Source organism: Burkholderia pyrrocinia (assembly GCF_022809715.1).
GTDB lineage: Bacteria > Pseudomonadota > Gammaproteobacteria > Burkholderiales > Burkholderiaceae > Burkholderia > Burkholderia pyrrocinia_C.
This window is the reverse complement of record NZ_CP094461.1, coordinates 287416-345086: the sequence shown is the minus strand read 5'-3', so window position 1 is coordinate 345086 and position 57671 is coordinate 287416. Positions and strand designations below refer to the sequence as shown.

The 57671-nt window shown below is 63.8% G+C and carries 47 protein-coding genes and 2 pseudogenes (1 of these 49 running past the window's edge); 22 read left to right on the top strand and 27 right to left on the bottom strand.

All coding sequences use genetic code 11. The features are described 5' to 3' along the window. The 7 genes from MRS60_RS31910 to MRS60_RS31880 form a co-directional block, all read left to right on the top strand. Positions 1-622: the 3' portion of a glycosyltransferase family 87 protein gene (locus tag MRS60_RS31910; RefSeq protein ID WP_243567350.1), read on the top strand. The gene continues 617 nt to the left of window position 1, outside the view; the window shows 622 of its 1239 coding nt (coding positions 618-1239); the start codon falls outside the window, past its left edge; its stop codon occupies positions 620-622. Beyond that, positions 619-1998, top strand: coding sequence for a glycosyltransferase family 87 protein (locus tag MRS60_RS31905; protein WP_243567349.1), 1380 nt, complete (start codon positions 619-621; stop codon positions 1996-1998). Before MRS60_RS31910 ends, MRS60_RS31905 begins: the two co-directional genes overlap by 4 nt. A gap of 24 nt (positions 1999-2022) precedes the next feature. Further along, positions 2023-3066, top strand: a complete 1044-nt coding sequence (locus MRS60_RS31900; RefSeq protein ID WP_131945952.1) for a glycosyltransferase family 2 protein — start codon at positions 2023-2025, stop codon at positions 3064-3066. Between the two features lie 16 nt (positions 3067-3082). Next, the gene (locus tag MRS60_RS31895; RefSeq protein ID WP_243567347.1) at positions 3083-3466 is read left to right on the top strand and encodes a GtrA family protein; all 384 of its coding nucleotides are present in this window, start codon (positions 3083-3085) and stop codon (positions 3464-3466) included. Between the two features lie 409 nt (positions 3467-3875). Further along, a complete protein-coding gene (locus tag MRS60_RS31890; protein WP_034182337.1) occupies positions 3876-4379 on the top strand; it encodes an inclusion body family protein in 504 nt (167 codons plus the stop codon). A gap of 65 nt (positions 4380-4444) precedes the next feature. Further along, on the top strand, positions 4445-4975 hold the full coding sequence (locus MRS60_RS31885; RefSeq protein ID WP_105390950.1) for an AidA/PixA family protein: 531 nt from the start codon (positions 4445-4447) through the stop codon (positions 4973-4975). 42 nt (positions 4976-5017) lie between these two features. Continuing rightward, a complete protein-coding gene (locus tag MRS60_RS31880; protein ID WP_175749305.1) occupies positions 5018-5344 on the top strand; it encodes a fucose-binding lectin II in 327 nt (108 codons plus the stop codon). Between the two features lie 96 nt (positions 5345-5440). Here MRS60_RS31880 and MRS60_RS31875 read toward each other — a convergent pair whose 3' ends face one another. Then, positions 5441-7210 carry a histidine kinase gene (locus MRS60_RS31875; protein WP_034182340.1) on the bottom strand — a complete coding sequence of 590 codons (1770 nt, stop codon included), beginning with the start codon at positions 7208-7210 and terminating at the stop codon, positions 5441-5443. A gap of 82 nt (positions 7211-7292) precedes the next feature. Beyond that, the gene (locus tag MRS60_RS31870; RefSeq protein WP_243567346.1) at positions 7293-8705 is read right to left on the bottom strand and encodes an HD domain-containing phosphohydrolase; all 1413 of its coding nucleotides are present in this window, start codon (positions 8703-8705) and stop codon (positions 7293-7295) included. 463 nt (positions 8706-9168) lie between these two features. Here MRS60_RS31870 and MRS60_RS31865 point away from each other — a divergent pair, with 463 nt between their 5' ends. Then, complete coding sequence (locus MRS60_RS31865; RefSeq protein ID WP_243567345.1) at positions 9169-10782, top strand: FAD-dependent monooxygenase; 1614 nt, start codon at positions 9169-9171, stop codon at positions 10780-10782. Here the strand turns inward: MRS60_RS31865 and MRS60_RS31860 are convergent. The 3 genes from MRS60_RS31860 to MRS60_RS31850 form a co-directional block, all read right to left on the bottom strand. After that, positions 10777-11067 (bottom strand): DUF1330 domain-containing protein, encoded by a 291-nt coding sequence (locus tag MRS60_RS31860; RefSeq protein ID WP_175749157.1) that lies wholly within the window; start codon positions 11065-11067, stop codon positions 10777-10779. The genes MRS60_RS31865 and MRS60_RS31860 overlap by 6 nt on opposite strands. Before the next feature lie 78 nt (positions 11068-11145). Further along, complete coding sequence (locus tag MRS60_RS31855; RefSeq protein ID WP_175749158.1) at positions 11146-12201, bottom strand: aldo/keto reductase; 1056 nt, start codon at positions 12199-12201, stop codon at positions 11146-11148. A gap of 72 nt (positions 12202-12273) precedes the next feature. Beyond that, positions 12274-12864, bottom strand: a complete 591-nt coding sequence (locus MRS60_RS31850; RefSeq protein WP_243567343.1) for a flavodoxin family protein — start codon at positions 12862-12864, stop codon at positions 12274-12276. Positions 12865-12982: 118 nt separating this feature from the next. Here MRS60_RS31850 and MRS60_RS31845 point away from each other — a divergent pair, with 118 nt between their 5' ends. Then, a complete protein-coding gene (locus MRS60_RS31845; RefSeq protein ID WP_243567342.1) occupies positions 12983-13888 on the top strand; it encodes a LysR family transcriptional regulator in 906 nt (301 codons plus the stop codon). A gap of 226 nt (positions 13889-14114) precedes the next feature. Here MRS60_RS31845 and MRS60_RS31840 read toward each other — a convergent pair whose 3' ends face one another. After that, complete coding sequence (locus MRS60_RS31840) at positions 14115-14327, bottom strand: DUF1059 domain-containing protein (protein WP_034182593.1); 213 nt, start codon at positions 14325-14327, stop codon at positions 14115-14117. Between the two features lie 283 nt (positions 14328-14610). Between MRS60_RS31840 and MRS60_RS31835 the strand changes: the two are divergent. From MRS60_RS31835 to MRS60_RS31825, 3 genes and pseudogenes are all read left to right on the top strand, one after another. Then, positions 14611-14859, top strand: a pseudogene (locus MRS60_RS31835) (aldo/keto reductase); the annotation flags it as partial. A gap of 54 nt (positions 14860-14913) precedes the next feature. Further along, entirely contained in the window at positions 14914-15855 is a 942-nt protein-coding gene (locus tag MRS60_RS31830; protein ID WP_243567341.1) for a helix-turn-helix transcriptional regulator, read from the top strand. A 245-nt stretch (positions 15856-16100) separates the two neighbouring features. Continuing rightward, positions 16101-17258, top strand: a complete 1158-nt coding sequence (locus MRS60_RS31825) for a DUF4382 domain-containing protein (RefSeq protein WP_131945959.1) — start codon at positions 16101-16103, stop codon at positions 17256-17258. 462 nt (positions 17259-17720) lie between these two features. On the opposite strand, the gene MRS60_RS31820 is transcribed toward MRS60_RS31825, so the two are convergent. The 4 genes from MRS60_RS31820 to MRS60_RS31805 form a co-directional block, all read right to left on the bottom strand. After that, positions 17721-18182 carry a MarR family winged helix-turn-helix transcriptional regulator gene (locus MRS60_RS31820; protein WP_034182347.1) on the bottom strand — a complete coding sequence of 154 codons (462 nt, stop codon included), beginning with the start codon at positions 18180-18182 and terminating at the stop codon, positions 17721-17723. A 162-nt stretch (positions 18183-18344) separates the two neighbouring features. Beyond that, entirely contained in the window at positions 18345-19058 is a 714-nt protein-coding gene (locus MRS60_RS31815) for an SDR family oxidoreductase (protein ID WP_131945960.1), read from the bottom strand. A gap of 72 nt (positions 19059-19130) precedes the next feature. After that, positions 19131-19505, bottom strand: a complete 375-nt coding sequence (locus tag MRS60_RS31810) for a hypothetical protein (protein WP_034182349.1) — start codon at positions 19503-19505, stop codon at positions 19131-19133. Between the two features lie 30 nt (positions 19506-19535). Beyond that, on the bottom strand, positions 19536-20417 hold the full coding sequence (locus tag MRS60_RS31805) for an NmrA family NAD(P)-binding protein (protein ID WP_243567340.1): 882 nt from the start codon (positions 20415-20417) through the stop codon (positions 19536-19538). 379 nt (positions 20418-20796) lie between these two features. Between MRS60_RS31805 and MRS60_RS31800 the strand changes: the two genes are divergently transcribed. Together MRS60_RS31800 and MRS60_RS31795 are read left to right on the top strand one after the other, a co-directional pair. After that, complete coding sequence (locus MRS60_RS31800) at positions 20797-21720, top strand: recombination-associated protein RdgC (RefSeq protein ID WP_175749161.1); 924 nt, start codon at positions 20797-20799, stop codon at positions 21718-21720. 249 nt (positions 21721-21969) lie between these two features. Then, complete coding sequence (locus tag MRS60_RS31795; protein WP_243567427.1) at positions 21970-22539, top strand: YdeI/OmpD-associated family protein; 570 nt, start codon at positions 21970-21972, stop codon at positions 22537-22539. Between the two features lie 265 nt (positions 22540-22804). On the opposite strand, the gene MRS60_RS31790 is transcribed toward MRS60_RS31795, so the two are convergent. The 3 genes from MRS60_RS31790 to MRS60_RS31780 form a co-directional block, all read right to left on the bottom strand. Then, positions 22805-23401 carry a hypothetical protein gene (locus MRS60_RS31790; protein WP_243567338.1) on the bottom strand — a complete coding sequence of 199 codons (597 nt, stop codon included), beginning with the start codon at positions 23399-23401 and terminating at the stop codon, positions 22805-22807. Positions 23402-23552: 151 nt separating this feature from the next. Then, positions 23553-24290, bottom strand: a complete 738-nt coding sequence (locus tag MRS60_RS31785) for a transporter substrate-binding domain-containing protein (protein ID WP_243567426.1) — start codon at positions 24288-24290, stop codon at positions 23553-23555. A gap of 207 nt (positions 24291-24497) precedes the next feature. Further along, positions 24498-24947, bottom strand: coding sequence for a hypothetical protein (locus tag MRS60_RS31780; RefSeq protein WP_243567337.1), 450 nt, complete (start codon positions 24945-24947; stop codon positions 24498-24500). A gap of 231 nt (positions 24948-25178) precedes the next feature. Here MRS60_RS31780 and MRS60_RS31775 point away from each other — a divergent pair, with 231 nt between their 5' ends. Together MRS60_RS31775 and MRS60_RS31770 are read left to right on the top strand one after the other, a co-directional pair. After that, complete coding sequence (locus MRS60_RS31775; protein ID WP_243567336.1) at positions 25179-25847, top strand: HEAT repeat domain-containing protein; 669 nt, start codon at positions 25179-25181, stop codon at positions 25845-25847. Between the two features lie 145 nt (positions 25848-25992). Continuing rightward, positions 25993-27000 (top strand): HEAT repeat domain-containing protein, encoded by a 1008-nt coding sequence (locus tag MRS60_RS31770; protein ID WP_243567335.1) that lies wholly within the window; start codon positions 25993-25995, stop codon positions 26998-27000. Between the two features lie 431 nt (positions 27001-27431). Here MRS60_RS31770 and MRS60_RS31765 read toward each other — a convergent pair whose 3' ends face one another. Together MRS60_RS31765 and MRS60_RS31760 are read right to left on the bottom strand one after the other, a co-directional pair. Further along, positions 27432-28004: a cupin domain-containing protein gene (locus tag MRS60_RS31765; protein ID WP_243567333.1), complete on the bottom strand. Its 573-nt coding sequence runs from the start codon at positions 28002-28004 to the stop codon at positions 27432-27434. Positions 28005-28085: 81 nt separating this feature from the next. Beyond that, positions 28086-28496 carry a hypothetical protein gene (locus MRS60_RS31760; protein ID WP_131948994.1) on the bottom strand — a complete coding sequence of 137 codons (411 nt, stop codon included), beginning with the start codon at positions 28494-28496 and terminating at the stop codon, positions 28086-28088. 226 nt (positions 28497-28722) lie between these two features. On the opposite strand from MRS60_RS31760, the gene MRS60_RS31755 reads away from it, so the two are divergent. Next, the gene (locus MRS60_RS31755) at positions 28723-29562 is read left to right on the top strand and encodes an AraC family transcriptional regulator (protein WP_243567332.1); all 840 of its coding nucleotides are present in this window, start codon (positions 28723-28725) and stop codon (positions 29560-29562) included. A 103-nt stretch (positions 29563-29665) separates the two neighbouring features. On the opposite strand, the gene MRS60_RS31750 is transcribed toward MRS60_RS31755, so the two are convergent. The 4 genes from MRS60_RS31750 to MRS60_RS31735 all read right to left on the bottom strand — a co-directional run bounded on the left by MRS60_RS31750 (position 29666) and on the right by MRS60_RS31735 (position 36073). Continuing rightward, positions 29666-30238: a Fur family transcriptional regulator gene (locus MRS60_RS31750; RefSeq protein WP_243567330.1), complete on the bottom strand. Its 573-nt coding sequence runs from the start codon at positions 30236-30238 to the stop codon at positions 29666-29668. A gap of 124 nt (positions 30239-30362) precedes the next feature. After that, positions 30363-31832, bottom strand: coding sequence for an efflux transporter outer membrane subunit (locus MRS60_RS31745; RefSeq protein ID WP_243567329.1), 1470 nt, complete (start codon positions 31830-31832; stop codon positions 30363-30365). Then, a complete protein-coding gene (locus tag MRS60_RS31740) occupies positions 31819-34953 on the bottom strand; it encodes an efflux RND transporter permease subunit (protein ID WP_404841739.1) in 3135 nt (1044 codons plus the stop codon). The genes MRS60_RS31745 and MRS60_RS31740 overlap by 14 nt, the downstream gene beginning before the upstream one ends. Next, the gene (locus MRS60_RS31735; protein ID WP_243567327.1) at positions 34925-36073 is read right to left on the bottom strand and encodes an efflux RND transporter periplasmic adaptor subunit; all 1149 of its coding nucleotides are present in this window, start codon (positions 36071-36073) and stop codon (positions 34925-34927) included. Before MRS60_RS31735 ends, MRS60_RS31740 begins: the two co-directional genes overlap by 29 nt. Before the next feature lie 488 nt (positions 36074-36561). Here MRS60_RS31735 and MRS60_RS31730 point away from each other — a divergent pair, with 488 nt between their 5' ends. Next, positions 36562-38697: a TonB-dependent receptor gene (locus tag MRS60_RS31730; protein ID WP_243567326.1), complete on the top strand. Its 2136-nt coding sequence runs from the start codon at positions 36562-36564 to the stop codon at positions 38695-38697. A 181-nt stretch (positions 38698-38878) separates the two neighbouring features. Continuing rightward, positions 38879-39136, top strand: a pseudogene (locus MRS60_RS31725) (MFS transporter); the annotation flags it as partial. A gap of 202 nt (positions 39137-39338) precedes the next feature. On the opposite strand, the gene MRS60_RS31720 reads toward MRS60_RS31725, so the two are convergent. Continuing rightward, positions 39339-39503: an FmdB family zinc ribbon protein gene (locus MRS60_RS31720; protein WP_131949003.1), complete on the bottom strand. Its 165-nt coding sequence runs from the start codon at positions 39501-39503 to the stop codon at positions 39339-39341. Positions 39504-39715: 212 nt separating this feature from the next. On the opposite strand from MRS60_RS31720, the gene MRS60_RS31715 reads away from it, so the two are divergent. Continuing rightward, entirely contained in the window at positions 39716-40450 is a 735-nt protein-coding gene (locus MRS60_RS31715) for an ABC transporter substrate-binding protein (RefSeq protein ID WP_131949004.1), read from the top strand. A 77-nt stretch (positions 40451-40527) separates the two neighbouring features. On the opposite strand, the gene uvrA is transcribed toward MRS60_RS31715, so the two are convergent. Together uvrA and MRS60_RS31705 are read right to left on the bottom strand one after the other, a co-directional pair. Beyond that, entirely contained in the window at positions 40528-46431 is a 5904-nt protein-coding gene (uvrA, locus tag MRS60_RS31710) for an excinuclease ABC subunit UvrA (protein WP_243567324.1), read from the bottom strand. 184 nt (positions 46432-46615) lie between these two features. Then, the gene (locus tag MRS60_RS31705) at positions 46616-47011 is read right to left on the bottom strand and encodes a winged helix-turn-helix transcriptional regulator (protein WP_243567323.1); all 396 of its coding nucleotides are present in this window, start codon (positions 47009-47011) and stop codon (positions 46616-46618) included. Between the two features lie 96 nt (positions 47012-47107). Here MRS60_RS31705 and MRS60_RS31700 point away from each other — a divergent pair, with 96 nt between their 5' ends. After that, positions 47108-47515 (top strand): DoxX family protein, encoded by a 408-nt coding sequence (locus tag MRS60_RS31700; protein ID WP_034182370.1) that lies wholly within the window; start codon positions 47108-47110, stop codon positions 47513-47515. A gap of 11 nt (positions 47516-47526) precedes the next feature. After that, positions 47527-48270: an SDR family NAD(P)-dependent oxidoreductase gene (locus tag MRS60_RS31695; RefSeq protein ID WP_034182371.1), complete on the top strand. Its 744-nt coding sequence runs from the start codon at positions 47527-47529 to the stop codon at positions 48268-48270. Positions 48271-48293: 23 nt separating this feature from the next. Here MRS60_RS31695 and MRS60_RS31690 read toward each other — a convergent pair whose 3' ends face one another. From MRS60_RS31690 to MRS60_RS31670, 5 genes are all read right to left on the bottom strand, one after another. Next, positions 48294-49754, bottom strand: a complete 1461-nt coding sequence (locus MRS60_RS31690; RefSeq protein WP_243567321.1) for an aspartate/glutamate racemase family protein — start codon at positions 49752-49754, stop codon at positions 48294-48296. Next, on the bottom strand, positions 49751-51025 hold the full coding sequence (locus MRS60_RS31685) for a dicarboxylate/amino acid:cation symporter (protein WP_243567320.1): 1275 nt from the start codon (positions 51023-51025) through the stop codon (positions 49751-49753). The genes MRS60_RS31690 and MRS60_RS31685 overlap by 4 nt, the downstream gene beginning before the upstream one ends. A gap of 186 nt (positions 51026-51211) precedes the next feature. Continuing rightward, positions 51212-52126 (bottom strand): LysR substrate-binding domain-containing protein, encoded by a 915-nt coding sequence (locus MRS60_RS31680; RefSeq protein WP_034182373.1) that lies wholly within the window; start codon positions 52124-52126, stop codon positions 51212-51214. A gap of 333 nt (positions 52127-52459) precedes the next feature. Further along, entirely contained in the window at positions 52460-52855 is a 396-nt protein-coding gene (locus tag MRS60_RS31675) for an outer membrane protein assembly factor BamE (RefSeq protein WP_131949011.1), read from the bottom strand. A gap of 44 nt (positions 52856-52899) precedes the next feature. Further along, positions 52900-56871 carry a YadA-like family protein gene (locus MRS60_RS31670; RefSeq protein WP_243567319.1) on the bottom strand — a complete coding sequence of 1324 codons (3972 nt, stop codon included), beginning with the start codon at positions 56869-56871 and terminating at the stop codon, positions 52900-52902. Positions 56872-57671: the final 800 nt, after the last annotated feature.

The following is a 57671-nucleotide window of genomic DNA, read 5'->3' as shown; positions in this document are numbered from 1 at the left end:
GATCAAGCCGCAACTCGCCGTCGTGTTTCCGTTCGTGCTGATCGCGACGCGGGCGTGGCGCACGTTCGCGGCGGCGGCGCTCAGCGCGACGCTGTTCGCGGCGGCCGGCATCGCGCTGGCCGGGCCCGGCGCGCTGCACGGCTTGAGCCACGCCATGTCGACGGTACGCGACCAGCATTTCATGCTCGCGTCGTACTGGCTCGCGTCGCCGACGCCGTTCGCCGCGCTGCGGCTCGCGGGTGCGCCCGTGGCGGCCGCGCTGGCCGCGCAAGCGGCGGTCGCGCTGCTGGCGATCATCGCAGCCGTCGACGTGTGGCGCCGCACGCGCGACATGCGCCTGCGCGCCGCGGTGCTGGCCGTCGCCACGCTGCTGACGACGCCCTATCTGTGGAACTACGAACTGACCTGGCTCGGCATCGCGATCTTCTGCCTGATCGCACACGGTCTCGACGAAGGCTGGCTGCCCGGCGACCAGGGCATCCTCGTGCTCGCGTGGCTGCTGCCGATCTTCGAGATGTTCAACCGGCTGATGAAGCTGCCGCAGATCGGGCCGGTCGTGCTGCTCGCGGTGCTGTTCGTCGTCGTGCGCCGCACGGCACTCGCGTCACGGAGCGCGCAATGAAAGCGCCTTCGTTCGCCCGCCATGCGCATTCTGCCGTCGATCTGCATCCGGAACTCCCGATCGCGGGCCCGCGCCGCTATCCGCACTGGCTCAATCGCGATCGCGTGCGCCTCTATGCGGCCGCCGTGCTGCTGACGGAACTGCTGTTCATCGTCATCTACGTGATCCGCGTGTTCCTGTCGCACAACGGTGCGCTGGAGCCGCTGTCGCAGGATTTCTCGCCGATCTGGAGCGCCGCGCGGCTCGCCGCGCACGGGCACGGTGCCGACGCGTGGCATTTCCCCGCGCTGTTCGCGGTCCAGAAGCTGGCAGTCCCGACGATGACGCTCGCGGACGGCACGCTGCCGTGGCTCTATCCGCCGACGATGCTGCTGCTCGTGCTGCCGCTCGGCTGGCTGCCGTACATGCTGGCACTCGTGCTGTGGCTCGGCGTCACGTATGTGCTGTTCGCCGCGACGATTCGTGCGACCGTGCAGCGCGATGCCGCGTGGCTGTGCGCGCTCGCGTTCCCCGGCGCGTTTCTCACCGTGATCGTCGGCCAGACCAGCCTCTTTACCGCGATGCTCGCCGGTATCGGCCTGCTTGCGCTGAACCGCCGCCCGGTATGCGCGGGAATCTGCTTCGGCTTGCTGACGATGAAGCCGCAGCTCGCGGTGCTGTTCCCGCTCGCGCTGCTGTGCGCGGGCCAGTGGCGCGCGCTGGCCGCATGGGCTGCGACGATCGCCAGCTGCGCCGCGCTCGCGACGCTCGCGTTCGGTGTCGGCCCGTGGGTCACGTTCGCGCATGTGATCGGCAACGCCTATACGATCGTCGGCACCGGTCACGCCAAGCTCGCCCGCATGCCGACCGTGTTCGCACTCGCGACGATGGCCGGCTGGCCCGCGATCGTCGCGCGCGGCCTTCAGCTGCTGTCGGCCGCGGCCGCCGCGATCGCCGTCGTCTACGCGTGGCGCGGCGCGTGTTCCTACGCGCTGCGCGCCGCCACCCTTGCATGCGCATGCCTGCTCGTCAGCCCCTATCTGTACGACTACGACCTGACCTGGTACGGCATCGTGATCGCGTGGTACGCGCGTTATGCGTGGACGCACGGCTGGCGGCGCTTCGACCGCGAATGGCTGATGCTGCTGTGGCCGATGCCGCTCGCGGGCCTCGCGGTCGTGTCGCATCTGTCGTTCCAGTTCATGCCGCTCGTGACGCTCGCGTCGCTCGCGCTGCTCGTCAGCCGGATCGCGCAGGAAAGACACGACGTGCCGTCGATGCCCGACGCACGCGACGACTCGACCGAGACCGGCTTCGCACATCCGGTCCGACCACACCACCGATCGGCGCACGGAATGCGCCGCACCGGCCGCCCGACGCTCGGCGCCGGCCGGTGAAGCGACATCACAAGGGGAATCATCATGCGGGAACCACTCTACACGCCGCTCGTTTCGCTGGTCGTGCCGTTCTATAACGAAGGCGAGGCCGTCGAGCGCTTCTTCGACGTCGTGATTCCGTTGCTGACGGCCATCGACGCGATCCGCTTCGAGATCGTCTGCGTGAACGACGGCAGCCGCGACGACACGCTCGAACGCCTGATCCGGATCAGCACCGGCGAGCGGCGCGTGCGCGTGATCGATCTCACCCGCAACTTCGGCAAGGAAGCGGCGCTGACGGCCGGCCTCGACGAAGCCGCCGGCGACGCGGTGATCCCGCTCGACGCCGACCTGCAGGATCCGCCGAGCCTGATTCCGGTGATGATCGAACACTGGCGCGCCGGCGCGGAAGTCGTCGCGGCGAAGCGCAGCAACCGCGCGTGCGATTCGTTCGCGAAGCGCACCGCAGCCGCGATCTACTACCGCGTGCACAACCTGCTGTCGGACGTGAAGCTGCCGGAGAACGTCGGCGATTTCCGGCTGATGGACCGCAAGGTCGTGAACGCGCTGCGCAACCTGCCCGAGCGGCACCGCTTCATGAAGGGGCTGTTCGCGTGGGTCGGCTTCAAGACCGTGATCGTCGAATACCAGCGCGACCCGCGCAGCGCCGGGCACTCGAAGTTCTCCGGCTGGAAGCTGTGGAATTTCGCGCTGGAGGGGATCACCAGCTTCAGCACGGTGCCGCTGCGCAGCTGGACCTATATCGGCGTCGGCATCGCCGCGCTCGCGTTCCTGTACGGCTCGTTCATCATCTTCCGCACGCTGCTGTTCGGCAATCCGGTGCTCGGCTACGCGTCGCTGATCTCGGTCACGCTGTTCATCGGCGGCATCGAACTGATCGGGATCGGTGTCGTCGGCGAATACATCGGGCGGATCTACGACGAGTCGAAGCAACGGCCCGTCTACCTGATCCGCCGCCGCTACCAGGCGCACGGCAAGGTGATCGAACTTCCGGTCGCGCGCGATGCGCGCCGCCAGATCGCACGCCGGCGCGTGCAGCCGAACCGTGCGCGGATCGACGTACGCTGAACGCGCGCAGACGGCCATGATCGACCTGCTCCATGCCGAGCGCACGCGGCTCGTGCGCTTCGGCTTGTCCGGGCTTTGTTCGACCGCGCTCCATACGCTGGTCGCGTCCGCGCTGTTCGCGCTGTTCGATGCGACGCTGGTCGCCGCGAACGCGGTCGCATTCCTGTGCGCGACGGCGTTCTCGTATCTCGCGAATACGCTGTGGAGCTTCTCGTCGACGGTGCATACGCGCAACGCGCTGCGTTTTCTCGTCGTCACGCTGGCCGGCTTCGTCGAAACGCTGCTGCTCGCGCGTGCCGCCGAAATGCTCGACATGTCGCGCGCGATGAGCATCGTCGCGATCGCGCTGCTGATCCCGCCGACGACGTTCGTGCTGCATCGGCTCTGGACCTACCGGTAAGCGCGCGATCGCCTGCCGCCCGGCCGCGGGCTACCTGCCGCGAATCACTCCCCCTTCCCGCTCCCGAATCGTCGTGCCGCCAAGGCGACGATCGCTCGAGATCGCGCCGGCCATCCGCCCCTTTCTCCGATCGAAAATAATCGGCAAATCGATTAACAGATTCAATTTTCTTCTATTTATGTAACGCATCGATCCGATTGAATCCGATTTTCAACTTAATATACGATAATCATTTTTATAACCCTGTTTACTCTTACAGCTTCCAGAATTAACCGAACGGGATAACCTGCATACGCCGTCGCGCCTGTACGTGCCACACATCGCACGGAGCCTTGCAGGACAAGGAGATGGCGGCCGCACGAAGCAGTTCTCGAAACGATAAGTCCCATTACTTAAAACGGGAGCTTCCATGTCACACTTCACCGATGTGCTCGTTTCATTCGATACCGAAACCATTCTCAAAAAGTATCCGAATCCCAGCAAGAATCCGGCCGCTCCGACGCTGATCGACTGGCATTATGTCTATATGGTGACCAACCAGGACAACGTAATCTCCGGGCAGGCGGGCGGCGAGCTCGACCTGAAGGCGCAGGTCGGCGACCTGATCCGCTGGCGCGAAACGAGCTTGTCGCTGGGCTTCGAGAACCAGGTCGTGTTCTACAAATTCGTCGGCAACGTCGGCAACGACTTGATCTCGACGCCGACGCCGCGGGTCGCGGAAGCGTCGATCCCGGTGCCGAACACCAGCAAGCCCGAGGTGCCGACATGCCAGAAGGTCGCGAACTACTACTGGTCGTCGGAATGCCTGAAGGTCGGCCGCGTGACCTACCACTTCCAGTTCCAGATCATCGATCGCAACTGCCAGAGCCAGGGTTGCTTCTCATGGGATCCGTTCATCACGATCCACAACTGATCGCGGCGGGCGGGCGGCCGCGCGGCGGGCGCCCGCGTCATTCCCTTGTTGCGGAGGAAGCGCTCATGTCTGGTCTTCGTTGCGATGTGCTCGCGATCGTCGACGCCGTCACGCTGCTGTCGGCCTACCCCGATGCGAGCCGGGACGCCGACGCGCCGACCGTGATCGACGGCCGGCACATCTACGTGTTGAGCCCCGGCGACACCGGGCAGCTCGGCCACAACGACAGCCGGCTCTTTGCCGGCCTGGCGCCGGGCGACCAGCTTCGCCTGCGCGAAACCACGCTGGCGCTGCGCGCCGAGCTGAGCGTGCTGTTCATCCGGTTCGCATTGAAGGACGCCGGCATCGTCGCGCCGATCGAACCGGAAGTGCGCGACGCCACGACGCCGGTGCCGGATGCCGACGACCTGCTTCATCCGGCGTGCCAGCCGATGAAAGACCATTACTGGCACAGCGACGTGCTCGCCGCGGGCACTACCACGTGCACGGCCGACTTCGCCGTGCTCGATCGCGACGGTGCGGTATTAGGCTATTTCCGCTGGGAAACGACGATCGAGATCGCCGGCAGCCGGCCGGATACGAAACAGCCCGGTTAGCCCGGTTTCCAGCCGTCGTCGAACCGCGACGGCAATTTCAACCTGCCGCCGAACACCGCCTTCAAGGCGATCTTCCACGCGAATGCCGCCGACCGGCAGGACCTGAAGCTGTTCATCGACGATGCGCGCGAACCGGCCGCGTCGTTCGTCGGCAACGGCAACGACGGCATCAGGCAGTTCACGCTGAGCTCGAAAGGCGGCAAGATCCGGATCGACGCATCGGCCAACGGCAGGAAGTCCGCGACCGACGCGCGCGTCGCACCGCTGTCCGCGGGCGATCAAGTGTGGCTCGGCCGGCTCGGCGCCGAGGACGGCGCCGACCGCGACTACAACGACGGGATCGTCATTCTTCAGCGGCCGATTACCTGAGCGGCGCCGCGCAGCGACACCTGGTACGCGAGCATCGAATTCACGCTGAATCGCGTACGCGCTTCCCGCACACGCACGGCAGTCTCGATCGCATCCTCATGCCCGCTGCTCCAGCTCCGCCGCGTTCGCGTCGTCGCGGGCCCGCCGGACCGGCAGCCGCACGCAGAACGTCGTGCCGCGCCCGGGTTCGCTCGTCACGTCGATCGTGCCGCGATGGCGCTCGACGATGCCGTGCGATACCGACAAGCCAAGCCCGGTTCCCTGCCCGACCGGCTTCGTCGTGAAGAACGGATCGAAGATCCGCCGGACGACGTCGGGCGTCATGCCCGTTCCGGTGTCGCTGATCGCGATCGACACCTGCTCGCCATCGCTCGACGTGCGGATCGTGATCACGCCACGCTCGGGAATCGCCTGCGCCGCGTTGACCAGCAGGTTCATGAACACCTGGTTCAACTGCGACGGCAGGCATTCGACCTGCGGCAGGTCGCCGTAATCGCGCACGATGTCGGCCTTGTACTTCAGTTCGTTATGGACGACGTTGAGCGTGCTCTCGAGGCCCGCATGGAGATCGACCACGCTCCACTCGTCGCTGCCCGGGCGCGAGAAATCGCGCAGGTCCTGCACGATGCGCCGCACCCGCACCGCACCATCGATCGATTCGTCGATCAGCGTCACGATCTCGTCGCGGACGTAGTCCAGATCCGCGGCGCGGCCCATCGCCGTCAGCGCATCGCGCGCGGCCGGGTCGAGCTGCGGCAGCGCCGCTTCATGCGCCGCGACCACATCGAGCAGGCTTCGCACCCATGTCTTCAACGTATTGAGGTTCGCACTGACGAAGCCGATCGGATTGTTGATCTCGTGCGCGACGCCCGCCGCGAGCTGGCCGATCGACGCGAGCTTTTCCGACTGCAGCAACTGCACGTGGGTTGCCTCGAGCACGTGCAGAAGGCGCCGCTGCTCGTCCTTCTCCTGTTCGAGCCGCGCCTGCGCGGCCTTGCGTTCGTCGATCTCGGTCGCCATGTTCTCGCGCGTGCGCTGCAGCATCTCCGTCGTCTGCTCGTAGCGGTGCAACGCACGTTCGAGTTCCGCGGTGCGCATTTTCACGAGCCGCTCGAGCGTGTCGGCCATCCCGCGCAGAAAGGTTGTGCGCGCATCGAAGCGGCTGAGCAGCAGCGTGACGATCAGCGTCGCCATCGTAAACAGCGCGACGGTCGTCGCGAGCCACGGCGCGTCGATCCCGTTCGCGGTGCCGCATCGCGCGTCCGGCGCGAAATGGGCCGCCGCCATCCCCGTATAGTGCATGCCGGTAATGGCGATGCCCATGATGAAGGCCGCGCCGACGCGTTGCGCGGTCGCATGACGCGCCTGCCGCACGCGCAGCGCCTGCGCGATCCACAGCGCGGCAGTCGACGCGATCACCGCGATGCCGATCGATGCGGCAAACAGCGCGGGATCGTAGCGAATGCCGGGCTGCATGTGCATCGCGGCCATCCCCGTGTAATGCATGCCGGCAATCCCGCCGCCCATCAGCGCACCGCCCGCGAACAGCCGCCGCCAGCCCAGCCGCGCGCGCGTGACGACGTTCAGCGCGAAATACGACACGAGCACGGCGATCGCCAGCGACGCGCCGGTATCCGGCAGTGCATAACCGAGCGGGATCGGCAGCGAAAACGCGAGCATGCCGACGAAATGCATCGACCAGATCCCGGTTCCCATCGCGGCCGCGCCGCCGCCCAGCCACGCACGCTTGAGCTTCGGGTTGTCGAGCAGCGAAATGAACGCGGCCAGGTCGAGCGTCGTATAGGAGGCCAGCGTCGCGATCGCAAGCGACAGCAGGACGAGCGGGAGGTCATAGGTGCCGTGCATGATCGAGCGACCGAATCGGTGTGAAGGCGTTGCCGCCGTGCGGCCGAGCGCGCGCGGCGTCCATCAGGCCAGGTGTCCTGCGTCAGCCGGGCGGCGCGCCTGCGTTGTGCGCCTGCATCGATGCGGCCGCGCCGGCCAGAACGAGAATGTCGAACGGCGTCCCTTCCCGCGTCTCGAAACGGCGCACGAGCTCGATCTGGTGCGCCGACATCACGCTGCCCTTCGTCATCAGCAGCACGCCGCGATGCGTGCGCAGATCGTCGGCGAGCTGCATCCCTTCGCGCAGCTGCGCGGACTTGATCTCCGCGACGGACGCCGCGATACCGAGACTCGCCGGGTCGCGCATCAGCTCGATGCAACGCTCGACGATCTGCGGGTCGTATCGCACGCTGGCCTGCGAGCGCAACGCATCGAGCGCCTGTTCGACCGAATGCGGCACACCGATTTCGCCGTTGCGCAGCCCTTCGAAATCGCGTGCGATCGCAACGATCCGCGAGCCGAGCGGAATCGCGTCGCCGGTCAGCCCGTCCGGCGTGCCGCGTCCGTTGAAGCGCTCGTACTGGTGCAGCACGATCGACGCGACCTTGTGCAATTGCGCGACCGGCGTCAGCACCATCTGCGCGCGCAGCGGATGCTGCTGGAACAGCCGGTGTTCGTCCGTCGTCATCCGCGCGAGCGGCTTGTGCAGCAATTCGTCGGGCAGCGACAACTTGCCGATGCCGTGCAGCAACCCCGCGAAATAGACGTCCTGCGCGTGCAGCTCGCTCACCCCCGACGCCAGCGCGAGCCGGCGCGCGATCTCGCCGACGCGCATCGCGTGTCCGCCGGCGGTCCCGCAACGCAGCTCGATCATGCTCGCGCAGACCTGGACCATCGCCGTGAAACTGCTTTTCAGGTCGCGTTGCGCCGCTTCGAGGAACATCACGGTCTGGCCGAGTTCCTCGGTGCGTGCACGCACCTGCGTTTCGAGTTCCGTGTTGAAACGGCGCAGCGCGTCGTTCTGCGCTTCCGTCAGCGCGGTCAGCCGGGCCGCTTCGCGGCGCAAGCGCCGCTGCTCCAGCGCCTGTTCGATGGTCATCAGCAGATCGTGATCGTCCCACGGCTTGTTCAGGTAGCGATACACGCCGCCTTCGTTGACGGCCTGCACGACCGATGCGATATCCGCATAGCCGGTCAGCAGGATACGCATCGTGTCCGGGTACAGCGCCCGCGCGCAGGCCAGGAATTCCGCACCGCTCATGCGCGGCATCCGCATGTCGGACACGATCAGGTCGACCTCGGTCGACGCCAGTATCTCGAGCGCGGCCTCGCCGCTGTCGGCGGTCAGGATGTCGTAGCCCGCGGGCCGGAACACGCGCTTGAGCGCCGACAGCACGTTCGGCTCGTCGTCGACCAGCAGGATCGACGGTGCGCGGCACGCGTCGTCGGATGCCGTTGCCGCCTCGGGCGTTTCAGGCAATGCCTCGTTCGGCCCGTTTGTTGCAGATGTCGTCATAATTGGCCTCGGATCGATTATTCACACCGTATCTCTCTGCAACATCGGCTTGTACGGCGTTTTCCTATATCGGGGGAAACGCTAATACGTCCTTTCATGCACGCGAATGAAGAACGTCAAAAACATGAGTCGGTTGCGCAACTGCCGTCGAGACCCATTCCGGTTCTTGCCAACCATGCGTTTCGCGCATGGACGACGTAACACGCCGGCGCGCCGTCGCACCGCGGTGAGCGGACCGTCGCCGCTGTTTACGCGTCTTCGCTGCGGTGTTATAACGCGGTGTCGGAAAAGGCAGACTTGGTTTGGTAAGCCCAAGTCCTTTCGTTAGCGAAAGCTCTGGTCTTTGCCCCGTGCATGAGATCCCCACGACGAACATCCGACGCCGGCCAGGCGTCCAAACGTTCGTCCGTGTGGCGCTCAACCTGAGAAACGCTCCGGTCGAACATCGACACAGGAGTGATTCATGCACGAGCACCATCAGGATATCTACGACGTCGTGATTGCCGGGGCTGGCCCCGTCGGTCTGTTTCTCGCCTGCGAGCTTCGCCTGTTCAAGCTGTCGGTCCTCGTACTCGAGCGCGCCGAAACACCGCACGCTCCGTTGAAGCGCCTGCCGTTCGGCATGCGCGGCCTTTCGGCCCCCACCCTCGAAACGCTTGACAGGCGCGGGCTGCTGGACGAAGTAATCGAGGCCGGGCGTGCCGACCCTATCGCGGACAAGACCGCGACGATCGCGCACTGGATGCAGCAGCCGCGCCGGCCCGCCGGTCATTTCGCCGGCATTGAGTTCCATCACGACGACATCGATACCTCGAAGTGGCCGTATCGCCTGTCAGGCTCGGCCGACACCAGCATGGCAGTCGCAGTGGAGACGCTCGAAACGGTCCTGGCTCGTCGAGCCGGCGCGACGGGATGCGAGATCCGGCGAGGCCTGAGCGCCGACGCATTCCACGAGTCGGATGGAGCGGTGACCGTTCATGCGGGCGGGAACACTTTTCGCGGGCGCTGGCTCGTCGGCTGCGACGGCGGCCGCAGTGCGATCCGCAAAGCCGGCTGCTTTGATTTCGTCGGTACTGGTCCGGAGTTCACCGGCTATTCCGTCGAGGTCGACATGGCTGAGCCGGACGCGCTTCTCCCCGGCCGACACTACACATCGACGGGCATGTACACCTATGCGCGGCCCGGCACGATTGCGATGGTGGAATTCGACGGCGGAGCGTTTCACCGCCTTCACCCCGTCACGCTGGAGCATGTGCAGGCGGTGCTGCGCCGCGTGTCCGGCACCGAAATCACGCTGACCCGGCTCAGGCTGGCTACCACGTGGACGGATCGCGCCTTCCAGGCAACGACCTATCGGAACGGACGCGTGCTGCTCGCGGGCGATGCCGCGCACATCCACTCTCCTTTGGGCGGTCAAGGGCTCAATCTTGGACTCGGAGACGCGATGAACCTCGGCTGGAAGCTGGCAGCCACCATCCGTGGCGATGCGCCGGCCGGTCTGCTCGACAGCTATCAACAAGAGCGGCATCCGATAGGGGCACGCGTTCTCGATTGGTCGCGTGCGCAAGTCGCACTTATGCGACCTACCCCCGGCACGCGCGCGCTGGAGGCGATCGTTCGCGATCTCATCGAGACCCGGGATGGCGCAACGTATTTCGCGGAGCGCGTCTGGGGTGTGTCGCTTCGCTACGATCTTGGCAGCCCTCATCCGCTGGTGGGCCGCAGCGTACCCGATTTCGAACTGGTCGACGGAACGAAGGCAGGCCGCCTGTTGCGCGACGGGCGGGGACTCCTGCTGGACTTCGATTCAGGCGCATCGCTTCACGCGCTTGCGAACCGTTGGCGCGAGCGCCTCGCCTATGTCGCAGCCGACGCCAAGGATCGGTTAGGTATGCGATCTATATTGGTGCGTCCCGACGGGATCGTCGCGTGGGCATGCGAAGCCGCTCCCGACCATGAAGAAGTCGCTCATGCCATCTCGCGATGGTTCGGCGAAACCGGGCGTGCAGGTGATTCGCCGCGTCGGAGAAGTTCGACAGCCTGCGGGCGTTCGAGCGCTTCGCAGTCGGAATCATGAAGCCCCTTCGAGGATGACGAAGGTCCCGGTCGCGGCCCCGGCACGAAGCGCCTTGGCCGCCTGATATTCTGGGCTTTCATAGAAGCGCCTGGCCTCGGCCAACGAATCGAACTCGAGGACCACATGCCGCTCGTGGGCCTCGCCTTCGAGGTTTTCATACCGCCCCCAACCGGCGATGACCTTGGGGCCGAATTTTGTCATTGCATCGCCTGCGGCTTTTGCGTACGCAGCGTAAGCAGTTGCGTCCGAGACGCTGACGTGTGCGATCAGATAACCCTTTGGCATGTCTATCTATCTCTCTCTTTCAGTGGGCGCATTCCGACAACCGCCCAGGTCGACGGTATGGGTGTGCGGTAGCCGGTTCTAATTCGACGCAACGGGCCTGAACGGCAACGGACGCCTGCTCGCGTCCTGACGATCGATCATCCAGCCGGGATAACAGCTGGGCAGCGCACTCACGGCTTCAAGACGCGCAAGCTCGTCCTCGGTGAGAACGACATCGACCGCGCCGAGGTTGTCTTCGAGCTGTTCGACCCGTTTGGCGCCGATAATGACGCTCGTGACATGCGGCCTGGCGAGCAACCAGGCGAGCGCTATCCGGGCGACCGAGATACCGCGCGCATCGGCGATGGCACGCATCTCCGCAACGCACGGCCACGCCCGGTCAAGATCGACCGGCGGGAAATCGAAATGGCTGCGCCGCGAACCTTCATCGGTCGGTGCTCCGGGGCCAAACTTCCCGGAAAGCAATCCACCCGCGAGGGGCGACCAGACAAGCAGCCCCATCTGCTCGTCGATCACGAGCGGCACCAGTTCGCGCTCCACGTCGCGTCCGGCGATCGAATAGTAGGCCTGCAGCGTTTCGAAGCGCGTGGCGTGAAGCGCCGCACTCAGTCCGAGCGCTTTACCGATCTTTCCTGCGCGCCAATTCGACACGCCGACATAACGAACCAGCCCCTGCCGCGTAAGGTCGTCCAGGGCCCGCAGCGTTTCTTCGATCGGCGTGACAGAATCGCTGGCATGTATCTGGTAAAGGTCGATATGGTCGACCTGGAGCCGTTCCAGGCTTCTCTGCACCGAATCCATGATGTGACCGCGCGACGCCCCCTGATCGTTGGGTTTCGGGCCCATCACGCCGGCTGTCTTCGTCGCCAGCACGATTTCGTTGCGTGGTACGCCGATGTCTTTCAGTGCCTGTCCGACGAGTCGTTCGGACTGGCCAAAGGAATAAATGTCGGCGGTGTCGATGAAATTGATTCCCGCGGCAAGCGCGCGGGCAATCAACCGGTTCGCGTCGTCCTGACCGACTGCGCCGATCGCCTTCCACATGCCCGCGTCGGCATTGCCACCCAGCGTCATCGTGCCGAGGCACAGCTCCGAGACATACAGGCCGGTGCGGCCGAGTTGCTTGTATTTCATGGCCATTTCCTTCAAGAGTGGCTGGATAACAGGTGGCGGCGTCCGTTCCGTCGCGTCGCGCGCGACAGGATTTCAGTTGCGTTGAGAGTGTCCAGACCGAAACTGTCCGGCGATCGTTGCGACGCGTGCGCCGTAGCGGCGCGCCGTCTCGAGATCCCCTGGCGACATCTCGTCAGGCGACGCATCGGCAGGCGTCTGCGCCATCGGCGCGATATAGGAGCCCATGCGATTCAGGTCGTCACGCATCGACGCTTTCACGTTCGCCGGCTTGATATCCATGCTGACCCAGATGCCGCCGTGCTGCCCGGCGAGCAGAAAGAAGTATTCGAGCGTATTGAGCTTGTCGCCGTTGATGCTCGCGCTGTTGGTAAAGCCGCCGAAGATCTTGTTTTGCCACCCGCCTTCGAACCAGGCTTTCGAGGATGCGTCCGCGAATTTCTTGAACTGCCAGCTGGGGCCGCCCATGTAGGTCGGCGAGCCGAACAGGATCGCATCCGCGCCGGCCAGCGTATCCCACGCATCCTCGGCAAGGTTTCCGTCGGTGTCGATTGCGACGAGTACGGCGCCGGCGCCTTCGGCGACGGCTGTTGCCATACGCTCGGTATGCCCATAGCCGGAGTGGTAGACGACGACCGTTTTGATCGCAGCGGTGTGTTGTGTCATGGTTGCTCCCTTTCGTTCAAGTTGTCCTCCGTGGACGACATGGGAAGCCACTCTACTGAGTCGCAACTGAGTTATAAATGACGACAAATTGAACGTTCCGTTACTCCCTGGGTGAACAATGCAAAACCTTGACGCGCTTTTGATCTTTGCCCGTGTCGCCGAAATGACGAGCTTCACGCGTGCGGCCGAAAGCCTCGGAATTCAGAAGGGACGTGTGTCGATGGTGATCCGCGGACTCGAGCGGGATGTCGGCGTGGCGCTGTTGCATCGGACCACGCGGAGCGTGCAGCTCACTGAGGACGGACGCGCCTTTTATTTGCGCGCACGGGACCTGCTGGCCGAAGTACAGGAGTTGCAATCGATGTTCTCGGGTCATGGTGCATCTCTGCGGGGAAGGTTGCGCGTCGACATGCCCACCGAATTGGCACGAAGCGTCGTGGTTCCCGCCCTGCCGCAACTGATGGCGGCACATCCGGAGTTGGAACTGGAACTTTCCAGCACCGATCGGCGTGTCGATCTCGTCCAGGAAGGGTTCGATTGCGTGATCCGTCTGGGTCCGATCGTCGACGAGACGCTGATTGCCCGACCGCTGGGCAAGCTGCGCATGACGAATGCGGCGAGCCCGAGCTATCTGGCACGGTACGGCATACCGCAGACGCTCGACGATCTGCGCAGCCAGGGGCACCGGATGGTTCACTACACGCTGACACTCGGCGCCCGGCATGCCGGATGGGAATACCCGGACGGCGACGGTTACGCGTCGCTTCCGTTGCCGAGCGCGATGCAGGTCAACAGCGTGCAGACCTATCATGCCGCCGGGCTTGCGGGCATCGGGTTGATCCAGGCGGGATATTCGGCGCTCGCGCATCACATCGAAAGCGGCGCGCTGGTGGAGGTTCTGCCCGACTTGCGTCCCGAGCCCCTCGCCGCGTCGCTCGTCGTGGCCCATCGGCGCAACCTGTCGCCACGCGTCCGGGCTTTCATGGATTGGATCGAGGGGGTATTGGAGCCGTATTTCGATTGACCGTCAGGTGTAGCGGCTCAACGGGGCAGAAAATGGCCGAACGCGGAAGTACGAGTTCGGCCGCGCAGCGAGGTATTCGCACGCCAGCCGAACTCCGATGGCCGCCCCACTGGACCACATGCAGAAGAAGATTTCGGCAAGATGCGCAGCTACGGTCAACGCGAATACGTGGATGGCAGATGGCCGTCGTGAGGTGGTCGCTGCGCTTCGATCCGTCGCGCCGGCGTTACGCTTGACGCGGTGTTTCAACGGGTGGCGTGCCGTCATGAAAGAGCGTTTTCAGCTGTGAACGCAGCTCCGGCGAATCGGCATGCTTGTGAACCGCGACCGCATGCTGTACGGCCGCCTCGAGCAACTCGTTTTCGGAATCCGCGGATAGCGCAACGGAACAATTCATTTCGCTCGGGAATTCCCGGCAATCGATGTATTTGCGCGTCATGATGTCCTTCCTCATACGACAGTAGTCATGGGTCTTGCGTGGATGACCGCGCGGGATGCCGCGCGAAGCACATAGGCACGATTGCGCCTCCTTGTCGCGGACGAAATGGTTTTGAAAGTATAGGTCGCGTGCAATGAATTCGCGGTAACGCATCGAAATTCACGACGTTCCGCGTGCGTCGCCTGCGCGGCGTGCCGCAAGTGCCGTCTGCGGCCGGGAATGAAGCAGGGATGTAATCAACGGCCGACTACATGACTGACGAAATCCGCACACGAAAGTGGAGATTGCGCAGCACCACGGCAAGACCGTGGGACAGGTCGTGCTGCGCTGGGTGGTACAGCGTGGCATCGTCGCGCTGGCGAAGTCCGTGCGAAAGAATCGGATGCTGGAAAACCTGGCCGTCTTCGACTTCGAATTGTCCGAGGAATACATGCGGGCCATCGCCACGCTGGAGACCGGCACGAGCAGCTTCTTCTCCCATCGCGATCCGGCGATCGTGAAGTGGATGAGCGAACGGAAACTCGGCCTCTGATGCGCAATCGGGGGCGGCCGTCCGGTCAGTCAACCGTAATTTCGATTTGGTAAAGTGTATCGTTTCCTCTTTGACCTTCTCGCCGGTTTTATGGCTACTGCACCGTCGGACAACGCCTCTTCCGAATTCATTCCGGCCGACGTGAGGCAAACCGTCGTCACCCAAACATTGCCGTCCGCGCAGATCGGTATCAGTCGGCTGAAATCGGCGCGAAGAAATATGGGCCGGACCGCGCCCTATGACCTCGAAGACGCCGATCTCATCGTGCTGCAATTGCGCGCTTTCGGCGAACAGGAATTGTGGCTTGACGGACGTGCTGCCCGTTTCGTCCCCTACAGCGCAGGGACCGTGACGATTCACGACCTCGACCGCAGGTGGGTGGCTGATCTGAAGGGGGCGTTCGACTGCCTCCACTTCCATCTGCCTCGCCGCACGCTGGAGGAAACGGCCGATGAAATCGGTGGCCGGCGACGGCCGCAGCTTTATTTGCCGCCGCACTTGAGTGCAACCGACCCGATCGTCCATCACCTCGGACAATCGCTGCTGCCCGCGTTGGCGCAGCCCGAGCATGCGTCGCAACTCTTCATCGACCAGGTCGCGCTCGCTTTCCAGACCCATATCGCACAACAGTACGGCGGCATCGGCGAGCAGCGGGAAAGGCAGACCGGCAAACTCACGCCGTGGCAGGAGCGTCAGGCAAAAGGACTCCTGTTCGAACACCTCAACGGAAAAATTTCGCTTGTCGATGTGGCGAAGGCCTGCGGCCTGTCTCGCGGTCATTTCGTCAAGGCCTTTCATCAGACTACAGGACTGCCCCCGCATCGCTGGCTGATCAACCAACGCGTAGAGCTGGCAAAGAAGTACATGCGCACGTCCCCCATGCCTCTGAACATGATCTCGGATTTGTGCGGCTTTGCGGACCAGAGTCACTTCACGAGGACATTCTTGCGCCTGACCGGTGTCACACCTCGTCAGTGGCGTGCGGACAATCGTTGATTCAAGCACCGTGGTACTAACTACTTCCGCGTCGCAATCGCTTTGTCCCGTGCCGCCTACATTGCGCACTTCTCCCCGATAATCTCCGCCCTGTTCCGCTTCACTCCCCCTTGACGCGGCATCAATCTCGCGGGCGATTTACCGATAGAACCAAAAGTTACCGTTCGTTGCAAAGATGCCCAAAATAGCAGGCTGAAGCGACGCTATTCTTTCGTTACCCACAATAACACCCATGGGGGGTGACAATGAATAAGCTCTTTAAAAGTGCCCTTTGCGCTGCAATCGTGCCGTTCGTTCTTGCCGGCTGCGGCGGCGGAGACGACGGCGGCAGCGTGCAGAACGGCACGCTGCATGTCGCGATGACCGACGCCCCGTCGTGCGGCTTCGATCATGTGTTCGTCACCGTGTCGCAGGTGCGCGTAAACGCCAGTTCGAATGCGGGCGACAACGACGGAGGCTGGTCGACGATCACGCTGCCGACGCCGCAGAAGATCGACCTGCTGTCGCTGACCAACGGCGCACTCGCCGATCTCGGCCAGACCGCGCTGCCGGCCGGCCAGTACCAGCAGGTCCGCCTCGTGCTCGCGCAGAACCAGGGCAACACGCTCGCGAACTCGGTCGTGCCGACCGGCGGCAGCGAGCAGGCTCTCGCGACGCCGAGCGCGACGCAAAGCGGCTACAAGATCATCTCGCCGTTCACGGTCCAGCCGAACACGCTCGTCGACCTCGTGCTCGATTTCAATGCGTGCAAGTCGATCGTGCAGCGCGGCAACGGCACCTTTGCGCTCAAGCCGGTCGTGACGGCAACGCCGACGGTCGTGAGCGGCGCGATTTCCGGCTACGTCGCGCAGGCCGAAGCGGGTGCAACCGTCTATGCCGAGCAGCATGGCAAGGTCGTGCGCGGCACGGTGGCCGACAGCAGCGGCAAGTTCGTGCTGTCGCCGCTGATCCAGAGCTCGACGCAGGGCAATTACGACGTCGTGATCGTGCAGAACAACGTCTCGTCGGGTGTCGTCCGCTCGGTGCCGGTGGTCGTGAACACGAGCACGGCCGTATCGACGTCGAACCTGCCGATCACGCTGCCTGCCTCGACGATGAGCACGGTCAGCGGCACGGTGACGGCAAGCGCGAACGCGCTGGTGCGCGCACTGCAGACGATCGATGCAAACGCATACGAGATCACGTCGATCAACGCAAACCTGGATACGGGCGCGTACGCGCTGTCGGTGCCGACGGCCGCGCCGATCGTCGGCACGTACTCGGGTTCGCTGCCGGTCACGCTGGCTTCCTCGCCGGCGTCGGCAGGCCAATATACGATCGAAGCGGACGCAGCGTCGGGCGCAACGCAATCGACGAATGTCAATGCAACGACTAGCCAGACGAACGTCAATTTCAATTTCTGACGGTTCAACGGCATAACGGAAAGGGCCGAACGGCCCTTTCCCCTCAACGGGAGAACGAAGTGAAAACAGGGGTTATCGCGTTGCTTGCTGCGGCGAGCATGATCGGTGCACTCAGCGGATGCGTGGCTTACGTTCCCGGTCCGCCGGTAGTGGTCGCGCCGCAAGGCGGTCCGGGGAACGGGTTCTGCCCGCCCGGACAAGCGAAGAAAGGCAATTGCTGATATGAGGCCCGCACATCGCGGGCCTTTGTTTTACCCGCTCTGCGCCGATGGAGCGAATCAGTCTGCGAGAGGCGACCTCCGCCCCACTCCGGACTCTCGACCCTGTACGAAATCAGCGGCTGCAAGCAAGTGCGGACTCAATCCATCCATGCCGCATCGTGTTTGTCGACGCCTCGTCACTTCCTGTCGTCCCGGGCAGCGGCAGTCTCGCGCGTTTGCGGCAATTCTTGTGGACCGTCAGTCAGTCCCCGGGTGGGCGTGCCGTCACATCGCCGACGACCACTCCTCTAAGCCCCTCCCGTAGCGCCGCGACATTCTCTACGCCGTTCAGCTGCTCGAACTCCCGCTGCGCTTCCCGCCATAGCGGGGCCGCTTTTTTGTGCAGGCGTCGTCCTTCTTCGGTGAGCTCAACAAGGCGGCTTCGACCGTCCGTGGGCGAGGGCTTGATCGCGACGAAGCCGTCGCGCTCAAGGAAGCCAACCATCTTCCCCATCGCCGTCCGTTCGATATCGAGCCGTTCGGCAAGGGCGTTGACCGCGGCACTTCCCACCTCGTCCAGTGCGGCCAGGGTGAGGAATTGCGTAATGCGCAGGCCCACCGGCTCGAGATGGCTATCGTAGAGGCGGGATATCTGCCTGCTCGCCTTCCTCACTGCGAAGCAGTTGCATTGATCGATTCCAAGCGGCTGGTCGAACGGCAACATCTGATTCCACTCCTCATTTCTTTTGATTGCCGGAACGCTACGCGCACGCGCGAAGGTACGGCGGTATCTTTCGATGAAAGTCGACACCGAAAACGCTGGCGCCCCGGTAATCTGCGCGCCTCAAGTCTCGCCCCGGTAGCCGACTCTCGTCATCTGCGGCGTTTAAAACCCTTCCGGCGGAGTAATGTAGCCCGGCACCTCAGCCGCTAGCGTACTCTTTAGCACCGCCGTACCCTCGTCGGCCATGACCTCGCTCTTGCCGGCAGCGAGAGCGTCATAGGTCTGCCGCACAACATCCTCGGGGCTGGCTTTAGGCACGTCAATACCATTGGTCAGGTCGGTATCCACGAATCCGACGTGCAGGCCGAGAACCTGGATGCCACGCTCATGCAGATGAAAGCGAAGCTGGTTCGTATAACTCCATGCTGCTGCCTTTGACGCCGCATACGGCGTCAGATACGGCCGCGGAAGCCACACGATGTCGGAAAGCACGTTGATGATCGCCGCATGCCGCTTGGCCGCCAATATCTGCTCGAAGGCCTGCGTGACGCGCACTACGCCGTAGTAGTTGGTATCGAACAAGCGAGTGGATTGCGCTTCGACGTCGGCCGCCAAAGGCCCGTCGATCAGAGCAGCTATGCCCGCGTTGTTGATCAGCAGCGTCGTATCCGCCGCCTGTTTCGCAGCTGCAGCGATCGACGCCGTATCCGTAACATCGATCTTGACCGGCACAATGCCCGGCTCTTCAAAGCCATTCGTGTTGCGCATGCCCGCGTACACTTTCGTCGCCCCGCGGCGACGTGCCTCTCGTGCAAAAGCCAGGCCCAGGCCGCGATTGGCGCCGGTGATAAAGACGGTGGCGTTCTTGATTTCCATGACAAGCTCCTTTGTTGAAGCCGCAGGCTCCGGGGAGATGCATCCTGCTCCTCTGGCCTGCGGGCGCCTGGTTCAAAGAAAAAGGTTTTCCGGAAGCTGCTTTGAAAGTGCCTCCCGCAGATGGCCAGCGAGAGTCAGCACAGCGTCAAGCGGGCTCATCCGTACGCTGACGCGCGGCACTGATCCGTCGGAGTTGTGGTCGACGACGACGACCGCACTCAGGTTCTCGCCGCTCGTCAGAACGGCCTCGTACTCGAGAAAGAGCCGCGAACCGACAGTCTGAGCAAATGTGGGCGTCTGCGACGCGTAGAACGTTCCGACGGCGTTGACTGCCAGCCGGATTTCGTCGCGCCCAGATACGGGGCCGCGCAACACTGAGCTGACCAACTCTGCATCGGTTGTCAGATCGTCCAGAAACGGGTGACGCTCGTCTTGAGTGTGTGCCATTTTCAAACCTCGACTCGTTTGGGGTCATGCTCACGCGAATACGGCGCGATTCAGAGTGACGAACTGCTGGACCGAGAGTGGCGGCTTTCCGGTAATTTTCTCGATGACATCGTTGGTACCTGCGAAGACGCCGTCGCGGTAGTTCTGAGCAACCTCGACCAGATGCTGCGTGAGGAACGGCGGAAATTTGTAGAGATTTTCCATCTTGATTCGAAACTCCTCGATGGAACTCGGCTCGTATTCGATCCGGGCTCCGAGCGCCTCACTCATCGCCTCGGCGATCTCGGTATGGTTCATCTCGACGGGACCATGGAGCGCATAGATCTTGCCCTCGTGGCCTTCGGGGTTGGCCAGGACATGGGCGATAACCCGCCCCTGATCATCAGTGGCGATGGGTGCGTGACGGCCATTGCCAAAGGGAAATTCAATCTTTTTCCGGGCCCAGATCTCCTTCGCAAAATGCGGATAGACGAGCCAATCGGCAAAAAACGTGGGGCGGAGATGGGTAGTCGGAACGCCCGACCAATCGAAGACCCGCTCGGAAACCCAGTGATCCTGGGCCGCGTGGCTTTTCGACTCCCGGCGCGCGGAAATCTGCGACATGTTGACGATCGCCTTGACGTCCGCCTCCTTTGCGGCCTGCGCGAAATAAGCAGCAGCCCCGATGATTCCTGGCGCGATCGGATGGAGAAAATAGGCCGACCGGATTCCTTCCATGGCTGCGCGGATGTCATTGATGTCGGTGAAGTCTCCGACGGCGATATCGACTCCGCGCTGCCTCAGGGCGGCTGCCCGATCGTCGTCGGTGCGCACATACGCGCGCACGCGCCTGCCCATCTTGAGCAATTCGTCGATAGCAATACCTCCGGTCCGTCCGGTTGCACCGCTCACAAGTATTTCGGCTTGGTTCATGGCTTGGCTCCATTTGGAAATAAGAGCATATGCTCTCTTGTAGCCAAGATAGGAGCATATGCTTCAATTGTCAAGGCATTCTTGTTCGTGCTGGACGCGATGCGTTATCGGGCTGAAGGCATTGGGGTGGGGACGGATCGACGGGTTGTCTGGCTGCCACCGTGCCCCGAGATTGCGGGCAAAGCACGAGAGCGTCGCGCGCGGCGACAGCCGAACGTCCGTCGTGGCCGACGACGCAACGCACGTCGTTCGCGGTCGAACGGCGGTTAACGGGGGCGGAACGGTCGCACGAATATCCACGCGGCGGCCTGGATGAATGGTGCTTCATGGCCGGGAAGCGTCACCGTCATATAGAATGGTGCGCTTTGCCCGTACTCCTATGTGGTTCAAGAATCTTCAGCTTCATCGTCTTCCGGCACCTTGGGCCGTTACCCCCGATCAGATGGAAAAATGGCTGGCGCCCCACGCGTTTCAGCCGGGCAGCAGCGTCGAGATGCAGCGCTTCGGATGGGCGTCGCCGCGTGACGACGGCGCGCTTGTGTATTCGATCAACCGGCAGATGCTGCTGCTGTTTCGTGCCGAAAAGAAGCTGCTCCCGGCGTCGGTCGTCAATCAGGTGACCAAGGCCCGGGCGCTTGAAGTCGAGGAGCAGCAGGGCTTCAAGGTGGGGCGAAAACAGCTGCGCGAACTCAAGGAGCAGGTTACCGACGAACTGCTGCCGCGCGCGTTCACCATTCGCCGCGATACCCGCGTGTGGATCGATACGGTGAACGGCTGGCTCGTCATCGATGCGGCTGCACAGGCGCTTGCCGACGACGTTCGCGGCCTGCTCGTCAAATCGATCGATCAGTTGCCGCTCGCCAGCGTTCAAGTGGCGCTTTCGCCGGTCGCCGCGATGACGGATTGGCTGCTGTCGGGCGAGGCGCCGGGCGGATTCACCGTGGACCAGGACGCCGAGTTGCGCTCGAGCGGCGAAGGCGGCGCCACGGTGCGATACGTCGGCCACGCGCTGGAAGCGAACGACATGCGCCGGCACATCGAGGCCGGCAAACAATGCATGCGCCTCGCGATGACCTGGGATGACCGGATCTCCTTCGTGCTGACACCGTCGCTGACGATCAAGCGTGTCACGCCGCTCGACGTGATCAAGGAGGCGGCGGATCCCACCGCGCAGAACGACGATGAACGCTTCGACTCGGATTTCACGCTGATGACGGGTGAATTGGGGCGGATGCTGACCAGTCTCGTCGATATCCTGGGTGGCGATCAGCAGGACGCGATTCATAAGGCGGCAGCAGCCTGAACTCCGTCGGCTGTCGAGGGTCATCGCCCCGCGACGGCGGGGCTTCGCGCTGACGCGACATTTCGAGGAGGACCGTCGCCGCGCTGGCGGCGGGGCGCGGCTGGGCGCTCGCGACCCAAACCAGCCGACGGGCCAGTGGCTTCCGAGCGACCGGGCTTTGGTCGCACCACGGACGTCGATGTCCGTATAAACGCGGTTAGACTGCGGACGCCTTCCCCGCACATGTACTCGACCATTCTGGATGGCAACATGACCGAATGCGCTCCAACGTTTACCAGTCAGGCCGAATGGGAAAGCTGGTTGGCGCAAAACGGCAGCACTTCGAGCGGAGCATGGCTGCGTCTGGCGAAAAAAGGCACCGAGCAGCGAACCGTAACCTACGAACAGGCGTTGGAAAGCGCCCTCTGCTACGGCTGGATCGATGGTCAAAAGCAGGCCGAGAGCGAGCAATACTGGCTACAACGCTTCACCCCTCGCTCCGCAAAAAGCATCTGGTCCAAACTCAACAAAGACAGGGCTGAAGCGCTGATCGCCGCAGGCAGAATGCGCCCGCCCGGTATGCGCGAAATCGAGAAGGCCAGGAAGGACGGCCGCTGGAAGGCCGCTTATACGTCGGCCAGCAACTCGATAGTGCCGGACGACCTACAGGTGGCTTTGGACGCAAATCCGGAAGCCCAGAAGTTATTTGCAACGCTGAACAGCCGTAACCGCTATGCCATCCTGTTTCGGATACAGAATGCCAAAAAGCCAGAAACAAGGGCGCGTAAAATCGAGGAATTCGTCAACATGCTGAACCGTGGCGAAACCTTTTATCCTTAGATCTTGCGCTTCTGACGGGGATTTTGCTAAACGAGGGGATATAACCCGTAATGGCCGCTTCGGCTCAGCAGCCGTGATGCGTGAGACATGCCCGAAGGGGTGTTGCTGGCCGGCAACCGCCGGACGTGACCGGTTGAATCCGCCACCCGTTTCGGTCATCCCGTTTGATACAAAGCGGCCGTTCACGTGGCGAAAGTGCGGCTTTAGTCAGTTCGCTGGATACGACGCCGGGATTCGGCACGTAACACGCAGGCTGCCGCGTTTGCTACGCGTCTGCTATGTCAAGTAAGGTTGACGATGCTACATTTCGTCGTTCCAGAACCCATCCGTGTGTCGCGATAGAGTGAATGCGGACAACTCGCTCGAGACATGCCCTTGCCCGTGCGACGTTACCCACATGCAGATGGCAATATCCAAGGTAAAAATCACGCCATCCGGGATCTATCGGGAAAGCCAGTTCGCTCGCAATCACCCCATCATGGACAGCCTGCAAAATACGTTGAATCGACGAAAATTCGTTTAGATACGGAAGTACGTCGGTCGAAATGAGATTCCTGACCTTTTCGAATTGAGACTGATCGTTCCGGTCATACCAAGCGTTTCCCTCGTCGGTAAAGTCGCCTATTCTCCTGACGGCATGCATCGAGACCTTATCGTTGATCGGTGAAACCGTGTAAGACCAAAATACATTAATCGTGTATTTTCCAGCCAAATACCCGCTGCCAGGCTGAAACTCCATCCCTTGACGGAGTCCTTCAACGTGGCGCTGTATGAGGCGGGGCTTCGACAGTTCAAATCCGTGAGAGGTCAACTCCTCACGGACGAAGTGCCGGATCCATTTTTTTAAGGTCGCGTCGGTCACGATCCACTCATTCCTAGAATTGACGCTTGTTTGAAGTCCAGGTGCTACGCCACTAGCTACGCATTCGGTCGCGACATGCGTTCACACGCTTGAGTGATTGTCGACGATCCGGGTCAGCAGGTCGAGTGACCGCTTCTGGCCGAGCGCCGACCTATCCTGCGTTCAAGACAGCTGGATCGATCTCACTATCTGTCAGCCCAAATCTCGCCATGCGAGCGCGATGATCTGGCGAACCGAGATATGAACGAAGTCGCTGATTAACCGCTTTTAAAAGATCCCCGTTCTCTCTGTTAAATGAAAACGCTCCTAGCGGAGGCGTCCGCTGTCTGCCGTTCATTTCCGGCTCGTGCGCGACGGCCTCGATCACCGAGTTGCCCATCCGGCTCGCAACAATTCGATTTCCCAAGGCCGTACTCGCATATGCGTCAATCGCGCCAGAGAGAACGGCTGCGATCGCGTCGGCCTGTTGCTCGAAAATGACGATTTGCTCCTGGCTTACGCCTGACGCCGTCGCCGAATCACGCTGTACCTGTCCGGCAATGATGCCGAGGCGCGCATCGGGACATTCGGCGATTGAGGAATAGCTACTGAGCGCTCTCGGATTTCCTGGTCGAACCAGAAAGCCGTCCTCGATTCCCCATACCGGCACGCTGAACGCCACAGTATTGCTGCGCTGCGGCGTCACAAAGAGAGGAACGTTCATGTCCCAGCGACCTTCTTCAACGCCGGATAGCAATTCGCTGAACGTCGTCAGGCAATGCTCGATCCTGGTGACGCCGATCTGTCGCAGGATCGTCCCGGCGAGCTCGATATCAGCACCGGTAGCGGTGCCATCCGCTTCGGTCCAGCCGAATGGAGGTTCTTCGATGTACGCAATCGTTACCTTCATCGCTTCGTCTCGCAAACCGAAAACGGCCGCCAGACTTGGCGGCTGATTGTTGACGATTTTACTCTCATGCATAAATGCCTCTTCCCGGACTCGGCCAGCTGTGGTCCCGGCGGCCCGGGACCGGCTCAAACCGACCCGCGGCAGTCAGTCAATATCCTCGGAAGCAGACGTTTGCAGTTTGAGGTTCACGCCCAATTGCTGGACGGGTCACTGGAGAACAATAACCTTTCCACCATTGTGCTCAAACTCGGAGCGGGTCGTACGACGGACCTCCTGAGCCAGCGAGCCACTGTGAAGAATGTCTCGAAAAGACACTTGTGGTGATCGATAAGCATTTCGGAACACCTGGAACGAGACGCCTTCGACGCTCGGCGCCGCTTCTTCCGCATATACCAACCATGAACACTTGAGGTCTGATCGTTTAAGAGCGGTGTTTACTCGGCGTTCAACAGTAAGGTATCCGTCGGTACCATCTGTTATTGCGCGAAACTCTTCTGCGGTTACCTGCGTAACAACGATTTCCGGTTGAACCGTGCTCGTTAAGGACACCCATCCCATAGTCGCCATGTCGGTGTCGGCGGAAAATTCAACGATGGGAAATTCGCTTTCACTGGAGTTCGACTGCAACCAGACGATCGTATCGTAAATAGTAGCCATGGCAGAGAATATGCAAATCACGCAGGTCAAATCAGTCCGATAGGATCAATTGTCGGCGAACTGAGACTCGATGTCGAACGGCCGCTCCTGGCCGCCCGTCGCCCGTCACCTGCGGAGGAGGCGGTGGTCGGCCCCACGAACGGCTGCTTCGGCGTGCAATTCGCCCCTCGCCCGAAAACACTTGACCTTGTCACAGTGACAAGGCGTCCACTGTCGGGCCAGGAGGCGTTCATGACCCGTCACTATCCCCCGACTTCCCGTCACGCACTGACCACGGCACTCGAGCATCCAGATGCTTCGCACCGTCTTGCGGCTGCGCTTGGTGCCGGCACGGCTCCCGATCCAAGCCAGATTACGCTACTGGTGAAGCGTTGCGGTGTCGAACCGGATTTCTTCGTTCGCGACATGCTCACCTGGGCGCTCACCCGGCATGCGCAGGATCTGACCTTGCCATTGCTGCTTGACGAGCTGCGCTCGCCGTCGGCGCAAGCGCGTAGTCAGGCGCTACATACGCTCTCGAAGATCGGCGCCCCCGCAACCTGGTCAGCGATCACAAGCGGGCATCTACATGACCCCGATCCGGAGGTGGCACGAACTGCGTGGCGCACCGCAGCGGGGCTGGTGCCGACCTGGCAACGAGCCGCCTTGGCACGCGAACTGGTTCGCGAGCTAGGCCGCGGCGACAAGGACCTCAAGCGGAGTCTGAGCCGGGCATTACTCATGCTTGGAGACGACGCCATGGCCCCGCTCGATGCGGCGGCGGCCCGACACACGGACCCGGCGGTTCGCGTTCATGCCTGCGCGAGCCTCAGGCTCATCGCCGATCCGGAGAGTGCGTTTGTGCTCGATCCAGCCGATGCGTGGCGCGCAGGTACACCGTTGCCCTACGCCCTTGAATAGGCGGGTTGACGGCGATCGATGTGATGAGCCACGTGTTGGCCGAGGTGATGGAAGCCGTTGGCGGTTTGTTAGAATTTTCGAGGCTCGATTGGAGCCAAGGCCGAGACACGAGGCGGCGTGAACCAGATGACACCGGAGACAAGTGATGCGCATCAGCGAGTTGGCCAATCGTTCCGGCGTCAGCGCACGCATGCTGCGGCACTACGACGCGATCGGACTGGTCAGCCCATCGGAACGTACGGAAGCGGGATACCGCGAGTATTCGCAAGCCGATGCCTTGCGCCTGTTCCAAGTGGAGAGCCTGCGTTCGCTGGGCCTTGGGCTGGCCGAGGTGCGTCAGGCGCTCAGCCAACAAGCGCCTCACCCCGATGTGCTCATTGATGCGCTGATGGCTCGCAGCCGCGAGCGGCTGGCCGCAGAGCAAGCGTTGCTTTGCCGGCTGACTGCTGTGTCCGCCACCTCCCCCGAGGATTGGTCAGCAGTGCTTGATGTCGTGCATCTGTTGAAAGGACTGGAGTCGACGCATGCTCCTGAGAGACAGCGTGCTGCGTTTGACGCCGCGTCCAGCGATGCCCCGCTTGCAGCACTCATCGCCCACGCACTGCTCCAGGAACAAGAGCCGAATGTCGCAGGTGCGCTGCACTGGGCGCTGGGAAGAACCGTAGGCAGCGGCACCAGCGTACTTGGCGCGGCGCTTCAACAGCCCGATCCGGCAGTACGCGAACGGGCCGTGCTCGCGCTGGCGAAACTCGGAGGTTCCGATGCGGTGGAGACCTTGCGTGGCTCGCTCCTTGACCCCGCGGAGCGCGTGCGGTATCGCGCTGCGCGGGTGCTTGGCGGATGGGGGATCCGCGACGCCATTCCCCTGCTGATCGAGCAGGTTCTTGGCGGGACTCACGATGTCGAGGCGGCCGATGCGTTAGCCGATTTGGCGGAAGACCCTGCGATCGCAAAGCAAATTGTGGAGCGCTTTGAAGCAGCGATCTCAGACGGTCCAGCCGATGTCCAGACCCGTGTACGTATTTGTCAGGCGCTCGCCGAATTCAATGGCACGGCGTCGGCCCTGCTTGCCCGGCTGGCCGCCGATCCAGACCCGTCCGTGGCGCGCAATGCTCGTTACGTGATGGGTATTCGCAACGACGCGCCAACGTAGTCGAGCTTGAGTTTGATAGTCGGCCTCTTCCTTGGAGGCGAATGCCCTCGTTTCCTGTCTCTCCTGGATCCGTCGGTGGGGAAATAGTCTTCTCGCTTGCTCGGCAGCAGACGTGCGCTTGTCCGGGAGGGTCTCATATCAGGAGCGGCCGGAGATAGCCAAGAAGCCGCCATTTCGACTTCAGACGCCAAATGTCAGCTTCTGGCCGACTGCTGCCCGACGTGGGCAGCAGCAGCCGACCCACTCCAGCCGGTCGCCGTGCCAACAGTGCAAGGGCAGGTAACGGAGCGCTCCGGCCGGAAACGCCATTCGACGGAGGAAAGGAGTCGAGGTACGGATCGGAGGGTGGGCCGGAAGCGAGGGTGGGGGCACAAAGAGCGTCTACGGCCCCACAAAAGTCGCCGAGCGCCCATGTGCGCGCCGCGCGCCGGTCAAAGCAGCCGCGGCGTGCCCACCCAGACCAGCACGGCTTCGTCGTCGCGCGTGTTGGCCCAGATATGCGGAATTGTCGATTCATAGTGCGCGCTGTCGCCCACGCCGAGCACGAACGTTTTGCCTTCAAGCGTGATCGTCACTTCACCGCTGAGCACATGCACGAATTCCTCGCACGCGTGCGTGGTTCCTTTGCCTGGTCGCTCGCCGGGCGACATGCGCACGAGAATCGCTTCGAGTTGGCGGTCGCCCGGCCGAATCGACAGGCGCGCAAGCAGATCGGCGGAATCGGCGAAGGCGAAGTACCGCAGATCCTTACGGCGTCGCACGCAACTTTCCTCGGTCGGCGTATCGATGAAATAGCTGGCGGAGACGCCCAGCGCTTTCGCGATGCTCGCGAGCGAAGTGATCGACGGGCTGGCGTGATCTCGCTCGACCTGCGAAAGAAAGGGCTTGGAAAGCTGCGAGACGGTCGCGACGTCGTCCAACGTGCGACCCTGGCGCTGGCGCAGCAAGCGAATCTTGCTGCCGACGGAGACGGAGCGCTGGGTTTCGACCGTTTTCAATGCCATTGACCTGCCTCATTTCTTCGGTGCTCGTACCGCCTCTTAACGCGCCGGCCTCCAGATTCCGACCGACCTCATTAGTCGGGCCTAGTGCGACCATGCATCCGTTTGCTCGCCCAGCAACAACCTCTGCGCCAGGGCCAGCGCCTCGTCTTTCGTCGCAACCGTGAGCATGGGATAGCCCCAAAATTTTTCGTACACCAAAGCGAACGCCTTGGTCGCCAGTCGCTTAGCGGTATTCGGTTCGATGTAGATCCCTGCCTTGACGAAGGTCCGCAATTCGCTCTTGTGGCGTTTCATCCAAAGCGAGGTTTGCTTCCTTTCTTCCGGCGAATGTTCGTGTTCGCCTTTATCAAGCCCCTCGTCGTTGAGTAAAACGAAAACTTCCTTCCGTGCGAGCAATCCCTCGAACTCGGCAAAAGGCGAGACTGTGGGGTCGGTGCCTGGCGCGTTTAGTCGCATCCAGACCAAGGGGAACTTCGAGGCGTCAATCAACATGCCAATACTCCTTCGGCGCATCACGGGAAATAGCTGGCAGCCCCACTTCGTCAAGAAAATGGGATACCCCTCCGGACCGGAAGCGCAATAGCCCTGGCGAGCAGAACGACCAGCATGGTCAATCACACGATACCGACGGAATGACTGGACGTCATTGCACAAGTTGGCCATAATGTTTTTCAATTAGGCCATCGCCTCATCTTGGATCCGAAGCCCGATACGCATCATGTCAAGCATTGCCATCACCGATCCGACCGTGGCCAAGGACGTGGATAACCTGCCCCGGCCCGTTGTCGCCCTGAGTGCCATGTCGGTAGCCAAGGGCTGGGAACATGCGAGGCATCGGCACCGAAGGGCGCAACTGCTTTACTCCGTCCGTGGCATCCTCAACTGCGAAATTGAAAACGGTGTCTGGATCGTTCCGCCGCAATGCGCGGTATGGATACCGGGAGACTTGCCCCACTCGGCACGGGGATCCGGTGAAACCGAATGTCATTGCCTGTTTGTGGAGCCTGATGCCGCACCGGATCTTCCGAAAACCTGCTGCACGATCTCCGTCTCGCCATTGCTGCGCGAGTTGCTTCTGAAGGTGGCCGGCTTCCCCGCGTCATACCCGTCGGGAGGCCGGGAAGACCGACTGATTGCCGCGTTGCTTGATGAGTTGGCGGCGGCTCCGGTAGAAGACCTGCATTTGCCGATGCCGCGTGATCCGCGATTGCGCCGACTCGCGGAAATGCTGTTGGCCGATCCTACCGACAAAACCTCAAAGGGCGATTGGGCCACCCGCATTGGCATGAGCGAGCGAAGCATGAGCCGGCTTCTGCTGCACGAAATCGGCATGAGCTTCGGACGCTGGCGCCGGCAACTGCATGTGATCCTTGCGCTTCAACGCCTGACCGTCGGCGAAAGCGTGCAAACGGTGGCGCTGGAACTGGGCTACGAAAATGCCAGCGGGTTCATCACCATGTTCCGCAAGGCGGTAGGCAAGCCGCCAGCACGGTACCTTTCCGATCGAACGACAAACGCGCAGTCTGATGCCGTACGCGGCATCGTGCTTCCCGAATGAGTCTCACCTTGAGTGGAGCGTGCCGTCGTCCACCGAGCATGGCGGCCTGTCGGCAAAAAGCGGCGAGCCGCTGTCAGATCGGGCGACCTTGTTTTAAGGTCACCTACTCTCTTCCCCTGCGGGACGGCCGACATTCCGCACACGTCACGGTGATGGTAAAAGCTGGCTCGTTGTCGAGATCGAAGCCTTCCTTGGTCGCCAGTGATCGGAGATGCTCGTGCAATGCCCGATCCTCGATAAAAACCAACCGCGCGCCACAGCGGCAGCGCACGGTGTCGTTCTGAAGGTTCTTGCTGTCCGGCTTGAGCGCGTAGAGTGCGCGGCCTTGAGCGCCCTCCGTACGGACCAGCAAGCCGGAGGTCCATAAATCATTCAGCGCACGGTAGATCGAGGCCGGTTTGAGGCTGTCGAGTTGCGTGCAGAGGATGCGATACATTTGACTGGCATCGAGACAGCGCGGCGCCGCCTGTTCCAGTACGGACAGGACACGGGTACGAGCGATCGTCGGTCGCAGTCGGCTGGCCGCCAATCGTTGTTCCTGAGACGACATCGGCGGTGTGGTCGCCGGACAGGCTGCTGTGGTGTGCTTCATCGTGTGTTTGCCAGACGGCACGCGCTTGCTACCGAATGATGTAATCAGGTCAATGATCCGAGGCGGGTCGTCGTGCGGGTCCATATCCGTATTCCTTCGCTATGCCGAACTTCCGGTTGTTCGCGACAACGCGGAGCCGCGTGGCTAATGGTTGGCATCAGATATCGGCGCGACGGTGAGATCGCCCACGCGCCGATGCCCTCAAGCATTACTTTGTACTGGCCTGTTCCCAGCCACCACCAAGCGCCTTGAATACGCTGACTCGCGCAGAACCGACTCGCTGGTCAGCTGCGGCCACCTGGGCTTTCGCGTCGATCAGACTGGTCTGTGCGACGATCACGTCGAGATAGCTGATGGAGCCGGCGCGGTAACGCTGGTCGGCCAGCCGGAAGGCATTCTCGGCCCGGTCACGCGCCTCTACCAGCGCATCGCGCTGTTGCATCGCCGCGCCATAGGCGCTCAACGATTGCTCCGACTCCTTCAGTGCATTCAGCACGGCACCGTCGAAGCTGGCCAGCGACGCCGCGCTTTGTGCCTTCGCCTGCGCAATGCGACTGCGAGCCACCATCATGTTGGGGAACGTCCACGAGATGAGCGGCCCGAAAGAGAAGGACAAGGTGCGATTGCCTTTCAGGTAGTCGTTGCGCAGGTAGTTACCCGAGGTGCCCAGCGTGACACGCGGATAGAGATCCGCCACGGCCACGCCGATGCGGGCGGTATCCGCCGCCAGTTGGCGCTCGGCCTGACGCACGTCGGGGCGACGACGCAGCAGCGCAGTGCCATCGCCGACCGGCAACGCACCGGAAATCTCGGGAGCCTTGGTGCAGGCACGCGCCGGTTCAGGCACTTGCGAGGGCGTGCGCCCCGTCAACGCGGCCAGCTCGAACAGTGCGGCTTCGCGCTGGCCTTGCAAGGGCGGCAATGCGGCCTGGGCCTGAGCCAGCGTGACGCCAGCCCGTTCGACATCCAGATGCGACGCCGATCCCGCGCGCGCCTGGCTGTCGATGAGATCCAGGCTGCGCTGTGCCAGCTCGACGGACGAGTGCGCCACGCCGATGGACTCACCGTAGCTGCAGGCGTCCACATAGGCCCGCGTCGTCTCCGCAACAACCACTACCCTGGCGGCATCGTAGGCGGCGGCGACTGCATCGGTGTCGTCGCGAGCAGCCTCGATGTCGCGCCTGACCCGACCGAACAGGTCGAGTTCATAGGAGACGTCGAGGCCTGCGCTGTAGCTCCATTGCGCGGGGGCCTGGCCGGTGCCGGACCACGTGGTCTGATCGCGCCCGTATCCCACGCCGCCTGACACACTGGTCGAAGGGAATTGCCCGCTGCGCGCTTCCGTGTAGATGGCCCGCGCGCGATCGAGGTTGGCCATCGCCACGCGCAGGTTGGTATTGGCCGACAAGGCTTCCTGCACCAGCTTGTCGAGCGCGGGATCGTCATACAGCTTCCACCAGTTCGCGGGCAGCGCTTCGGCAACATCCGTATTGGACGGGTGACTGACGAAGGGGCCTGCAGCGGTTTCCGGTAAGGCTGGCGCGTGGTAATCGGGGCCGCTGGCGCAACCTGCGGTGATCACGGCGACGGCCACCGCCATGAAGGCAGCGCGCGGAGAGGGAAGCGTCGCCGGACGCGACACAATACGCATCGCAGGAACCGGTTTAAAGGGCGACATCGGGAGCCTCCGCAGTAGCGAGTTCGCGGGCGCGAGAACTTTCCGCCGTTACCCGGTGATCCTTGGCGATGAAGCTGTAGATGGTCGGTAGTACGAACAGTGTGAAGAAGGTACCGACCATCATGCCCATCACCACCACGATGCCGATGGAGAACCGGCTGGCCGAGCCTGCGCCGTCTGCGAACAACAGCGGCACAAGGCCGGCAACCATTGCCGCCGTGGTCATCAAGACAGGACGCATCCGCACCGCCGCCGCCTTCTCGATCGCCTCGATGCGGCTCAGGTTTTCGTGGTGCTGAATATGGTTGGCGAAAGTGACCATCAGGATGCCGTGCTTGGAGATCAGGCCGATCAAGGTGACCAATCCGATCTGGGTGTAGATATTGAGCGTGGCAAAGCCCAGCCACAGCGGCACCAGCGCGCCGCAGACCGCCAGCGGCACGGTCACCAGGATCACCAGCGGATCGCGCAGGCTCTCGAATTGCGCGGCCAGCACCAGGAAGATCACCACCAGCGCGAAGCAGAACGAGACCAGCAGACGGTTGCCTTCCTGCACGAACTGGCGGCTGTCGCTGAGCCAGTCCACACTGGTGCCGGGCGGCAGCGGCTGCGATTGCAGGAACTTCACCGCCTCGCCCATGCTCACGCCCGGCGCCGGCAGCATTTCGAGCGTGGTCGAATTCATCTGGCCGAACTGGGTGAGCTGGTTCGCTTGCGGGCGCATCTCGACATGCGTCACGGTCGACAATGGCACCAGTGCGCCGGAGGTCGTTTTGACATAGAAACGCCCGAGGTCTTCCGGTGTCATACGCTCGGCGCCGCGCACCTGCGGAATCACGTCATAGGAGCGGTCGTGGAAGTTGAAGCGATTGACGTAGTTTTCGCCGACCAGCACGGCAAGGGTATCGGCGACAGACTGCATGGTCACCCCCATTTCGCTGGCCTTCGCATTGTCGATCGTGATGTGCGCCTGCGGGCTGTCGTAGGACAGGTCGTTCTGCACGTAGAGGAACAGACCGCTGGCATAGGCCGCTGCCTTGATCTTCTCGCCGGTCTCGTACAGCGTCTTGAAGTCGTCGGGCGAGCGCAGCACCATCTGCACCGGCAGGCCGCCGCTGGAACCCGGTAGCGGGGGCAACTGCACGGCGGTCAACGTCTCGCCGTCGATGGCGCCGCCGGCGGCTTGAATCTGCCCCTGGATTTCGGTGGCCGACCGCTTGCGCTTCGACCAGTCCTTGAGGATCGCGCCACCGAGCATCATGTTCTGGCCACCGGCGGAGTCGCCGATGTTCATGAAGCTGCTGTCGAACTCGGGGATCTGCTCGAACAGCTTTTCGATCTGCTGAGCATAGCGGGCGGTGTAGCCCACGCCGGCATATTGCGGAGCCTTGGTGACGACGATGACGGCGCCCTGATCCTCGGTCGGCGCCAGTTCGCGGCGAGTGCCGGTGAACAGCACCGCGATGGCGGCCAGCACGGCCACACCGACCAGCAGCACCGCACCGCGAGCGGCGAGCGTGCGGGCCAGCAGGCGCCCATAGAACGCCGTCAGCCCTTCCATGTAGTGCTCGACCCGCTTCGCCAGCCGTCCCTCGCCCTGCCTCGAACTGAGCAGCATCGAGCTCATCACCGGCGAGAGCGTCAGCGCGACCACGCCCGAGACGATGACCGAGCCGGCCAATGTGAAGGCGAACTCCTTGAACAGCGCGCCGGTCAGCCCACCCATCATGCCGATTGGCGCATAGACCGCCGCCAACGTGATAGTCATGGCGATCACCGGCCCGACGATTTCGCGTGCGCCGAGCAGGGCCGCGCGCACAGGTGTCAGCCCCTCCTCAATGTGTCGATGGATGTTCTCCACCACGACGATGGCATCGTCCACCACCAGACCGATCGCCAGCACCATCGCCAGCAGGGTCAACAGGTTGATCGAAAAACCGCAGACCAGCATCAACGCAGCGGTGCCGACCAGCGACAACGGAATGGTGACGACCGGAATGATCACCGCGCGGAACGTGCCGAGGAACAGGAAGATCACCGCGATCACGATCACGATGGCTTCCACCAGCGTGTGTTTGACTTCCTCGATCGAAGCATTGACGAAGCGCGCTACGTTGTAGTTCGGCGCTACCGTCAGTCCTGGGGGCGCCATTGCACGAATCCTGGTCAGCAGTTCGTTGGCCTGCTTGACGATCTCCAGTGGATTCCCGGCCGGCGTGGGCTGGATGGCGACGAAGATCGCGGGTATGCCGGTAGCGAACGAGAGGCTATTGTAGTTTTGGCCACCTATTTCCACGGTGGCGACATCCGACAACCGCACGACGCCTCCGCCGGGACCCGACTTCACGACCATCTGGCGGAAGTCCTCGACGCTGCGCAAATCGGTGGCCGCGCTGATGTTGGTGACGGTCAGCGCGCTCTTGAGCTGGCCCGGCGCGGCCTGCACGTTGTTGGCGCGCAGCGCGGCCGATATCTCGCCGGCCGACAGCCCGCGCGCGGCCAACCGCACCGGGTCGATCCAGATGCGCATGGCCAGCGTCTGGCCGCCATAGACGTCCGCGGAGGCCACCCCCGGAATGCTGGTGAGCAGAGGCTGTGCAACCCGCGATGCGAAATCCGTCACTTGCGGGATCGACAGCGTCTTGCTGTAGAAGGCGATGTATTGCACGGCTGTACCGCCCTCGGTGGACTTGCTGATGACCGGATCGGTGATGCCCGCCGGCAACTGGTACTTGACCTGCTGCACCTTGGCAAGGATCTCGGTCATCGCGCGATCGGCGTTGGCGTTGAGCACCAATCGCGCCTTGATCTCGCTCTTGCCTTGCGTGGTGGTCGAACTCAGGTATTCAATACCGCTGGCCGTGGCGATGGACTGCGCGATCGGCGTGGTCACGAAACCCTGCATCACGTCCTGGGTTGCCCCTGGAAGCGTGGTACTGACCGTGATGGTGGCGTTTTCGAGATAGGGGTATTGCCGCACCGGCAACAGGAAAATCGACGTGGCACCCATCAGCAGAATGAGCAGGCTGACGACCAGTGCCAGGATGGGTCGACGGATGAAGATGTCTGTAAAGCGCATGGCGTGGTTTCCTTTACCGCGCGCTGGCGCTGGAGGACGCAACGGCCGGGGCGTCAGGTGTCGCCGTTGCCGAAGGGGGCGTGCTGTTGATTTTTACGGTCGCACCGGGCGGAAGACGGTTCTGGCCAGCCATCACCACGACGTCGCCAGGCTTGACGCCTTGGGTTACCAGAACCTCCTCCCCGAGCCGGCGGCCGGTGACGACCGGCACGGCAACCGCCTTGCCGACTCCCTGCGCGTCGGCCCCTTTCACGACCACCACGCTGTCACCAGAGGCCGAAGTCTGGATCGCCGTGAGCGGCAATACGATATTGTCGGTCGTGGCGGGCAATACCAGCCGCGCCGTCACGTACATGCCGGGTTTCAGCACCCGGTCGGTATTGGGCAACAGCGCCTGAACAGCCACATTGCGGGTTTCTCCATCGATACGCGGTTCGATGGCGCTGATCCTGGCGGTGAATACCCTCCCCGGCACCGCATCCACCGTTACCTGAACCGGTGCGCCCGACGTCAGCCTGGGCATATCCTGCTGAGGCAACGTGAAGTTGACATAGAGCGGATCGAGCTGGGTCAGCGTGGCGATCGCGTCACCGGCGTTGAGATACTGACCCAGGTTGATCCGTCGGATACCTAACTGACCGGAGAACGGCGCGCGGATCGCCTTTTGCTGAATGCGTGCGTCCAGTTGCCGGACTGCCGCCGCAGCCTGGGCAGCGTCCGCCTTATGTTGTTCGAGCAATTCGCGCGGTTCCGCGCCGGTAGGCGCCAACGCTTGCGAACGCCTGAGTTGCAACTGGGCGAAATCGGCTTTGGCCACGGCAGCGGCACGATCTGCCTGTTCGGGGGCATCGTAGAGCTGAATCAGCACCGCCCCTTCCTTCACCGACTGGCCTGCGTCGAAATTGACGGCGGTCACTCGCCCCGAGGTATCGGGAGCCAGCAGCACTTCATGCACGGCTTGCAGGCTGCCGACGGCCTGCCACTCGTCGGCCACACTGCGAGGCGCTGCGCGGATCGTCGAGACAGGCATCGGCGGCATGGCCTGTTGTTCCGCGCCGCCGCTGCGAACAGCGCGCCAGGCATACAGCAGGCCGAAGACCACGACCAGCCCAACCACGCTTATGACAATGGGTTTGGTACGGGAGAGAGCGGCGGTGCTCATGCGCGCCCCGCTCGAGCAAAGGGTATCGAGATGGCGCTTGAACGGCCGCGCATGGCCGATCTGCCGATGATATGTGAGTGCACGGGTATTCCTCGGGAAGGACGAAGTACTCGGCCGGCCGGAGAACAGACATGGCAGGCCACGATGAGGCGCAGCCTACCCGTGCACCCACACTTCTACATTGCGAAATCTAGTCAATTTATTTCGCAATACGGCCATCTCGATGGAAAGACATACACTTGGCCTGATTGAACAAGGAATTGGCCAAATCTCGCTACGGAGGTGTGTCGCCGAATCGGTAAATTGACGATCCCGATAATGCAAATGAGTCTCGTTTAATGTCTAGCACGCCTCATATTGAAGGGCAATGTGCGGTCCATCGCTCTCCCTTTCATCCATCCGTTGGCAGAAGTTCAGGCTCGATCGATGCGATGCGCGAAGGGCTCCCGGCGTGTGGCTTGCGTGTCGTCCGTACCGTCCGACATACATTGCTCAACGCAACGATTGCCGCAGCCGTCGCCGTCGCTGCTCCGGACGTGTTCGCTACCGAAGGACAGCAAGCGCAATCAACCACCGAGTCGCCGGATAGCGGCACGTCGGCATCGAGCGCAGAGAGCTCGGTCCTTGAGCCCGTCACGGTCACCGCCCGGAAAACGACCGAACGCCTTCAGGATGTGCCTGAAAGCATCACGGTTCTGCAGGCGAAGACCTTGAAGGAATCGCCCTTCGATCCAGGTGTGGCTATCGCCGGCCATGCGCCCAATGTGCAATGGGTCAGCCGCGCCACAGGCTCCCAGTGGTTCTCGATTCGCGGTGTCAGTTCACTTGGGACGCCTGCCAACTACGCCGATGGCACGATCGCGTTCAATGTCGATGGTGTGCCGAACAGCATGATGAGCGCGTCGAACATGTTGCTCGACGTCGACCATATCGAAGTGCTGCGCGGCCCTCAAGGCACGCTATGGGGAACCAATGCGCTGGGCGGCGCCATCAACGTTGTCACGAAGCAGCCTGACGGAACTCGGGATGTTCACGTGACAACCGAGGTCGGCGAACACGGCTATCGCATGGGCGAGGCGGTTCTTGGCGGCAATATCGTGCCAGGACAACTCGACGGACGCATGGCGATCCGTTATGGCCATGAGAATGGCGATATACGCAGCCTTTATACCGACAAGCTGGGCAAGCGCGACATCGGTGCGTTCCGTGGAGGACTACGCTTCACGGGGCTGGACGACACGCTCATCACAGTGACGGGCAACTATCTGCATGATCAGGCTAACTCCCCGCTCTATGTCCTGCGTAGCGCCAGTCAGTTTCCGACCAGTGGCATCCTGACCGAGCCGGACTTGAAGACGACGCAAGCGGGCGCCACCGTGACCGTCGAGCACTTTTTCAAGAATTTCCAGCTCACTTCCATCAGTTCCTACCAGCACAACAAGCTGGAAAGCGAACTCGATCTCGTGGACAAACTTGTCTATGACGCGATCGGGTTTCCCGCATCCAGTAACGTGGGCCATTCGACGGATCAGGAGAACATCTTCAGCCAGGAGATTCGGCTGAATTCACTCGAGGGTGCCCCGGTTCGCTGGGTCGTCGGCGCCAGTGCCATGCGAACCAACGGCATACGCTGGTGCAGCAGTACGCAGTGCGCGCCGCCTCCGTATTCCGGCTCAGTCGCGATGAAAAGCAATCTCGACACGACCAATCTAGGACTGTTCGGGGACGTTTCGATCCCGTTTGCGAACCGCTGGGAGTTCTCGATCGGCGGTCGGGTAAGCCATGACAATATCGAGATGAAGCAGGACAACTCCCTGGGCCTCGCTTCGCTGACCGGCTCCAACTCAACGTCGCAAACCTATCCGACAGGTCGGGTAGCACTGTCCTTCAAGTGGACGAACGACATTCAAAGCTACGTGTCGGTTGCTCGTGGTCACGCGTCACGGGTGTACCCGCTCTTTAGCTATCCGGTCGATGGCGTCGTGGCCAATCCCTATCCGGCCGCATTGGGTTGGACTTACGAGGCAGGCGTCAAGGCCGATCTTCTTGGTCATCGTCTTCAAATCGATGCCAGCATCTATCACAACGACATCAAGAACGGTGTCATGTCCTATCTCGATCCTTCGCTTGGCGCCTTTCGGACGACATACCAGGACTACAAGACCAGTGGTTTCGAGTTTCAGGCGCGCGCGCTCATCGCTGAAGGCTTGAGCTTCTCCGGGGGCGTCGGCTACATCCATAGCGAACTCGGAGCCAACGGCGCTGCGGTCAATACGGTCGCTGGCAATCCTGTTCCGAACACACCGAAATGGACGGCGACGGCCGGGCTGCAATACGAAACCTCAGCCAAGGTAATTCATTTGCCGGGCACGCTCTCCGCCGACCTTCAATACCAATATACAGGCAAGCGCACCGCAGATATCGACAAATCTTATTACCTTGACGCCTATAGCCTTGTGAATGCCCGGATTGGATGGAAGAACAAGGATCTCGAAGTCTATCTGTTCGGCCGCAATCTTTTCGACAAACGCTATGAAACCTTCGGCAACCTGTTCAACGGCATGCAACTGGTTTCGGTCGGTCGCGGCCGTACCCTGGGGGTAGGCCTGACCAAAAGCTTTTGATTGCCGCCAGTATGGGCATCTTGTCATCTAGCCGCCGCCGCGCATCGAGAAATTTCACGTTATGGCGAGCAAGGGGCAACACTATCGGATCGTCTTCGCGGGCTGTGGCGTGGCTGGCCTGCCGATCGCGTCCACAATCGGCGCTCGAACTGTGCCCGAGCGTCCCCCCCAGGCTCACCTGATGGTCCGTCGCGCGGTGGCGCGCGCCACCTTCGGCACGGCGCTGGAATGGTTCGACTTCGCGTTGTACGGTGTCGTCGCAGCGACGATCTCCGAAGCTGTTCTTTCCGTCGCTCGACCCGACCGCGTCGCTGGCAAGCTTCTGGGCGGGGCTCGCGGCCCGTCCGCTCGGCGCGGTGATCTGCGGCACGCTCGGCGCAACCTGATGCTGGTCACGGTGTCGGTGATGGGTCCGCCGTCGTTCCGGATGGGCCTGCTCACCGTCACTTCATCAAGGGCCGTGATCGACTGCGAAGCGGTCAGCTGAATGACGCGGTTTCCGTGGGAGCGAACGTCGCCTCCTGGCCGAACTCAGCCAGCGAACAAGTTTTATACGGCCGCCGTTAATCCGCCGGGCAGGCGTCTGTCGCTTTGGGAAGGATCACCGCACAAAAAAATGAGTTGATGCTGGCGGACCGGGCTCAGCTCTTGCTCGACGTCTTTGCTACAAATGGCGTGGGCGCATGCTGAACCTGTTCGCTTCCACATTTCGGGCATTGCGGGTGAGCGGTTTCATGCTCTGCGAGATGTTCGACATGTTCGAACATCTCGCCACACTTCTCGCAACGGTATTGGTAAGTAGGCATGGCATCCCTCCGGCACGAAGCTTGCGAGTGTCGCCACGGACGAAGCCCGGACGGCGTCCAGCACCCCAAATGAGGAATTGTAGTGCAGGACATGTGCAGACACTAATCCTCCATCACCGCGACACGCTGCTCCCCACGGCCCGGTGATAAGCTCAACGTCGATGCATTTCCTGGCCCCCTGACCGCCTATCCGCCCCCAAACGAGCTCCCTCATGCCCCTCGCCCCTGCCATCCTCTCTGCCTTCACCCCAACCGGCAAGCTGCGCGCGTCGATCAATCTCGGCAACCCGATCCTCGCGAACCGCGATCCGGCCACCGGCGAACCGTTCGGCGTGTCGATCGATCTGGCGCGCGCGTTCGCGGAACGCCTGTCGGCCGAGCTGGAACTCGTCGTGTTCGACGCCGCCGGGAAATCGGTGCAGGCACTGACCGAAGAGCGCGCCGATTTCGGCTTCTTCGCGGTCGATCCGCTGCGCGGCGAAACGGTCGCGTTCACCGCGCCGTACGTGCTGATCGAGGGCTTCTATCTCGTGCGCGACGCTTCGCCGATCCGCACGAACGAGGACGTCGACCAGCCGCACAACCGCGTGACCGTCGGCAAAGGCAGCGCATACGACCTGTTCCTCACGCGCGAACTGAAAGCCGCGCAGATCGTGCGCGCGCCGACGTCGCAGGCCGTCGTGCAGACGTTCGTCGAACAGCAACTGGAAGTAGCGGCCGGCGTGAAGCAGCAACTCGAAGCCGACGCCGCGAAAACAACGGGCCTGCGCCTGCTCGACGAGCGGTTCATGGTGATCCGGCAGGCGATGGGTGTGCCGAAGAGCCGCGGCGAGGCTGCCGCGGCGGCGCTGAACGAATTCGTCGAGGAAATGAAGGCGTCGGGCTTCGTCGCGGAGTCGCTGCGGCGGCACGGCATCACCGGCGCGTCGGTTGCACCGCCAGCCTGATTGAAAACCGCATGACGATGTAAAAACGGCCCCGGTGTCTCGTTCGACACCGGAGCCGTTCATTCGACGCGCCGCATTCAACCGACCCGCGCTTCTCCCTGCCGCTCGGCTTCACCCTCATTCGCCGCCGTGCGCGCGAGCACCGGCTTCAGCGCCTGCCCCGTATGGCTCGCGCTCACCTTCGCGAGCGCTTCCGGCGCCGCCGCCGCGACGATCGTGCCGCCGCCCACGCCGCCTTCCGGCCCGAGATCGATGATCCAGTCGGCTTCCGCGATCACGTCGAGGTCATGCTCGATCACGACGACGCTATGCCCCGCGTCGACCAGCCGATGCAGCACGCGAATCAGTTTCGCGACGTCCGCCATGTGCAGGCCGACCGTCGGCTCGTCGAGCACGTACAGCGTGTGCGGCGCCTTCTGGCCGCGCCGCGTGATGTCGTCGCGCACCTTCGTCAGCTCGGTGACGAGCTTGATGCGCTGCGCCTCGCCGCCGGACAGCGTCGGCGACGGCTGGCCGAGCGTCAGGTAGCCGAGCCCGACATCCTTCATCAACTGCAGCGGATGCGCGATGTTCGAGATCGGCGCAAAAAATTCCACTGCCTCGTCGATCTCCATCGTCAGCACGTCGCCGATGTTCCGGCCGCGCCACGTAACGGCAAGCGTCTCCGGGTTGAAGCGCTGCCCGTGGCATACGTCGCACGGCACCTTCACGTCGGGCAGGAAGCTCATGCCGATCGTGCGCACGCCTTGCCCTTCGCACGCAGGGCAGCGCCCGTCGCCGGTATTGAACGAGAAACGCGACGCCGTATAACCGCGCGCACGCGCTTCGAGCGTATCCGCGAACAGCTTGCGGATCGTGTCCCACACGCCGATATAGGTGGCCGGACACGAACGCGGCGTCTTGCCGATCGGCGTTTGATCGACCTCGAGCACGCGATCGATCTGCTCCCAGCCGCTCAGCGACTCGCAGCCCTGCCATGCATGCGTGACGTTCAGCGACGGCCGCGGCGCGCTGCGCGCGAGCACGCTCGAACGGCGGCTGGCCGCCGGCGCGTCCTGCTGCGCAGCCTTGCGCGCGCGCCGCGTGGCCGGCGACGACAGCACCGAGCGGCCGACCGCGTCGAGCAGGTTCGTCATCAGCACGTCGCGCGCGAGCGTCGACTTGCCCGACCCGCTGACGCCCGTCACCGCGACGAGCCGCGCGAGCGGAATGCCGACCGTGACGTCGCGCAGGTTGTGCAGCCGTGCACCATGCACGGTCAGCCAGGCTTCCGGCGCCGCCTGCCCGCCCTTCTTGCCCGGCAGGCTCACGCCGCGGCGCGTTTGCAGCGGATGCGTCATCGGATGCGCGAGCAGGCGCCCCGTCACCGAATCGGACTGCGCGGCGAGATCCGCGACCGCGCCCTGCGCGACCAGCGTGCCGCCGCGCTTGCCGGCGCCCGGGCCGACGTCGATGATGTGATCGGCGCGGCGGATCGTGTCCTCGTCATGCTCGACGACGACCAGCGTATTGCCCTTGTCGCCGAGCTTGCGCAACGCGTCCAGCAGGATCTGGTTGTCGCGCGGATGCAGGCCGATCGTCGGCTCGTCGAGCACGTAGCAGACGCCTTGCAGGTTGCTGCCGAGCTGCGCGGCGAGACGGATGCGCTGCGCTTCGCCGCCCGACAGGCTCGGCGCCGCACGGTCGAGGCTCAGGTAGCCGAGCCCGACTTCCTCGAGAAACGCGAGGCGGCTGCCGATCTCGCTGACGATGTCGCGCGCGATCTGCGCGTCGCGCCCGGTGAGTTCCAGCCCGTCGATCCAGCGCCGCGTGTCCGACACCGTCCACTGCGCGACCTCGACGATCGGATGCGCGTCGAACGTCACCGCGCGCGCGGACGGGTTCAGCCGCGTGCCGCCGCAATCCGGGCACGGCTCGTTGCCGACGCCTTCCGGTTCCTGCTCGTCCGACGGCAGCGTCTGCTCGCGGCCGCGGCCGTCCTCGGCGAGCACCGTGTCGTCGTACGCGGCGCGCTGTTCGCGCGTGAGCGTGACGCCGGTGCCGACGCAGGTCGTGCACCAGCCGTGCTTGCTGTTGTACGAGAACATCCGCGGGTCCAGCTCCGGATAACTCGTGCCGCACACCGGGCACGCACGCTTGACCGACAGCACCTTCACCGCACCGACGCGCGCGGTCGAACGATCGTTCTGCATCGCATCTTGCAGCCCGTCGAGCGGCGCGAGCAGATGCATCACGCCCTTGCCGAGTTCGAGCGTCTCGTCGAGCACGCGCCGCAACTCGGCCTCGTTGTCCGGCGATACGACGATATCGGCGACCGGCAGCTCGATCGTGTGCTCGCGGAAGCGGTCGAGCTTCGGCCACGGATCGACCGGCACGAACTCGCCGTCGACGCGCAGATGCGTGCTGCCGCGCGCCTTCGCCCACTTCGCGAGATCCGTGTACACGCCCTTGCGGTTGACGACGAGCGGTGCGAGCAGCCCGACGTGCTCGCCGCGATGATCGCGCAGCAACTGCGCGGCGATCGATTCGACGGACTGCGACGTGACCGGCGTGCCGTCGTGGATGCAATGCTGCAGGCCGAGCTTCACATACAGCAGCCGCAGGAAGTGCCAGACTTCGGACGTCGTCGCGACCGTGCTCTTGCGGCCGCCGCGCGACAGCCGCTGCTCGATCGCGACGGTCGGCGGAATGCCGTACACCGCGTCGACTTCGGGGCGTCCGGCCGGCTGCACGATCGAGCGCGCATACGCGTTCAGCGATTCGAGGTAGCGGCGCTGGCCTTCGTGGAACAGGATGTCGAACGCGAGCGTCGACTTGCCGGAACCCGACACGCCGGTGATCACGTTGAACTTGCCGTGCGGGATATCGACGTCGAGCGACTTCAGGTTGTGTTCGCGCGCGTTGACGATCCGCACGACATCCTCGCCTTCGATCGCACGGCGCTCGCGCGCGGCGTTCAGCACGGCCTGCAGCGGCACGCCTTCGTCGCCGAGCGGCGCTTCGGCATCCATCGCGCGATCGTATTGCAGCAACGCCACGCCGGTATGCGATTCGGCGCAGGCCTTCACGTCGTCGGGCGTGCCCGCGCACAGCACGAGGCCGCCGCCGTCGCCGCCTTCCGGGCCGAGATCGATCAGCCAGTCGGCCGCGCGGATCACGTCGAGGTTGTGTTCGATCACGATCAGCGAATGGCCGGCCGCGAGCAGCTTGCCGAACGCCTGCATCAGCTTCGCGATGTCGTCGAAGTGCAGCCCGGTGGTCGGCTCGTCGAACATGAACAACTTCACACGCGCGACACGTGCCTCTTCCGTGACGACCCGGCGGCCGTTGACCGCCGCCGCGGATTCGGCAAGGAAGCCGGCCAGTTTCAGGCGCTGCGCCTCGCCGCCCGACAGCGTCGGCACCGGCTGGCCGAGCTTCACGTATTCGAGCCCGACGTCGACGATCGGCTGCAGCACGCGCAGCACCTCGGCGTCGGCCGCAAAAAACGCGGCCGCTTCGCTGACGGTCAGGTCGAGCACGTCGGCGATGCTCAGCGCGCGGCCATCGCGCTCGATGCGCACTTCGAGAATCTCGGCGCGGTAGCGGCTGCCGTCGCAGTCCGGGCAACGCAGATACACGTCGCTCAGGAACTGCATCTCGATGTGCTCGAAGCCCGAGCCGCCGCAGGTCGGGCAACGGCCGTCGCCCGAGTTGAAGCTGAACGTGCCGGCGCCGTAGCCGCGCTGCAATGCGAGCGGCGCCTTCGCGAACAGCTTGCGGATCTCGTCGAACGCGCCGACATAACTCGCCGGGTTCGAACGCGTGGTCTTGCCGATCGGCGACTGGTCGACGAACACGACGTCGCCCACCTGGTCGGCGCCTGTCAGGCTGCGGTACGCGCCCGGCGACTCGGTCGCCTTGCCGTGGTGCCGCGCCATCGCCGGATAAAGCACGTCCTGCAGCAGCGTGGATTTGCCGGAACCCGACACGCCGGTCACGCACACGAGCCGCTGCAGCGGAATCTCGACCGTCACGTCGCGCAGGTTGTGTTCGCTCGCGCCGTCGAGCACGATGCGCGGCGTATCCGCGTCGACCAGCCGGCGCGCCCAGTTCGACGCATGCGCGACATGCTTGCGGCCGCCGAGGTATTCGCCCGTCAGCGTGTGCGCCGAACGGATGTCGCCCGGCGTGCCGTCGTAGACGATCGTGCCGCCGCGCTCGCCCGGGCCGGGACCCATGTCGATCAGCCGGTCCGCCGCGAGCATCACCGACGGATCGTGCTCGACGACGACCAGCGTATTGCCCGCGTCGCGCAGCCGCTGCATCGCCTCGACGATCCGCGTGAGATCGCGCGGATGCAGCCCGATGCTCGGTTCGTCGAGCACGAACAGGGTTTTCGTGAGCGACGTGCCGAGCGCCGTCGTCAGGTTGATCCGCTGCACCTCGCCGCCCGACAGCGTGCGGCTCTGCCGGTCGAGCGTCAGGTAGCCGAGCCCCACGTCGCACAGGTATTTCAGGCGCGTGCGCACTTCGGCCAGCAGCAGCTTCAGCGCATCGTCGAGCAGCGCGCTCGGCAGGTTGATGTCGTCGAAGAAGCGGCGGATGCGCTCGATCGGCAGCAGCATCAGGTCGTGCACGGTCAGGCCCGGCAGCGCTTCGAGCTGCGCGCGGCTCCAGTCGACGCCGCGCGGCATGAAACGGCCGGCCGGCGCGAGCACGCCGTCGGCGTTCTCTTTCGAGCCGAGCCGCCATTGCAGCGATTCCGTCTTCAGGCGCGCGCCGCCGCACACGTCGCACGGCGTGTAGCTGCGGTATTTCGACAGCAGCACGCGGATATGCATCTTGTACGCTTTCGATTCGAGGTAACCGAAGAAGCGCTTCACGCCGTACCACTGGCTCTGCCACTTGCCGTTCCAGTCCGGCGAACCGTTGACGACCCAGTCGCGCTCGGCGTCCGTCAGCTCGGCCCACGGCACATCGCGCCGGATGTCGGCCTTCGCCGCGTAGCGCATCAGGTCGTCCTGGCACTCCTTCCATGCGGGCGTCTGCATCGGCTTGATCGCGCCGCCGCGCAGCGTCTTGCGCGCGTCGGGAATCACGAGGCCGAGATCGACACCGATCACGCGGCCGAAGCCGCGGCAGGTTTCGCACGCGCCATAGGCCGAGTTGAACGAGAACAGCGCCGCCTGCGGCTCCGCATAGCGCAGGTCGCTGTCGGGATCATGGAGCCCGGTGGAGAAGCGCCACACCTGCGGCTCCGCCGCCGTGCCGCCAGCGTTTTCCGGCTCAGCCGCGAGCACGTAGACGTTCACGCGCCCGCCGCCGCGCTTCAGCGACGCCTCGATCGCCTCGACGACGCGCACCTTGTCGGCCTGCTGCACGCGGAAGCGGTCGGCCACCACGTCGAGCACCTTGCGCGGCCCGGTGGGCGACGCGACTTCGCGCTGCGCCTGCACGCGCGTATAGCCGCTCGCGGGCAGCCACTGCGTGACTTCTTCGTCAGTCACCGTTTCCGGCAGCTCGACCGGGAACGTGACGACAACGCGCGGATCGTCCGCCTGCGTGCGCGCGACGAGCTCCGCGTAGATCGTCTCCGGCGTGTCGTGCCGCACCCGCCGCGCGGTCTTGCGGTCGAACAGCTCGGCCGCGCGCGCGTACAGCAGCTTCAGGTGATCGTTCAGCTCGGTCATCGTGCCGACGGTCGAACGCGAGCTGCGCACCGGGTTGGTCTGGTCGATCGCGATCGCGGGCGGCACGCCGTCGACGCGATCGACCTGCGGGCGGTCCATCCGGTCGAGGAACTGCCGCGCGTACGCGCTGAAGGTTTCGACATAGCGCCGCTGGCCTTCCGCGTACAGCGTGTCGAACACGAGACTCGACTTGCCGGAGCCCGACGGGCCGGTGACGACCGTCATTTCGCCGGTGCGCAGGTCGAGATCGATATTCTTGAGGTTGTGCTGACGTGCTCCGCGAATGCGGATCAGATTGCTGGATGACAATTTGCCTGCCCGTCTGAATGAGTTAGCCAGAGTTCACGGTGCCGGAACGCTGCGGCGGATGCCCGCAGGCGCGGCGCACGCGCCGCCCAGGGTCGCACCTGGGCGGCTCGATTTCGACGGCTACTATACTGTATATTCATACAGTTTTCCATTGCCGGCGCGGATACCCCGGCAACGCGTCCGGTCATTCCGGCTTCGGCTTGATCGCGTCGGGCTTGCGTCCGCGCGTTGCCTGCCTGACCGGTACGCTGCGCCCGTACTCGTTCCACCACGCTGCCAGCGCTTCCATCGTCGGCCCGAGACCGCGCGCCTTCGCGGTGATCGCGTATTCGACGCGCGGCGGCACTTCCGCGAAAACCGTGCGGGTGATCAGGCCGTCCGCCTCGAGCTCCCGCAGCTGCGCCGTCAGCATGTGCTGGGTGATGCCCGGAATCGCCTTTCGTAGTTCTCCAAAGCGATAGACGCGCTGGTTGAGCAGCCACATGATCTCCAGTTTCCACTTGCCCGACAGCAACGAAAATGCGCGTCGCATTTCGTCGTGCATGTTCACTTCATCGGCGTCATTAGTCATCTTTTCCATACCAACAGACAGAAAATCATCCTACTTGCATGCTTTCATCTTAGACGACATTCTTGAGTCAAGTCGACACCGAAAAACTTAAGGAACCCGTAGTAAATGATTGAAACCTACGCATACTGGATCAGTACCGCATTACTGTCGCTGCTCTATCTGGCGTCCGCGACGCTGTACATCGCCAAGAGTAACCGGGTTCGCAAGAGCCTCGCCGGCTTCGGCTATCCCGCGTATCTCGTTTCGATCCTGACCATCGCGAAGCTGCTCGCCGTGGCGGCAATCCTGACGCGCGTCGGCGTGCCGCTCAGCGATCTCGCCTACGCCGGCGTGTTCTATCACCTGCTGCTTTCGGCCCTCGCGCACATCGGTGTGCGCCAGCCGCGCGGCGCGCTGCCGGCCGCAATCGGCCTCGTCTGTCTCGTCGTGTCGTTCACCACGCAAAACGCGGCGCGCGACATCCCGTCGCCGTACGGCGCGCTCGCGACGACACATCACGCAACCATCGACTGAAGGAGCACGCCATGGCCCGACTCAACGGGAAAATTGCCATCGTAACGGGCGCCGGCCGAGGCATCGGACGCGCCACCGCGAAACGATTCGCTGCCGAGGGCGCGACGGTAGCGGTCGTTTCGCTCACCCCCGCCAACGTCGACGCGGTGGTGGCCGACATCGAGGCAGCCGGCGGCAACGCGCTCGGCGTGCCTTGCGATCTCGGCAACGCGGACCAGATCAACGCAACCGTCGAAAAGATCGCCACGACCTGCGGCGGCATCGACATCCTCGTCAACAACGCCTTCGATCCATCGGCACCGTTCTCGTCGATCGTCGATCTGCCGGTCGAGCAACTGCAGCGAAACTTCGAACTCGGGCCGATCGCATACCTGAGGATGATGCAGGCGGCCTATCCGCACCTGAAAGCGAGCGGCGAAGGACGCGTGATCAATTTCGGGTCCATGGCCGGCGTCATGGGGCTGGCGGGGTACGGTCCGTACAACATGGCGAAGGAAGCGGTGCGCGCGCTGACGAGAACCGCCGCACGCGAATGGGCCGCCGACGGGATCACGGTCAACAACGTCCTGCCGCTGGCGCAGACGTGGGGCGCGGACGCCGACGTGCCGCCGCCGACCAACCCGCTCGGCCGCTTCGGCACGCCGGACGACGACATCGCGCCTGTCGTCCTGTTCCTCGCAAGCAGGGATGCACGGTTTCTGACCGGATACAGCCTCACGCCGGACGGCGGCGCGATCATCGACAGCGCGCGCTGAAGCGCGGTCGACGGGAAGCCGCTTCAATCGCCGGGAGCCGTCGCATACGCAACGCATCGGCGCGCGAGAACCTCGGTCGGATCGATCAGCGTCGCCCGCGCGCCGTTCCGCGCGGTGTATTCGCCGCCCGGAAGAAGGATAGGCAGCTCCGTGCACCCGAGGACGATCACGTCGACGCCCTCGGCGATCAGCGCGTCGACCGCGGCGCCGATATCCTCTTCGCACTGCCCGGTCGTGAAGCCGGCCTTGACGCCGTGCTTTCCGTAGATCGCTTCCATCACGCGTGCCTGCAACGCCGGCGCCGGCGCAACCTGTCTGAGCCCGTGCGATTCGAGCGCTTTTTTGTACACGCCGCTTTCGATCGTGCCCGACGTTGCCAGCACGCCGACATCGCGCAGCCGCGGATACGCGTCGCGCAGATGAGCGACGGTGACGGTCAGCATGTTCACGATCGGGATGCCGAGGTACGGTTGAATCCGCTCGACAAAAGCATGCGCGGTATTGCACGGGATCGCGATGATGTCCGCATCGCCGTCCTCGAGCTTCTTGCACGTCGCATACAGGGAGATCGTGGGATCCGTACCGGCATCGACGAGGTTCTCCGTCCGATCGGGAATCTGCGGATTCTGTTCGACCAGCAGCTTGATGTGATCCTGGTCGCGCGAAGCCGGCGTGTTGCGAACGATCTTGTGCAGGAAGTCCACCGTCGCGGCCGGCCCGACGCCGCCGACGACACCGATCTTGAACGTCGATGCGCGGGAGTCGCACCGTGCCGAAACGACGTACTGCGCATACGCGAGATTGGAGTCGATCAGCGGTACCCGCCGAGGGCCGATTTCGTCGGCGACGAGCGCGATCTCCGTCAGCCCGGGAACGATGACCTGGGCCCCTTGATCCGCCAGATCCTCGCATGCGTCGCGCAGCAGTTCGATCGGCCTGCCGCGAAGATTGCCGCGCTTGATGCCGTCCGGCCCGTAGATCGCTTCGGTGACGAGATCGATATCGCCGCGCGGCCGCGGATGGACGATTTCGAACTGAGGCGACGGGAAGTACCGGTCGAACAGTCCGTTGGCCCGCACATGGTCCGAAGCCAGCACACCGATACGCGTGGCGCCAGGGTACTTCCGCTGCACGTGGCTGCGGACGGCTTCCACGATATCCACGATCGGCAGGCGCGTATTCGCCTTCAGTTCGTCGATGAAGGTGTGGCTCAGAAAGCACGGCAGCACCACCGTCGTCACGCCGCGCTTCTCGAACGCACGGATCATGTCGAAGACATAGAGCTTGCGCTCGGTCGTCGCTGCGCTGCCCGAACCCGAACCCCTGAACGGATATTGCTCGAAGATCAGGTCGATGTGTTCTTCGTCGGACGACGCGGGCGTTGCCTTCACCAGCTTGAAGAAAACGTCGGCGCTTCCCAGCGGCCCAAGACCGCCGACCACACCGAATTTCCGCCGCGTATCCGCGATTTCCACGCGCTTCATGCGTTCAGCTCCGGCCGGTCGAACGCGGCACGGTTCGACTTCGCCACCCGCCCGCCTTCCCACTTCGCGATCACGGCCGTCGCGACGCTGTTGCCGATGACGTTCGTCATCGTGCGGCCCATGTCGAGAATCTGATCGATCGCGAGGACCATGGCCACGCCGGCGGCCGGCAGATGGAACATCGGCGCGACGGCAGCGACGACGACCACCGATCCGCGCGGCACGCTTGCCATGCCCTTGCTGCTCAGCATGAGGATCAGCAACATGGCTATCTGCTGCGACAGCGGCATGTTCACGCCGAACGCCTGCGCGATGAAGATCGCCGCAAACGCCTGATACATCATCGAACCGTCCAGGTTGAACGCGTAACCCAACGGAAGCGTGAAGCCGACCACCTTCTTGTCGACGCCGAACTTCTCCAGCTGCTCGGTCAGGCGCGGATAGGCCGCCTCGCTGCTCGCGGTCGAGAACGCGATCAACGCGGGTTCGCGCACGGCCTTCAGCAGGCCCCCGACGCGCCGCCCGAGGAATGCATAACCGACGCCGATCAGGATCATCCACAGGATGAGCAGCCCGAGATAGAACGAGCCGATCAGCTTTCCGTACGTGTAGATCACATCGAGCCCGCGCAGCGTGACCGACGAAGCGATGGCACCGAAGACGCCGAGCGGCGCCGCGCGCATCACGTAGTTCGTCAGGCGCAGCATCACGGGCACCATGCCGTCGATCGACTGGATGACGATGCCGACACGCTTGTCGCTCTTCAGTGCGCTCAGCGCGATGCCGAGAAAGACGGAAAAAACGAGAATCTGCAGGATGTCGTTGCGCGCCATCGCATCGAGCAGGCTGGTCGGGAACGCGTGCGTGATCACGTCCCTGGCGTTCAGCGCGGCCGTATTCAGGCCGACATTGACCTCGCCCGCGGTCTCCGTGAGCTTCAGGCCGGCTCCCGGCTGCAGCGCATTGGCCATGACCAGGCCGAGGCTCAACGAAATGAGCGATGCGCAGACGAACCACCCGATCGAGCGAAGGCCGATGCGCCCGACGTCTTCGCCGCTGTCCATTCCCGCGAGGCCGGAGACGAGCGTGACGAACACCAGCGGCGCGATGATCATCTTGATCAGTCGCAGGAAGATGTCCGTCACGATCGAGAAATAGCCGGCAATCGTCTTGAGCGTGCCCGGGTCCGAGATGCCCGTGTGACACGCATAGCCGGCGACGACGCCGAGGATCATGCCGACTGCGATGCTTAGGGTAAGGCGATTTTTCATGTCCATCCGTCCTTGGGTGGCGCCCGGCCCGGCCGCCGGAAGGCGGCTGTCGGGCGCTGGAATGAGCGCAGGCGACGCTGTCCGCGCGTCACATTTGCCGTTGGAACGAATGGTAGGGAGGGTCAATAAAACCGTGATGCCGGTCCATCATGGCGGTATGCGAGCGCCGCATAAGGCGGGAAAACCCTAGCCCGGCGCGGCAGCGGCGGCGCGCAGATGCTGCCAGAGCGTCTCCAGGAACTCGCTGCGATTGGACGCGTCGCGATATACCCGCAGCTCGACTTCGAGGTTCCATGCAGCCGGCCCGGCCGGCAGGAGCTCGCCGGCCGCGAGTTCGGCGGCGATTGCGCTCTTCGGCAGCCATGCCACGCCCTCGCCTTCCATCACGAGCTTTTTCAGCACTTCGGCCATGTCGGACTCGTAGTGCAGCTGCAATGCCGGCGCCTCCGGTGCGCGACCGAGCAGCAACGCGAGACACCGCCCGAAGTAGCTGGTTTCCGTATATGAAATAAGCGGCAACGGATGCTGTTTCGTGCCGGGAAGGCGAAACGCGGGCGCCGATCGGCGGTTGGGCCTGCAGGCCGGCATCAAGGTGTCAAGGCCGACGGTCAGATGCTCGTACCTGACCGGGTCGAGATGGAGCGGAAGCTCGGGATGGTGATAGGCAAACATCAGCTCGCAGTTTCCGTTGACGAGCATCAGGATCGAATCATGGACGTTCGTGGGAATGACGCGTGCCCGCACCTCGCCGAAATGCGGCGCAAGCGCCTTGAGCCACGCCGGCAGGAAACTCAGCGCGATCGTGTGACCCGCTGCGATCTGCAGGCTCTTGCCGGCGATTCGCTGCTCGGTGCGGATAATCGCCCGGGTGTCGAACAACCGGCCGAGCACATCTTCCGCCGTCTCGCGAAACAGTCGTCCGGCCGGCGTCAGCACGGGCGGAAAGCTGCTGCGGTCGATCAGTTCGGCGCCGATCCACTGTTCGAGCGACTGGATCCGGCGGCTGAAACCCGATTGCGTGACGTTGCGGAACTCCGCCGCCCGGGAAAAGCTCTGGTATTGAGCGAGGGCGATGAAATCCTCGATCCATTTGATTTCCATGTTTGCCTTGGAGGTCCACAACCGGATCGACCTGCGGGTGACCGGCGTAACGGCGCGGGTGCGGAAGGCAAAAGCTTACGAGTGTCGAGCGCGATTCGTCAAACGGCCCGGTTTTATCGCCACGTCGACGTCCTGCCGCGACACGCCGTCGACCATGGCCACCGGATACGGGCATCTTTCCGAAGGTTCGGTGTTCGCCGAAGCACGATCCCGATCGTGCCCGGGCCGGGCGAACAGCGACCGCGGGGTTGAACGATGCCCGTCGCAACCGGGCGCCGATGCACGAACTCCATCGGCGCCCGCCAGGCTGTCGGGCAGACAGGTCACGCGGCGTCAGCCCTCCTTGCCCGCCGCCCCCTTCCCGCCGAAGGCTTCGCACTCGGGCTTGTTCCACCGCGTCTTCACGACGCGGTTATCCGAATCGAATTGAACCTGATACTGGCAGGTCGCGACCTTTCCGGAATCGCGGAACTGGAACAGGTAATTCCACGTCCGCACATGAAAAATCCACTCGTGGAAATGCGGCGGCCCGAGCAGCTCGTACAACTGATTCTTCGTAACACCCGGCTGAACCTGCGCGAGATTCGCGAGATTCGGATACGTGCCCTCGGGCAGCGTGGCCGTATCGGCCGACGGGAACGGCGGATCGCCCTGCTGCGTGGCGCATCCGGACAGGCCGGCGACGGCGAGCAGTGCCGCGGCCGCGAACTTAGCAATGTGTGCGTTCATGTTTGGCATCGTCTGAATGAAAGGGAAACGGCGCGGTTCGCGGCTCACCACTGATACCCGGCACCGACCACCGCGCCATACGTGCCGCGCGTGTTGGTCGAGACGGCCGCCTTGTAGATCCAGTGGTTGTTCTCCGAAATCGTCGAAATACCGAGCGCCTGCCCGGACTGGCCGCGATACACGCTGCCGGCCAGCGCCACCATGCTCTTGCCCGGGCCGGACGGCTGCGGCAGGCCGGCCACGGCCATCGCCGTCGCCGTGCCGCCGTCCGCATCGCGGCGGTAGCTGTCGAGGCTGTTGCGCAAGCCGGCGACCTGGCCGTCCGTGTAGCTGTTCGCCTGCGACAGCGTGTTGCCGACGCTGGCGTTCAGCTGGTTCACGTTGACCGCATCGGTGCCCTGCGTGCCGGCCGCGACGTTGACGACCTGGCGCGCCGAATCCGCCGAGCCGACCGCGACGACGTTCGAGCGGCCGCCGTCGTTGCTGCCCGTGCCGATCGCGGCCGAGTTGCTGCCCGACGCGGTCGACCCGACCCCGATCGCGGTCGACCCGTTGCCGGACGCCAGCGACCCGTTGCCGACCGCCGTGCTGTTCGAGCCCGATGCGACCGCGCCCGAGCCGCCCGCCGACGAGTTCGACCCGGTCGATCCCGGCGGCACGTTGGAGCCGGCCGGATTCGACGTGTACGAACCGCCGAGGTTCGACGTGCGCTGGTTGATCAGCGTCGTCAACTGGTTGGCGACCGAATCGAGCTGCGACACGTTCACCGCATCGGTGCCGCTCTTGCCGGCCGCGAGGCCGGTGATCTGCCGGTTGCCGACGTTCACTTCGCCGGCCGACGACTGCGGGCTGCTGAGCCCGTACGCGATGTAGTTCGTCTGCGCGCCGACCATGGTCAGCGAACCCGCGCCGAGCGCGACGCTGTTCGCCAGCGTCGCCGACGCGCCGGCGCCGAGCGCGAGCGCGTCGGTCGCGTTGCTGCGCGCGCCCGATCCGATCGCGACGCTGCCGACGCTGGCCGCGACCGCATTGGCGCCCTGCGCGACCGACTGCGCGCCGGTGGCCGTCGCGCCGCTGCCGAGCGCGATCGCATCGGCCTGCGCGGAACTCGCCGCCTGCCCGATCGCGACGCCGCCCGGCGCGGTGGCGTCGACGATCGCACCGTTGCCGATGCCCACGCCGTTATCGCCGTTGACGACCGTCGTCGGGCCGACCGCGATCGACTCCGCACCGACCGCGAGCGAATCCACGGCCGTCGAGTTCGCATGGAAATACTTCTGGCTCGTGACCGCGAACGACTGCAGCGCGCCGGCCAGCTGCCGCACGGTCACCGCATCCTGCTGGCCGGTGCCGTCCGCGACGTTGGTGATCTGGCGATACGTCCTGCTCGCCGCGTCGCCGACCGATACCGCGCCCAGCAGCGTCTGGTCGGTCGTGTTGAACGGGATCGACGCGCTGCCGTTGCGGATCACGCCGGAAGCCGGCACCGTCGCACGATCGACCACCGAGCCGGCGCCGAGCGCGATGCTGCCGTCCACCCTCGCGACCGCGTTCGGGCCGATCGCGACGCTGTCGACGCCGAGCGCCTGGCTGTCCGGTGCGGTCGAGTTCGCGTGGAAATACTTGGTGCCGTGCGCGTTGATGTTGTCGATCGCCGAGCCGACGTTGTTGTTGATCGTCGTCGAGCCGTCGCTGTTGTACGTCACGTACGACGGCGCCGAGATCGTCCCGGTCGTCGGATCGTAGGTGGCCCCGCCGCCGATCGCGCCGGCCGTGCTGTTGCCGAGATTGGTGTTGTTCGACGTGATCGAGCTGAGGCTGGTCGACAACGAACCGATGCCCGTCGACGTCGCGGTCGACAGCGACGTCAGGTTGCTGTTCGTGCTCGACAGGCCGGTGGACAGCGAGCCGACGATCGTCGAGGTCGACGTGGACAGCGACGTGATCGAGCTCGTCGTCGAGCTGAGGCCGGTGGACAGCGAACCGATGCTCGTCGACGTCGCGGTCGACAGCGACGTCACGCTGCTGTTCGTCGTGCTCAGGCCGGTCGACAGCGAAGCGACGCCGGTGGACAGCGAACCGACGATCGTCGAGGTCGACGTCGACAGCGACGTGATCGAGCTGTTCGCGCTCGACAGGCCGGTGGACAACGAGCCGATGCTTGTCGACGTGGCGGTCGACAACGACGTGACCGTGCTGTTGGTCGAACTCAGGCCGGTGGACAGCGAGCCGACCACCGTCGACGTGGAGGTCGACAACGACGTAATGCTCGACACCGTCGACGTCGACAGCGACGTGACCGCCTGATTCGTCGCATCGAGCTGCGACCCGTTGATCGCGTCCGTGCTCGCCGAATTGATGCGCCCGGCCGCGACGTTGGTGATCTGGCGTTCGCTGCCCGACGCGCCGACGCTGACGACGCTGGTCGGCGTCGTGCCCTGGAAGGTGTACGTGACGCCGCCGATCGTCGCGCTCGACGTCGGATGCGGTGCAGCCGTCGTCGAACCGGAGCCGAGCGCGACATCGCCCGCGTTGTTCGCCACGGCCGATGCGCCGAACGCCACCGCGCCCGCGGCCGCGGCCGTCGACGTGTTGCCGAGCGCGAGCGAGCCGACGCCCTGCGCGTTGTTCGAATTGCCGATCGCCACCGCGCCGTCGCCGTTCGCCGTGTTGTTCGAACCGGCCGTGACCGCGCCGGTGCCGATCGCGGTGCTCGGGTCGCCGATCGCCACCGCGCCGTTGCCGCTGACCGTCTGGCCCTGGCCGAGCGCGACGGCGCCGGTACCCGCCAGCACCTTCGAGTTGTTGCCGCCGGCGATCGAGCCCGCGCCCGCGGCGGCGGCGACCGAGTTGGTGTCGCCGATCGCGATGGTGGATCCCGCGGCCGCAACGCTGTTGATGCCGATTGCGGTCGAATTGATGGCCGACGCCGTCGCACCGGGGCCCAATGCGGTCGCCGATATGCCGGTCGCGCGCGCGAGATTGCCGAACGCGACGGCGAACTGCTGCGTCGCGGTCGCCTGCACGCCCATCGCGGTCGAACTGATGCCCGACGCATTGGCGCTCAGGCCGAACGCCATCGACTGGTCGGCGCCCGCCGTCGTGCTCGAACCCAGCGCGATCGAGCTGGTGCCGAGCGACTGCGTGCCCGATCCCGGCACGCCGGCAACGCCGCCCCAGCCGATCGCGATCGACGAGCCGCCCTTCGCGCCGCTGTTGACGCCCATCGCGACGCCGGAATTGCCGGACGCCAGCGCCCCGCTGCCCACCGCAACGGCTGCCGCGCCTGAACTCGTCGACTGGTTGCCGATTGCGACGGTCCCCGTATCGGTGGCATGCGACGCGTAGCCGAGCGCAATGCTCTGAACCCCCACCGCGCTCGATCCGAGACCGAGCGCGGCCGCATACTGGCCGGACGCCAGCGCATTGTTGCCGAGCCCGATGGCGGCAACGCCGGTCGCGGCTGCGCCACTGCCGATCGCCACCGCTCCGCTTTGGGTCGCGCTCGAGAGATTGCCGATGGCAACCGAATAGCTGCCTGAACCGATCGCCTGCACGCCGAGCGCCGCGCTGTTGACGCCGGTCGCCTGCGAGTTGATGCCGATGGCCGTCGAACCGTCGGCTACTGCGTGTGCGCCCGGGCCCAGCGCGGTGGCAGAAACGCCCGTTGCCGTCGACAGGTTGCCGAATGCGGTGGAATTCACCTGCGTCGCAGCCGAACCGTTACCGACCGCTATCGAACTGGCGCCGCCGGTTGCCGACCCGCCACCTGCCGAGTACTGCGCATGCGCAGCAACATGGAACAAGCCGAGATACGCCGATGCCATCAGCACGGCCAACCGCCGTAGCGACGGAGCGGCAGGCATTCCCGCGTGTGTCGCCGCACCCCCGATCGCGGTACGTTCCGCCGCGCTGCTCGACGACGCAACGCGCTTGCCGCGCGCACGGTCAAGCTCCGACGCCGCAACCCAGGCCCCCAATGATTCGTTCCAGATCGACTTGAACGACTTGTTCATCTTGTCTTCCCTCGGTTCTCATGTGCTGGATGACGCAACAGCGAACGCAACGACAAGCGACGACGCATCCCTCTGCGTTCCCGCCCGTCCTGCGACGCTCCGTTCTTCACTTTGGATAGCTAAATAAATGCTCGAACAACGCTGCACGATATTCCCGATCGCCATCGCGATCGCGCGAACGCACGCCGCACGTGCGCTTCGGCACGATGCGCGACGACGATCGCCGGTTATCGAATCATGGAAGCCGACCTCGCAGGAAAAGCGGCGACGCGATATACCGCGCACCGCGAATCCGCGCGCGTGCGCCGTCGCACCGAACCTGCGGCGACCTCGAATCTCATGGGAAAGCGTCGTTCAGACGCCGGATGGACGGGTGCCGGCCCAGACCCCGGGGCGGCCCGCCGTGATTCATTCAGGAGGAGGATGGAGCTGCGTAGTCCCCGGGTTTGAAGCATGCGCCGCCGGTTCGCTCGAACCGGTGCGTCGACCTGCCGTGCCTGTCGTGCTCATATTTTTCGTGCCCGCCTGATTCGATAGCTCACCTCGCGCGACCGTGCCCGGACGAATCGAATCGCCGGGCCGCCAACGCGAAGCCGCTGCCTCTTTCCGTTCGGCCGCCAAACGCACTTTCCGGATTTCCGGAAAAGAACCGATGGCTTGCCGAACGACCCCTGCATCGAATTAATCGATCGAATTTCCTTGACGATTTTTTCTTGCTCGATGCTTCAACCCCAAAAAACTTCACAGCCTTCCGATTTATCTTATATATCAACACATTCGGAGAATTATGAAGTTTGCAT

Bases quoted from the DNA above. Each gene is read 5' to 3' on its own strand.
- MRS60_RS31905 (WP_243567349.1), top strand. From the start codon at position 619: ATGAAAGCGCCTTCGTTCGCCCGCCATGCGCATTCTGCCGTCGATCTG.
- MRS60_RS31900 (WP_131945952.1), top strand. From the start codon at position 2,023: ATGCGGGAACCACTCTACACGCCGCTCGTTTCGCTGGTCGTGCCGTTC.
- MRS60_RS31895 (WP_243567347.1), top strand. From the start codon at position 3,083: ATGATCGACCTGCTCCATGCCGAGCGCACGCGGCTCGTGCGCTTCGGC.
- MRS60_RS31890 (WP_034182337.1), top strand. From the start codon at position 3,876: ATGTCACACTTCACCGATGTGCTCGTTTCATTCGATACCGAAACCATT.
- MRS60_RS31885 (WP_105390950.1), top strand. From the start codon at position 4,445: ATGTCTGGTCTTCGTTGCGATGTGCTCGCGATCGTCGACGCCGTCACG.
- MRS60_RS31875 (WP_034182340.1), bottom strand. From the start codon at position 7,210: ATGCACGGCACCTATGACCTCCCGCTCGTCCTGCTGTCGCTTGCGATC.
- MRS60_RS31870 (WP_243567346.1), bottom strand. From the start codon at position 8,705: ATGACGACATCTGCAACAAACGGGCCGAACGAGGCATTGCCTGAAACG.
- MRS60_RS31865 (WP_243567345.1), top strand. From the start codon at position 9,169: ATGCACGAGCACCATCAGGATATCTACGACGTCGTGATTGCCGGGGCT.
- MRS60_RS31860 (WP_175749157.1), bottom strand. From the start codon at position 11,067: ATGCCAAAGGGTTATCTGATCGCACACGTCAGCGTCTCGGACGCAACT.
- MRS60_RS31855 (WP_175749158.1), bottom strand. From the start codon at position 12,201: ATGAAATACAAGCAACTCGGCCGCACCGGCCTGTATGTCTCGGAGCTG.
- MRS60_RS31850 (WP_243567343.1), bottom strand. From the start codon at position 12,864: ATGACACAACACACCGCTGCGATCAAAACGGTCGTCGTCTACCACTCC.
- MRS60_RS31845 (WP_243567342.1), top strand. From the start codon at position 12,983: ATGCAAAACCTTGACGCGCTTTTGATCTTTGCCCGTGTCGCCGAAATG.
- MRS60_RS31840 (WP_034182593.1), bottom strand. From the start codon at position 14,327: ATGACGCGCAAATACATCGATTGCCGGGAATTCCCGAGCGAAATGAAT.
- MRS60_RS31825 (WP_131945959.1), top strand. From the start codon at position 16,101: ATGAATAAGCTCTTTAAAAGTGCCCTTTGCGCTGCAATCGTGCCGTTC.
- MRS60_RS31820 (WP_034182347.1), bottom strand. From the start codon at position 18,182: ATGTTGCCGTTCGACCAGCCGCTTGGAATCGATCAATGCAACTGCTTC.
- MRS60_RS31815 (WP_131945960.1), bottom strand. From the start codon at position 19,058: ATGGAAATCAAGAACGCCACCGTCTTTATCACCGGCGCCAATCGCGGC.
- MRS60_RS31810 (WP_034182349.1), bottom strand. From the start codon at position 19,505: ATGGCACACACTCAAGACGAGCGTCACCCGTTTCTGGACGATCTGACA.
- MRS60_RS31805 (WP_243567340.1), bottom strand. From the start codon at position 20,417: ATGAACCAAGCCGAAATACTTGTGAGCGGTGCAACCGGACGGACCGGA.
- MRS60_RS31800 (WP_175749161.1), top strand. From the start codon at position 20,797: ATGTGGTTCAAGAATCTTCAGCTTCATCGTCTTCCGGCACCTTGGGCC.
- MRS60_RS31795 (WP_243567427.1), top strand. From the start codon at position 21,970: ATGACCGAATGCGCTCCAACGTTTACCAGTCAGGCCGAATGGGAAAGC.
- MRS60_RS31785 (WP_243567426.1), bottom strand. From the start codon at position 24,290: ATGAAGGTAACGATTGCGTACATCGAAGAACCTCCATTCGGCTGGACC.
- MRS60_RS31780 (WP_243567337.1), bottom strand. From the start codon at position 24,947: ATGGCTACTATTTACGATACGATCGTCTGGTTGCAGTCGAACTCCAGT.
- MRS60_RS31775 (WP_243567336.1), top strand. From the start codon at position 25,179: ATGACCCGTCACTATCCCCCGACTTCCCGTCACGCACTGACCACGGCA.
- MRS60_RS31770 (WP_243567335.1), top strand. From the start codon at position 25,993: ATGCGCATCAGCGAGTTGGCCAATCGTTCCGGCGTCAGCGCACGCATG.
- MRS60_RS31765 (WP_243567333.1), bottom strand. From the start codon at position 28,004: ATGGCATTGAAAACGGTCGAAACCCAGCGCTCCGTCTCCGTCGGCAGC.
- MRS60_RS31760 (WP_131948994.1), bottom strand. From the start codon at position 28,496: ATGTTGATTGACGCCTCGAAGTTCCCCTTGGTCTGGATGCGACTAAAC.
- MRS60_RS31755 (WP_243567332.1), top strand. From the start codon at position 28,723: ATGTCAAGCATTGCCATCACCGATCCGACCGTGGCCAAGGACGTGGAT.
- MRS60_RS31750 (WP_243567330.1), bottom strand. From the start codon at position 30,238: ATGGACCCGCACGACGACCCGCCTCGGATCATTGACCTGATTACATCA.
- MRS60_RS31745 (WP_243567329.1), bottom strand. From the start codon at position 31,832: ATGTCGCCCTTTAAACCGGTTCCTGCGATGCGTATTGTGTCGCGTCCG.
- MRS60_RS31735 (WP_243567327.1), bottom strand. From the start codon at position 36,073: ATGAGCACCGCCGCTCTCTCCCGTACCAAACCCATTGTCATAAGCGTG.
- MRS60_RS31720 (WP_131949003.1), bottom strand. From the start codon at position 39,503: ATGCCTACTTACCAATACCGTTGCGAGAAGTGTGGCGAGATGTTCGAA.
- MRS60_RS31715 (WP_131949004.1), top strand. From the start codon at position 39,716: ATGCCCCTCGCCCCTGCCATCCTCTCTGCCTTCACCCCAACCGGCAAG.
- MRS60_RS31705 (WP_243567323.1), bottom strand. From the start codon at position 47,011: ATGGAAAAGATGACTAATGACGCCGATGAAGTGAACATGCACGACGAA.
- MRS60_RS31700 (WP_034182370.1), top strand. From the start codon at position 47,108: ATGATTGAAACCTACGCATACTGGATCAGTACCGCATTACTGTCGCTG.
- MRS60_RS31695 (WP_034182371.1), top strand. From the start codon at position 47,527: ATGGCCCGACTCAACGGGAAAATTGCCATCGTAACGGGCGCCGGCCGA.
- MRS60_RS31690 (WP_243567321.1), bottom strand. From the start codon at position 49,754: ATGAAGCGCGTGGAAATCGCGGATACGCGGCGGAAATTCGGTGTGGTC.
- MRS60_RS31685 (WP_243567320.1), bottom strand. From the start codon at position 51,025: ATGAAAAATCGCCTTACCCTAAGCATCGCAGTCGGCATGATCCTCGGC.
- MRS60_RS31680 (WP_034182373.1), bottom strand. From the start codon at position 52,126: ATGGAAATCAAATGGATCGAGGATTTCATCGCCCTCGCTCAATACCAG.
- MRS60_RS31675 (WP_131949011.1), bottom strand. From the start codon at position 52,855: ATGAACGCACACATTGCTAAGTTCGCGGCCGCGGCACTGCTCGCCGTC.
- MRS60_RS31670 (WP_243567319.1), bottom strand. From the start codon at position 56,871: ATGAACAAGTCGTTCAAGTCGATCTGGAACGAATCATTGGGGGCCTGG.